The organism is Hydrogenophaga sp. (assembly GCF_011772445.1).
Lineage (GTDB): Bacteria > Pseudomonadota > Gammaproteobacteria > Burkholderiales > Burkholderiaceae_C > Hydrogenophaga.
Map to the genome: position 1 here is coordinate 1 of NZ_WVZN01000050.1, position 42,447 is coordinate 42,447.

Genomic DNA, 42,447 nt, shown 5'->3' on the forward strand with positions numbered 1-42,447 from the left:
CCCTCGGCTACAAGCCTCCGGCCTCCCGGCTCTCCGGGAACAACCTATTGCAACTCAACAGCTAGACGACCAAACCAGTCCGTCTATGGGTGGCGTGCTACTCAAATCGGGGTGGCAAAGCCTCCAAAACCCCCAAAAAAGCAAAAAGAAAGGGCCATGAAGGCCCTGTAACTTATTGATTTATAAGGATTTTTGGAGGCGCGTGGCGGAGTCGAACCGCCCTAGACGGATTTGCAATCCGTTGCATAACCGCTTTGCTAACGCGCCAGATCGGGCCCGACAAAAAAGGGAAGCCGAGCTTCCCTTTTTGCGAATCTGGAGCGGNNTCTGGAGCGGGAAACGAGGTTCGAACTCGCGACCTCAACCTTGGCAAGGTTGCGCTCTACCAACTGAGCTATTCCCGCGTTATCTGCAGTTCTTGCGTTCTGCAGAAGCTAGAAGTATAGCGAAAAAATCGCCCCCTTTTCAAGGGCGCGCAATTTTTTCAGTGTTTCACCGCGTCGGTTTCGCCCGCGGCCGCACGCACCGACGCTGCCGCGATCTGCGCCGCGACTTCTTCGTCCGTGAGCGGCACCGGCTGACGCTCCAGCGCAATCGACAGCACCTTGTCGATCCACTTCACCGGCACGATCTGCAGGCCTTCCTTGACGTTGTCCGGGATCTCCGCGAGGTCCTTGACGTTCTCTTCCGGAATGATCACCGTCTTGATGCCGCCGCGCAGCGCGGCCAGCAGCTTTTCCTTCAGGCCGCCGATGGCCGTGACCTCGCCGCGCAGCGTGATCTCGCCCGTCATGGCCACGTCGGCGCGCACGGGAATACCCGTCAGCGACGACACCAGCGCGGTCGTCATCGCGGCGCCGGCACTCGGGCCGTCCTTGGGTGTGGCGCCATCGGGCACGTGGATGTGGATATCGCGCTTGTCGAACATCTCGTCCTTGATGCCCAGCACGCGAGCGCGGCTGCGCACCACGGTGCGCGCGGCTTCCACCGATTCCTTCATCACGTCGCCCAGCGAACCGGTGCGCGTGGTGACGCCCTTGCCGGGCATGATGGCCACTTCGATGGTGAGCAGATCGCCCCCCACCTCGGTCCACGCCAGGCCGACCACCTGGCCCACCTGGTTCTGCTGCTCGGCCCGGCCATAGGTGTACTTGCGCACACCCAGGAACTCGCTGAGGTTGTCCGCCGTGACCTGCACCGTGGGCGTGAACTTCTTGAGCAGCAGGCCCTTGACCACCTTGCGGCAGATCTTGGAAAGCTCGCGCTCGAGCGAACGCACGCCGGCTTCGCGGGTGTAGTAGCGCACGATGTCGCGCACGGCGTCCTCGTGCACCTCGACCTCGCCGTCCTTGATGCCGTTGTTCTTGATCTGCTTGGGCAGCAGGTAGCGCATGGCGATGTTGGTCTTCTCGTCCTCGGTGTAGCCCGGGAGGCGGATGACCTCCATGCGGTCCAGCAGCGCCGGCGGGATGTTCATCGAGTTCGAGGTCGCGACGAACATCACGTCGGACAGGTCGTAGTCGACCTCGAGGTAGTGGTCGCTGAAGGTGTGGTTCTGCTCGGGGTCGAGCACCTCCAGCAGCGCGCTGGACGGGTCGCCGCGGAAGTCGGTGCCGAGCTTGTCGATCTCGTCGAGCAGGAACAGCGGGTTGCGCGTGCCCACCTTGGTGAGGCTCTGCAGGACCTTGCCGGGCATGGCGCCGATGTAGGTGCGGCGGTGGCCGCGGATCTCGGCCTCGTCGCGCACGCCGCCCAGGGACATGCGCACGAACTTGCGGCCCGTGGCCTTGGCCACGGACTGGCCCAGCGAGGTCTTGCCCACACCCGGCGGGCCCACGAGGCACAGGATGGGTCCCTTCACCTTGTCCACGCGCTGCTGCACCGCGAGGTACTCGAGGATGCGGTCCTTCACGCGTTCGAGGCCATAGTGGTCTTCGTTGAGCACGGCCTCGGCGTGCGCCAGGTCGTGCTTGATCTTGGTCTTCTTGCTCCAGGGCAGGCCGACCAGCACGTCGATGTAGTTGCGCACCACGGTGGCCTCGGCCGACATGGGCGACATGAGCTTGAGCTTCTTGAGCTCGCCTTCGGCCTTCTTGCGCGCGTCGGCGGGCATGCGCGCCGCCTTGATCTTTTTCTCGATCTCTTCGACGTCGGCGCCCTCTTCACCCTCGCCAAGCTCTTTCTGGATGGCCTTGACCTGTTCGTTGAGGTAGAAGTCGCGCTGGTTCTTCTCCATCTGGCGCTTCACGCGCCCGCGGATCTTCTTGTCGACGTTGAGGATGTCGACTTCGCGCTCGAGTTGCTCGAAGAGGTTCTCCAGGCGCTTGATGACCGGGTCGAGGTCGAGCACCACCTGCTTGGATTCGAGCTTGAGCGGCAGGTGCGCCGCGATGGTGTCGGCCAGGCGGCCCGGGTCGTCGATGCTGGAGATCGAGGTGAGGATCTCGGACGGGATCTTCTTGTTGAGTTTGACGTACTGGTCGAACTGCTGCATCACCGCGCGGCGCAGCGCTTCCAGTTCGTTCGCACCGGTTTCGGCGCGCTCGTTCGCCGGGTCGATGGGTGAGACATTGGCGACGAAGTGCGTTTCACCGTCGGTGATCGAAAGCACCTTGGCGCGCTGCACGCCTTCCACCAGCACCTTCACGGTGCCGTCCGGCAGCTTGAGCATCTGCAGGATGGTGGCCACGCAGCCCATTTCGAACATGTCCTCGGGCGAGGGCTCGTCCTTGGCGGCGGCCTTCTGGGCCACCAGCATGATGCGTCGCTCCGACTCCATCGCCGACTCGAGCGCCTTGATGCTCTTGGGCCGGCCGACGAACAACGGGATCACCATGTGGGGGAAGACCACCACGTCGCGCAAGGGCAGCAGGGGCAGTTCGACGGGGGTACTGGGCAATGGGGTCTGTCCGGACATAGGGACCTTTCACGCCTGCTTGGCGGCCTCGCGGTACACCAGCAGCGGCGGCTTGTTTTCGTCAATGGTGGACTCGTCCACCACGACCTTTTCCACGTTGCTCAGGCCAGGCAGCTCGAACATGGTGTCGATGAGGGCGTTTTCAAGGATGGAGCGCAGGCCGCGCGCGCCCGTTTTGCGCGCCAGCGCCTTGCGCGCGATGGCCTTGAGCGCGGCGGGCCGCACCTCGAGCTCGGCGCCCTCCATCGACAGCAGCTTGGAGAACTGCTTGACGACGGCGTTGCGCGGCTGGGTGAGGATGTCGACCAGTGCGTCCTCGCTCAGCTCGGCCAGGGTGGCGATGACCGGCACGCGGCCCACCAGTTCGGGGATCAGGCCGAACTTGATCAGGTCCTCGGGCTCGACTTCCTTGAACACCTCGGTCAGGCTGCGCTGCTGCTTGCTGCGCACGGCGGCCGAGAAGCCGATGCCCGAGGCTTCGGTGCGGTTCTCGATGATCTTTTCCAGGCCCGCGAAGGCGCCACCGCAGATGAACAGGATGTTGGTCGTGTCGACCTGCAGGAACTCCTGCTGGGGGTGCTTGCGCCCACCCTGGGGCGGCACGCTGGCCATGGTGCCTTCCAGCATCTTGAGCAGCGCCTGCTGCACGCCCTCGCCGGACACGTCGCGGGTGATGGAGGGGTTGTCCGACTTGCGGGCGATCTTGTCGATCTCGTCGATGTAGACGATGCCCCGCTGCGCGCGCTCGATGTCGTAGTTGCAGCTCTGCAGCAGCTTGACGATGATGTTCTCCACGTCCTCGCCCACGTAGCCGGCCTCGGTCAGCGTGGTGGCGTCGGCGATGGCGAAGGGCACGTCGAGGATGCGGGCCAGGGTCTGGGCCAGCAGCGTCTTGCCCGAGCCCGTCGGGCCGATGAGCAGGATATTGCTCTTGGCGAGTTCGACCTCGTCCTTGCGCGAGCCCTGCTTGTGGCGCAGGCGCTTGTAGTGGTTGTAGACGGCCACGGCCAGTGCGCGCTTGGCGGCTTCCTGGCCGATCACGTAGTTGTCGAGGTTGCCCTTGAGCTGCGCGGGCGTGGGCAGTTCGTCGCCCGAGGCTTTCACCGCCTCGATGCCAGGCAACTCGTCACGGATGATGTCGTTGCAGAGGTCGATGCACTCGTCGCAAATGAACACCGTGGGCCCGGCGATGAGCTTCTTCACCTCGTGCTGACTCTTGCCGCAGAACGAGCAATACAGCGCTTTTTCGCTGGAGGCGGCTTTCTTGTCGGCCATGGTTCGGTGTCAGGGAAAAACGGTGTTCAATGATAGTTCATGGTCCGACGGGGCCAAATCCGCGAAAAGGGTGGCAAAAACCGCGCTTGGCCACCCTTTCCGCCGGCTTCAAGCCGCGCTGGGGCGCTTGTCGATGACCTTGTCGATCAGACCGTACTCGGCCGATTCGGCGGCCGAGAGGTAGTAGTCGCGCTCGGTGTCGCGCTCGATCTTCTCGAGCGGCTGGCCGGTGCGTTCGGCCAGGATCTTGTTGAGCTGCTCGCGGGTCTTGAGGATCTCGCGTGCGTGGATCTCGATTTCCGTGGCCTGGCCCTGGGTGCCGCCCAGAGGCTGGTGGATCATGACCTTGCTGTTGGGCAGGCTGAAACGCTTGCCCTTGGTGCCGGCAGCCAGCAGGAAGGCGCCCATGCTCGCGGCCATGCCCACGCACAGCGTGGAGACGTCGGGCTTGATGAAATTCATGGTGTCGAAGATCGCCATGCCGGCGCTGACCGAGCCACCGGGCGAGTTGATGTAGAACGAGATGTCCTTGTCGGGGTTCTCGCTCTCCAGGAACAGCAGCTGGGCGACGATCAGGTTGGCCGACTGGTCGTCGACCGGCCCGACCAGGAAGACCACGCGCTCCTTGAGCAGACGCGAGTAGATGTCGTAGGCGCGCTCGCCGCGGCCCGACTGTTCGATGACCATGGGCACCATGCCCAGGCCTTGGATATCCATGACGCTCATGAGGGTCTCCGGGTGAGTCCGTACGGGTTCAAGACAATGGCCCAACTGTAACCAACCCCGAAGCCCACTTTTGGCGGTGGGGCCATGGCGCGGATCGGTCGGACGCTGGTGCCACAGATGGGGGGTCGGATGGCAAAAAAAAGAGGCGGATCGCTCCGCCCCCTCTTTCAGGATGCGTGGCGTCTGATCAGGCCTGGGCCATCAGCTCGTCGAAGCTCACGGCCTTCTCGCTGACCTGTGCCTTGGACAGCACGAAGTCGGTGACGTTGTTCTCGATCACGATGGCCTCGACCTCGGCCAGGCGGCGGTTGTCCGACTGGTACCAGCGCACCACGTCGGCCGGCTTCTCGTAAGAGGCCGCGAGTTCGTCGATGTGGGCCTTGATCTGCTCGGGCTTGGCGTGCAGTTCGTTGACCTTCACCAGCTCGGCCACCACCAGGCCCAGGCGCACACGGCGCTCGGCCTGAGGGCGGAACAGCTCGTCGGGGATGGGGGCCTTGTCGGCGTCCTTGATGCCGCGCTGCTTCAGGTCGGCGCGGGCGCCTTCGACCAGGCGGTCCAGCTCGGCTTGGACCACGGACTTGGGCAGGTCCAGCTCGGCGACGCCCACCAGGGCGTCCATCACGGCGGCCTTGTTGCGCCCCTGCAGGCGGAACTTGACCTCGCGCTCCAGGTTCTTGCGGATGTCGGCGCGCAAGCCGTCGACGCTGCCATCGGCCACGCCCAGCGACTTGGCCAGGGCCTCGTCCACGGCGGGCAGGTTGGCCTGCTCGATCTTCTTCACGGTGACGAGGAAGTCGGCGGTTTTGCCGGCCACATCCTTGCCGTGGTAGTCCTCGGGGAAGGCCAGCGGGAAGGTCTTGCTCTCGCCGCTCTTCATGCCGCGCACGGCGTCTTCGAACTCCTTGAGCATCTGGCCGTCGCCGACGATGAACTGGAAGGCCTCGGCCTTGCCGCCCTCGAAAGGCTCGCCATCGATCTTGCCTTCGAAGTCGATGGTGACGCGGTCGCCGTCCTGAGCGGCCTGGTCTTGCGCGCGCTGCGCGAAGGTGCGGCGCTGCTTGCGCAGGATGTCCAGCGTGCGGTCGATGGCGGCATCGTCCACCTCGGCGGAGAGCTTCTCGACCTTGGCGCTGGCGAGGTCGCCGATCTTGACCTCGGGGTAGACCTCGAACACCGCGTCGAAGGCCAGTTGGCCCTCGGGTGCGCCTTCCTTCTCCGTGATGCGCGGCTGGCCGGCCACGCGCAGTTGCGCTTCGTTGGCGGCGCTGGCGAAGGCCTCGCCGACCTTGTCGTTCATGACCTCGTAGTGCACCGAGTAGCCGTAGCGCTGGGCGACGACGTTCATCGGCACCTTGCCGGGACGGAAGCCGTCCATCTTGACGTCGCGCGCGATGCGCTTGAGGCGCGCGGCGACCTCGTTCTGGATCACGTCGGCGGGCAGCGTGAGCGTGATCTTGCGCTCGAGCTTCTCCAGGGTTTCAACGGTCACGGTCATGGTGTTCTCCAAGGGAAGGCCGGCCGATCGGGCCGACGCGGGGCATAGCGGGGTTCCGTGGGGCTGGTGCGCGGGGGGGGACTCGAACCCCCACACCATTGCTGGCGTCAGGACCTAAACCTGGTGCGTCTACCAATTTCGCCACCCGCGCGCCGGGAGGGTGTCTGGCGCCGCCGGATTGAGGCCCGGCGGGGCGGGTAGCCCACTCACGGAAACCCGCGATTGTAGCTGTTGGATGGGGCCTGATCGGGCCGGAATCAGGCCGTCAGGTGCCGACGCAGCGCCCGGATGGCACTGCCCGGCGTGGTCAGCACCGGCAGGCCGGTGGCGGCCTGCACCGCCGGGGCCGAACGCGCCAGGCTGAACTGCGCCAGTGCGATGAGCGCGCAACCCTCGGCCTGCAGCCGCTTCGCCGCTTCAACGGCCAAGGCGTCGTGGCGTGTCGTGTCTCCCCCGTTCAAGGCCTCGAGAGCGCCCTCGGCCAGCGCGGTGCGCAATGGCACGCCGGCCGGAAACTCCGGTGGCATGGACCGCAGCGTGGGGCCGAAGGTCGCCAGCAAGCCGATGGGCCCGCCCAGCCGGGCGGCGTCGGCCACGGCCTCGTCCACCATGGCCTCGTTGGGTTTGAGCACTGGCAGGTGCGGCCGGCGCGCCGCCGCGGCCTCGATGCAAGGCCCGAAGGCCGAGCAGGTGAACAGGATGCCCTGCGCGCCCGTGGACTCGGCGTAGGCCGTGAGCGTCTCGAAGCGGGCGTGCATGGCGGCGTCCAGTCCCCTGCCCTCGCGCGCGAGGTCGGCCGAGAGGCTGTCGTCGAGCAGGTTCATGCGGATGGCCTCGGGCCAGTCGCGCGCCATCGCTTCGTTGATGGGTGCGACCGAATGGGACAGCGCGTGGATCAGGGCGATGCGGGTCATCAGGCGACGGCGGGCTTCAAGCCCGGCTTCATGCGCCGGCCCTGGTTCCACCACACCAGCGCGACAAGCAGCAGCGCCGGCAGGTAGAACCAGTGCGGCGTCGGACGGTCGCTGGGCACCAGCACCTCCTTGACGTCCCAGCCCTGCTCGAAGCCGGACTTGGCCGCGCGCGAGCCGAACTTGATGGCGCCGATCTGCATCTGGTCGCCCAGGGGCATGAGCTGCAGGCCGGCGTCGGCCAGGCGCTTGCGGCCGTCATCACCCGCCTCGCCGAGCTGCACCGCCACCGTCTTGACGACGTCGTCGCCTTCCAGTGTCAGGCCCTGGATCACCATGACCACGCGGTCGTTGGCCGGGCGGTCGCGCGCCACGTCGTACACCCGGGCCGGCGACACGCTCTGGTTGGGCGCGTAGAGGCGGTCCATGAAGGCGTCGGGGCGGAACAGCAGCACCACGGCGATGGCCAGCAGCACCGTTTCCCACCAGTGGTTCTTCACGCGGAACCAGTTCATGGTGACGGCCGCGAATACCAGCGTGGCCAGCGTGCAGGCGGCGATCACACGGATCAGTTCGCCCCAGCCGTGCACGTCGATCAGCAGCAGTTGCGGATTGAAGATCCAGATGAAAGGCAGGATCACCGTGCGCAGCGCGTACACCGCGCCCTGTACGCCTGTCTTGATCGAGTCCTCGCCCGAGATCGCCGCCGCCGCGAAGGTGGCTAGGCCCACGGGTGGCGTGATGTCTCCCATGATCCCGTAATAAAAGACGAACAGGTGCACCGCGATCAGGGGAATGATCAGCCCGCTCTGCGCGCCCAGCTCCACCACCACGGGCGCCATCAGCGTGGCCACCAGCACGTAGTTGGCGGTGGTCGGCACGCCCAGGCCCAGCACCAGGCAGACAAAGGCGATGAACAGCAGCATGGCCATCACATTGCCTTGCGCCACGAACTCGACGAACTCGGTCATGCGCAGGCCCAGGCCGGTGAGCGTGATGGCGCCCACGATGACACCGGCCGTGGCCGTGGCCACGCCGATGCCGATCATGTTGCGCGAGCCGTCGGTGAAACCCTGCACCACCGAGTCCCAGCCGTCCTTCCAGGCACCGGAGGCCGGCACGCCGCGGAACAGCGCGATGAGCGGCTTTTGCGTGAGCATGAGCACCACCAGCGTGACCACGGCCCAGAAAGCGGACAGCGCGGGCGACATGACCTCGACCATCAGGCACCAGATCAGTACCGCGATGGGCAGGATGTAGTGCAAGCCGGCGCGCACCGTGGGCCAGGTCTGCAGCGGTTTCGGGTTTTCGATGTCAATGTCTTCGGGCAGGTCCTCGCTCTTGGCGGCCTGGTACACCGAGAACAGGTACAGCGCGAGCACCACGGCCGAGACCGCATACGAAGCGGCCGCGCCGAGCACCGCATTGATGCCCATGATGAGGTAGTAGATCGCACAGACCACGGCAATGCTGCCGCTGATGCCGATGAGGTTGCGCAGCACGCGGATGCGCCAGGGACGTTGCACGGCCTGAACGATGGGGTTCATGCCCAGTTTCAGTGCCTCCAGGTGCACGATATAGAGCAGGCCGATGTAGGACAGCGTGGCCGGCAGGAAGGCGTGCTTGACGATTTCCGCGTAGGGGATGCCCACGTACTCGACCATCAGGAAGGCCGCGGCACCCATCACGGGCGGCATGATCTGGCCGTTGACCGAGCTCATGGTCTCGATGGCGCCGGCCTTGACACCGCCGTAGCCCGCCTTCTTCATGAGCGGGATGGTGAAGATGCCGCCCGACACCACGTTGGAGACCGAGCTGCCGGAAATCATGCCATTGAGCGCCGAGGACACCACGGCCACTTTGGCCGGGCCGCCGCGCAGGTGGCCCAGGGCCGCGAAACTCACCTGCATCATGTAGTTGCCACCACCCGCGCGGTCGAGCAGCGCGCCGAACAGCACGTAGACGAAGATGGTGCCGGCCGACACGCCCAGGGCGATGCCGAAGACGCCTTCGGTGGTGAGCCACATGTGCGAGAGCAGGCGGTTGAGCGAGGCGCCCTTGTGCGCGAGCACCTCGGGCAGCCAGGGGCCGAGCATGCTGTAGGCGATGAAGATGAGCGCCAAGGCCGCCATGGGCCAGCCCACCGCGCGGCGCGTGGCCTCCAGCAGCAGCACCAGGCCGACGGTGGCCACCACGATGTCCATGGTGTTGGGCGTGCCGGGGCGCGTGGCCAGCTCGGCGTAGAACAGCATGAGGTAGGCCGCCGCGAAGGCGCCCGCCAGGGCCAGCACCCAGTCCGCGATCGGCACGTAGGCGCGCGGCGAGCGTTTGAAGGCCGGCCAGGCCATGAAAGCCAGGAACAGCGCGAAGGCCAGGTGGATGGCGCGCGCTTCGGTGTCGTTGAGGATGCCGAAGCCCAGCTCGAACGGCAGGGGCGACGCGTACCAGAACTGGAACAGCGCCCACAAAAGGGACACGGTGAAGATGATGCCGGCGGTGATGCCGCTGGGCTTGCGGCCGCCGGTGTCGCTGTCGGCGACGAGCTGCTGCAAGGCTTCGGGCGCTTTTTCGATGTCGGTGCTCATGGTGCGCGCTCCGGGAAAGAAAAAAGAAACGGGGATGGTCCAAAAAAAAATGGCGAAGCTCACTTCGCCATGTGTGAAGGGTCGGGGCCCGTTTCCATCAGGAAAGGGGCCCCTCACATCACTTGATCCAGCCCTTTTCCTTGTAGAAGCGGGCCGCGCCCTCGTGCAGCGGCGCGCTCAGGCCGTCCTTGACCATGTTCTCGGCGCTCAGGTTGGCCAGGGCGGGGTGCAGCTTCTTGAACTCGTCGAAGTTGTCGAACACCGCCTTGACCACGGCGTAGACCGTGTCGGCCGGGGTTTTGCTGGACGCAACGACCGTGGCCATCACACCGTAAGTGGTGGTGGGTTGCGGGTTGTTGGGGTACAGGCCGCCGGGCACGGTGACCTTGGCGTAGTAGGGCTTGTCGGCCACCAGCTTGTCCACGGCGGGGCCGGTCAACGACACCAGCTTGGCGCCGCAGGAGGTGGTCGGGTCCTGGATGTTGGCACTCGGGTGGCCCACGGCATAGAAGAAGCCATCGATCTTGCCGTCGCACAGCGCCGGCCCGTGCTCGTCGGCCTTCAGCTCGGAAGCCAGCGAGAAGTCGCCCATCTTCCAGCCCATGGCGCCCAGCAGTTCTTCCATGGAAGCGCGCGTGCCCGAACCCGGGTTGCCGACGTTGAAGCGCTTGCCCTTGAAGTCCTCGAACTTGGTGACGTTGGCCTCCTTGCGGGCCACCACAGTGAAGGGCTCTGGGTGCACGGCGAACACGGCGCGCAGGTCGCCCACGGCACCGCTGTCCTTGAACTGGCCAACGCCCTTGGTGGCGTTGAACTGCACATCGGACTGGGTGAAGCCCATGTCGAGTTCGCCGGCCTTGATGGTGTTCACGTTGAAGACGGAGCCACCGGTGGATTCCACGGAGCAGCGGATGCCGTGCTTGGCGCGGTCCTTGTTCACCAAGCGGCAGATGGCGCCGCCCGCGGCGTAGTACACGCCGGTCACGCCACCGGTGCCGATGGTCATGAATTTCTGTTGGGCGAAGGCCGGCGCGGCGGGCGCCATCATCGCGGCCGATGCGGCCACGGCGCTGAGACAGGCGGTGAGTCTTTTCATGGTGTTTCTCCTGCGGTTCACTGGTGGTTGTTGAAAGGCGTGATGCTCTTGTGGAACGGTCGCGCGCAGGCCGGGAATGCTAATGCAATCGCCCGGGTTGCCCCTGCCGCGACGGCACCGGGTTTACCCCGGGCTGCCATGCAGAGCCGGCATGGCGTCAGGCGGTCGCCAACGTGGGTACCCCGGCCAGCGTCTTGTCGATCGCACGGCGCAGGCGTTGCACGATCTGGGCCAGCTCATCGGGCGTGCTGACGAAGGGGGGTGCCAGCAGGATGTGGTCGCCGCAGCGGCCGTCCACCGAGCCACCGGCCGGATAGCACATCAGCCCTTCCGCCATGGCGGCGCGCTTGATGCGCGCGTGCAGCTTCAATGCCGGATCGAACCACTGCTTGCTGGCGCGGTCCGCCACCAGCTCGATGCCCCAGAACAGGCCGCGGCCGCGCACGTCGCCCACATGGGGGTGATCGCCGAAGGCCTCCTGGAACAGCGCCTGCAATTGCGCACCACGTTCGCGCACCTGGGCGAGCAGGCCGTCGCGCTGGATGACCCGCTGCACCGCCAGCGCGGCCGCGCAGGCCACGGCGTGGCCCAGGTAGGTGTGCCCGTGCTGGAACAGCCCGCTGCCCTGGCGAAAGGTCTCGACGATGCGGCTTTGCGCCAGCACCGCACCGATGGGCTGGTACCCGCCCCCCAGGCCTTTGGCGATGGTCATCAGGTCGGGCACCACGCCTTCCTGTTCGCAGGCGTGCAGCGTGCCGGTGCGGCCCATGCCGCACATCACCTCGTCCAGGATCAGCAGGATGCCGTGGCGGTCGCACAGCTCGCGCACGCCCTTGAAGTAGCCGGGCACGGGCGTGAGCACGCCCGCCGTGGCGCCGCCCACGGTTTCGGCCACGAAGGCGATGACCTTGTCGCCGCCCAGGCGTTCGATGGTGGCCTCGAGCTCTGCCACCAGGCGCTGGCCGTACTGCTCGGCGGTTTCGTCGGCGCGCCTGTCGCGGTATTCATAGCAGGGCGAGACGTGCTCCACCTCGATGAGCAAGGGCTTGAACTGCTCGCGCCGCCAGGCGTTGCCACCCACGGCCAGCGCGCCCAGGGTGTTGCCGTGGTAGCTCTGGCGGCGCGCGATGAAGTGCTCGCGCTGTGGCTGGCCGATCTCCACGAAGTACTGGCGCGCCATCTTGAGGGCGGCCTCCACGGCCTCGGAGCCGCCACTGACGAAGTAGACGTTGCTCATGCCGGCGGGCGCGGTGTCGATCAGGGTGTCGGCCAGTTCTTCCGCCACAGCCGTGGTGAAGAAGCTGGTGTGCGCGTAGGCCAATTGATCCAGTTGCCTGTGCATGGCCGCGATCACGTCCGGGTGGCCGTGCCCCAGGCAGGAGACGGCCGCACCGCCCGAGGCGTCGAGGTAGGTCTTGCCCTGGCTGTCGGTGAGCGTGATGCCTTGGCCGCTGACGGCGACGGGCATGTCCTGGAGCAACTGGCGATGGAAGACGTGGCTGGCTTGCATGGTGGGTGGGTGGCGGTGGGGGAATGCGCCAGTCTAGGCAAGCGCCCGCACCTGTCCACATGCTTTTATCGGCCCGGCCCATGCCTTCAGGTTATGCCCCTGCCGGGCCGGCCATGAGTTCCGGTCATGGGTGATGCCCCGGTCTGCATTTCACAGGGCCCTCGCGCCTGCCTACAGTGCGGCCATCATGCACAACCCCCCTGCCCTTTCCCTGCGCCCGCCCGGCGCGCGCCGCGTGGCCGTGCTGGGCGCCGGCATCGTCGGCCTGACCACCGCCTGGCAATTGCAGCGCGACGGTTTCGAGGTCACCGTGATCGACCGCCAGCACCCCGGCCAGGGCGCCAGCTTCGGCAACGGCGCGCAGCTCAGCTACGCGTACGTGCAGCCGCTGGCAGACCCCTCGATCTGGGCGCAACTGCCCAAGCTGCTGCTGTCACGCGAATCGCCTTTCTCGTTGCGCCTGCGCCTGGACCCGGCGCAGTGGGCCTGGGGGCTGCGCTTCCTGGCCGCCTGCCGCGCCGACGTGTCGGCGCGCAGCACCGCCACCCTGCTCGCCCTGGCCGAGGAAAGCCGCGAGGCGCTGCAACGGCTGCTGGCCGACACGCGCGCCGATTGCGACTTCAGCGCCAGCGGCAAGCTGGTGATGTACGGCAGCGAGGCCTCGTTCGCCGCCGCGCGGCAGCAGCTCGACCTGCAGCGCGCGCTCGGCGGCGCCGAGCAGCACGCGCTGTCGTTGGCCGAGTGCTTGAGCATCGAACCCGCGCTGGCCGGCAGCGCCGCGCGCTACGTGGGCGGCATCCACACGCCGGGCGAATGCGCGGCCGACTGCGCCCGGCTGTGCGACGCCCTGCACGGCGCCCTGCAGGCGCGTGGCGTGCGCTTCGTGCTCGGCGCGCCGCTGGGCGCGCTGCGGCGCGAGGGCGATCGCCTGGTGGCCGCGCAGGCGGGCGGTGACTGGATCGAAGCGGACCATTTCGTGGCCGCCCTGGGCACCGGCGTGGCCGCCTTCGCGCGCCAGTTGGGCGCCCGCTTCCCCGTGTACCCGCTCAAGGGCTACAGCCTCACGCTGGATGTGCCGGCCAGCGGCGGCCTGGCGCCGAACGTGAGCGTGACCGACGCGCAGCGCAAGGTGGTGTTCGCGCGCCTGGGCCAGCGCCTGCGCGTGGCCGGGCTGGCCGAACTCGCGGGCCACGACACGCGCGTCGAGTCCCACCGAGTGGAGCAGTTGCGGCGCGCCGCGCGTGAGGTCTTCCCCCTGGCCTGCGCCGGCACCGAGGCCCGCCCCTGGGCCGGTCTGCGCCCCGCCACGCCCACAGGCGTGCCCATCATCGGCCGCGTGGACGGCGCGCCCGCCAACCTGCTGTTCAACGCCGGACATGGCGCCCTGGGCTTCACACTGGCCGCCGGCAGCGCGCGGCGCGTGTCGCGCCAGCTCCAGGGTGCGGCGGAACAAAGCCGCGGCGCCCCCGTGCTCACCCGATCTGCTGCAAGGCCTGCTGAACACAGCGCGTGAACGCGCGCGCCACCACCGAATGCGGCCGCGCAGTGGGGCGCAGCATGTGCACCATGGTCAGCATCGCGGGTTCGAACGGCAGCACGTCCACGCGCGTGCGATCGGCCGAGGTCGCCGTGCAGCCCTCCACCAGGGCCACGCCCACGCCATGCTGCGCCAGGGCCAGGGCCACGTGGTAGGTCTGCACGGTCATGATGGGGCGCAGGTCCACGCCGTGGTCGCGCATGGCGTGCGAAAGCTGCACACCCAGGGGGTCCTGCCCGTCCAGGGCGATCACGGGCAGCCGGGCGAGCTGCGCCCAGCCGATGCCGCCGGCCTTGAGCGCGCGCGCCGGCAGCATGCCCTTGGGCGCCACCACCATCACGCGGCGCTCACCCAGGCGCTCCTGCACCAGGGCCGGGTGGGTGCCGGGGTTGAAGACGTAGCCCACGTCGGCCTCCTGCAGGGCCAGGGCGGAGACGATCTGCACCGAATGCAGCGCCTGGTGGTGCACCAGCACGTCGGGGTGCTTCTCGCGGAACAGGCGCATGGCGCGCGGCAGCACCTCGTAGCTCAGGCCCAGCACCGTGAGCACGCGCAGTTCGCCGTGGGTGCGGCCGGCCTTGAGGCTGGTGGCCAGGCGCTGCACCTCGTCGAGCTGGGCGAACAGGCGCTCGATGTGCGGGTACAGGGTCTGCGCCTCGGTGGTGGGCACCAGGCGCCCGCCGGCCCGCTGGAACAGCGGAAAGCCCAGTTGCAGCTCGGCGTGCTGCAAGGTGCGGCTCACGGCGGGCTGGGTGACGTTGATCATGCGGGCCGCGGCGCTCACGCTGCCGGTGAGCATGACGGCGTTGAAAACCTCGATGTGGCGCAGGCGCATGGGCCGCTATTGTGCTCGGCCCGCGCCCCTGCGCTCTTCAGGGCGCCGCGTGCCCCGTGGCGGCCGGTAGCGATGCGCCTGGCGGCGCGGCAGGCGGCATGGACACGTCGCGCCGGTGGAAGAGCTTCGCGAACCACAGCGACACGTCGTCCACGATGGTGAACACCGCCGGGATCACCAGCAGGCTCAGGAAGGTGGAGGTGATCAGCCCGCCGATCACCGACACCGCCATCGGCGAACGGAAGCTGCTGTCGGCCGAGCCCCAGCCCACGGCGATGGGCAGCATGCCCGCGCCCATGGCGATGGTGGTCATGACGATGGGCCGCGCGCGCTTGTGGCAGGCGTCCAGGATCGCGTCCAGGCGCGTCATGCCGTGCTGGCGCCTGGCTTCGATGGCGTATTCCACGAGCAGGATGGAGTTCTTCGTCGCCACGCCCATCAGCATGATCAGACCGATCAACGAAGGCATCGAGAAACTCTTGTTCGCGATCAGCAGCGCCACGAAGGCCCCGCCCAGCGACAGCGGCAGCGCCGCCAGGATGGTCATGGGGTGCAGGAAGGCCTTGAACAGCAGCACCAGCACGATGTAGATGCACAGCACGCCGGTGAGCATGGCCAGGCCGAAGCTGGCGAACAGCTCGCCCTGCACTTCGGCATCGCCGATCTCCAGCACCGACACGCCCGGTGGCAGGTTGCGCAGGCTGGGCAGCTTCTCCACCGCGGCCTTCATGTCGCCGAGCGCGATGCCCGCGAGCTCGACCTCGAAGTTGATGTTGCGCGAGCGGTCGTAGCGGTCGATCACGGCCGGGCCGCCACCGAACTCCAGCGAGGCCACCTGCCCCAGCATCACCTGGCCGCGCGCGCCAGGCACGGCCAGGCGACGCAGGACGTCCAGGTCGTGGCGCGCGCCCTCGTCGAGCTTGACCACGATGGGGATCTGCCGCTGCGGCAGGTTCATCTTGGGCAGCAGGTTGTCGTAGTCGCCCACCGTGGCGATGCGCAGCGTCTCGGCGATGGCCGAACTGGTGACGCCGAGCTCGGCCGCGCGCGCCAGGTCGGGCGTGACGATGATCTCGGTGCGCACCAGCGCGGCGGTGGACTGGATGCTGCCCACGCCGCGGATGGTGCGCAGGTCGCGCTCGACCGCGCGCGCGGCCGTGGCCATCGCGTGCGCGTCGGTGCCGGTGAGCGTGAGGATGTATTTCTCGCCTGAGCCGCCCAGGCCCACCTTGCTGCGCACGCCGGGCAGGTGGGACATGGCGTCGCGGATCTGGTTTTCGATGCCCTGCTTGCGCGGGCGCTCGCTGCGCGGGTCGAGCTGGATGGTGAGCGCGGCCTTGCGCGACTCGGCCGCCCCCTGGGGCGCGAACGGGTCGGTGCCGGCCGTGCCCGAGCCGATGGTGGTGTAGACCGAGCGCACATGTGGCACGGCCGCCACCAGCAGGCGCGCGCGCTCGGCCGTGGCGATGGTCTGCTCCAGCGTGGCGCCGGGCGGCAGTTCCAGGAACACCTGGGTTTGCGAGTTGTCGTCCGGCGGCACGAAACCCTGCGGCAGCAGCGGGATCAGCATGAGCGAGCCGATGAAGAACAGGCCGGCACCGAAGCTGGTGATCCAGCGGTGGCGGATGCACCAGCGCGCCCAGTTCTGGTAGCGGTCGAGCCAGGCTGGCTCGTTCTGGTTTTGCGACCAGCGCCAGAGGCCGCGCGTGACCGGGTTGGTGTCCATCCACCGCGGCATGTCCTTCTGCACGAAAGGCTTGAGCAGGTAGGCCGCCATCATGGGCGTGAGCGCACGCGCCACCACCAGCGAGGCGAACACCGCCAGCGCGGCCGTCCAGCCGAACTGCTTGAAGAACTTGCCCGGGATGCCGGCCATGAAGGCCGTGGGCAGGAACACCGCGATCAGGGTGAAGGTGGTGGCGATCACCGCGAGACCGATCTCGTCGGCCGCCTCCATGGCGGCCTGGTACGGCGTCTTGCCCATGCGCATGTGGCGCACGATGTTCTCCACCTCGACGATGGCGTCGTCCACCAGGATGCCGATCACCAGCGACATGGCCAGCAGCGTGACCACGTTGATGGTGAAGCCCATGTAGTACATGCCGATGAAGGCCGGGATGGCCGACAGCGGCAGCGCCACGGCCGACACCACGGTGGCGCGGAAGTCGCGCAGGAACAGCCAGACGACCAGCACGGCCAGGATGGCGCCCTCGTACAGCAGGGTCATGGAGGCGTCGAATTCCTCCTTCACCGGCGTGACGAAGTCGAAGGACTCGGTGATGTGCAGGTCGGGCCGCTGCGCGCGCAACTGCTCCAGCTTGGCGCGCACGCCATCACCCACCTCGATTTCGCCGGCCCCGCGGCTGCGCGCGATCTCGAAACCCACCACGGGTTGGCCGTCCAGGAAGGCCGCGGCCGTGGGCTCGGCAATGGTGTCGCGCACCTCGGCGATCTGGTCCAGGCGGATGTAGCGGCCATCGCTCAGCGCCACCTGCATGCCCGCCAGCGCCTCGGCCGAGGCCAGTTGCGACAAGGTGCGCAGCGGCTGCTGGCTGCCGCCCAGGTCCACGCGGCCGCCGGCGCTCTCGATCTGCACCTTGGCGAGCTGGCGCGAGACGTCGGTGGCGGTGGCGCCCAGGGCCTGCAGCTTCAGGGGATCGAGCAGCACCTGCACCTCGCGGTCGACGCCGCCCACGCGGTTGACCGCGCCCACGCCAGGCACGGACAGCAGCAGCTTGGACACGTCGTTGTCCACGAACCAGGACAGGGCCTCGGCGTCCATCTTGTCGGACGCGACCGTGAAGGCCAGCACCGCGCCGCCGGCGAGCTCCACCTTGTTGACGATGGGGTCGCGCAGGTCGGTGGGCAGGTCGCTGCGCACCTTGGCCACGGCGGAGCGCACGTCGTCCAGCGCCTGCTGCGTGTCCTTCTCGATGCGGAACTCCACGGTGAGCGAGACCGTGCCGTCCTGCACCTTGGTGTAGATGTGCTTGAGCCCCTGCAGCGAGGCCAGGCTGTTCTCGATGATGCGCGCGACGTCGTTCTCGAGCTGGTTGGGCGAGGCGCCCGGCAGGGACGCCACCACGGTGATGGTGGGCAGGTCCAGGTCCGGGAAGTTCTGCACCTTCATCTGCTTGAAGGAGAACAGGCCCGCCAGCGTGAGCATGACGAACAGCATCGCCGCCGGAATGGGGTTGCGAATCGACCACGCGGAGACGTTCATGTCACTGCACCACTTTCACGAGGTCGCCCTCGTTCAGGAAACCCGCGCCCTGCACCGCCACGGACGCGTCTTCCTTCAGCCCTTCGAGGATCTCCACCCGCTCGCCCACGCGGCGGCCGGTGCGAACCTTGAGCTGGCTGGCGCGGCTCTGGTCGTCGATGGCGAAGACATAGTTGCTGCCGTCGCGCACCACCACCGACTGGCTGGGCACGGTGAGCGCCTCGCTTTGCCCCAGGTCGAAGCTGCCGTGGGCGAAGGTGTTGGCCTTGAGTTCGGCGTGGCGCGGCAGGTCCACGAAGACGAGGATGTTGCGGGTCTGCGGGTCGGCGCTGGGCGCGATGGCGCGCACCTTGCCCTGCACCTCGCGGCCGGTGGCGGCCGTCACGGCCACGGTCTGGCCGATCCTGATGCGGTCGACTTCGCTGGGCGTGACCTCGCCGCGCCACTCCAGGCGCCCCTGCCGCACCAGGCGGAACAGCTCCTGCCCCGCAGCCACCACGGCGCCCACGGTCGCCCCGCGCGCGGAGATCACCCCGTCGTCGGGGGCCAGCACGCGGGTGTTGCCCAGGCGCACCTCGGTGGCGCCGAGCGCGGCCTTGGCGGCTTCCCACTGCGCCAGTGCGACCTTCTCCTGCGTGAGGTACTGCGCCACCTGCGACTTCGACAGCGCACCGGTGTTCTCGATGGCGCGCGCGCGGTCGGCGTCGGCCTTGGCGTTCTGGTAGCTGGCCTCGGCCTGCATCAGGCTGGCGCGCGCCTGCAGGGTGTCGGCCTGGGTGGTTTCGCGCACGAATTCGGCCAGCACCTGGCCCTTGCGCACCTGATCGCCCACGTTCACGTTGACCGTGGACAGGCGCAGGCCGTTGACCTCGGCGCCCACGCTGGCCTCTTGCCAGGCGGCGATGTTGCCGTTGGCCTGCAGGCGGATGGGCAGCGACTCGCGCTGGGGCTTGGTCACGGTGACGGTGAGCGCCGGCCGGGGCTGCTCGCCCTCGGCCGGGGCAGCGGCGTTCGCGCCGTTGTTGGCCGCGGCCGGCGCTTCATCGGATGGCCGCAGCAGCAGCCAGGCGGCCAGCGCGAGGATGACAAGGGCGAGTGCGGCCAGGGGCCAGAACCAGCGGCGCCGGGGGGTGGAGTGGGCGTTCATCGGGCGTCGTTCGAGGCGTTGGGATTGAGGGCGTCGGGGCTGAACGTGGCGGGAACTGCCGCGGGATCGAACCCGCCCCCGAGCGCGACGTAGAGCTGCAGCCAGGCGTCCAGGCGTTCCTGTTGCAGGGCCACGGCGCTGCTGTCGGCGTTGAGCTTGAGGCGGCGCGCCTCTTCCAGCTGGCTGAGGTTGGCGAAGCCCACGCGGTAACGCGCCTGCGTGGCCTCGAAGGAGCGGTTGTAGCCGGCCACGGCCGTCTCGGTGGCGGCCAGGCGCTCGCTCAGGCCCGACAGCGTGACCAGGGACTGCTCCACCTCGGCCACGGCCTGGCGCAAGGTGCCGGCATAGGCGATGGCGGCGGCCTCGTAGCGGGCCTGCGCGCTGTCGGCGTCGGCGCGCAGCGCGTCGCGCCCCAGCAGGGGCAGGCTCAGGGTGATGGGGCCGATGGACCAGGAGTTGGCGGTGAAGTCGAGCCCGCCGCCGGAGAAGTGGTTGCGCAGCACGCTGCCCTGCAAGGTGAGCCCGGGGCGCAGCGCGGCGTGGGCCACGCCCACCTCCTCGCTGGCGGCGACCAGCTCGCGCTGGGCGCGGTAGACGTCGGGCCGCTGACGCAGCACCTCGGCAGGCACCGCGTTCACGGCCAGCAACTGCTCCACGCGGCCAGAGGCCAGCCAGGCGTTCAGGTCGGGCGCGCGTTCGAGCTGGCGTCTCACCTCGGCCTCGGGCTGGGCGGTGATGGCGGCGATCGACTTGATCTGGCGTTCGCACTGCGCTTCCTGGCTGCGCCAGCGCGCCACACCTTCGGCGGCGCTGGCCCGCGCCAGGGCCGCGTCGGCCGGCGCACTGAGGCCGGCGCGCTCGGTCACGTCGTTGCTCTCGGCCGTCACGCGGCGCGAATCGCGGTCGTTCAGGGCCACGGCCAGTTGCTGGCGGCACAGGCGCTGGCCGAAGTAGAGCTGCGCCACCTCGGAGGCCACGAGGACACGCGCCTCGTGCCAGCCCGCGCCGGCCGCGTCCTGGCGGGCCTGGGCGCCGTCCACGCGGGCGGCGCTCTCGCCCCACAGCCCCACGGTCCACGAGGCCTGGAAGCCCGCGCTGAGCGTGGTGCCCAGCGGGGTGTTGGTGTCCGTGACGCCGCGATTGGCCGTGGCCACCGCGTTCACCTGCGGCCGGCCCTGCGCCTCGGCGCCGGCCAGGGCCGCCCGTGCCGCGAACACCTGGGCGCGCGCGCTGGCGATGTCGGGGCTGTGGCGCTGGGCGCGCGCGATCCAGTCGCTGAGCACCGGGTCGTCGAAGCGGGCCCACCAGTCGCCCAGCGCCTGGGTGCTGCCCTGGTGCGCCAGGGGCGGCGCCATCCAGCGCTCGGGCAATTCAACGGATACGTCGGTCGGCGGCCGGCTCACGCTGCAGGCGCCCACAAGGGCGCTGGCGGCCAGTGCCATGAGCAATCGCTTCATGGTGGTGAAGGGGCTTCCCCCTGCTGCTTGTTCTGAATGTTCTGAGCCGCCCGACTCTAGTCGAACTTGAGGCCTGAACATTTCAAATCGTTTCAACGGCGTAACGCCGTTTGCCATCGGCCTCAGTCGTCGTCGCTGGCGTCCAGTCCGGGGAACAGCACCTCGGTGAAGCCGAAGCGCGTGAAGTCGCGCACCCGCATCGGGTAGAGCGTGCCCCAGAGGTGATCGCATTCGTGCTGCACCACGCGGGCGTGAAAGCCCTCGGCCTCGCGGTCGATCACTGCGCCGAACTCGTCGAAGCCCTGGTAGCGGATGCGCCGCCAGCGCGGCACCACACCGCGCAGGCCGGGCACCGAGAGGCAGCCCTCCCAGCCATCTTCGAGCTCATCGTCCAGCGGCGTGATCAGGGGGTTGAGCAGCGTGGTGCGCGGCACCACCGGCGCGTCGGGGTAGCGGGGGTTGGGCGCACCACTGCCGAAGATCACCACCTGCAGGTCCACGCCGATCTGCGGCGCGGCCAGGCCGGCGCCATTGGCGTGGGCCATGGTGTCCTTCAGGTCGGCCACCAGCCGGTGAAGCTCGGGCGTGTCGAAAGCGGTGACGGCTTGGGCGTGGCGCAGCAGGCGCGGATCACCCATTTTGAGGATGGTGTGGACGGTCATGGCAACGGCTTGACGGCGGGAGCGCGATGGTCCAAGTTTCGCCGATGGTCATGCCCCCGACGAATCCCATGAAACGCCCCCTCCTCATCCCTGCCCTTGCCCTGCCCGCGCTCGCCCATGCCCAAGGCGCTGCCCTGTTCAAGGACGCCGACCTCGCGCTCGGTGAGAAGCTGCTGGCCGAACACCAGTGCGCGCAGTGCCACGCCAGGCAGGTGGGCGGTGACGGCAGCGCCATCTACCGCCCCAATGGCCGCATCAACAACGCCAGGCTGCTGCAGGCCATGGTGGAGAACTGCAGCACGCGGCTGAACCTGCAACTGTTTCCTGAAGAGCTCGCCGCCATCGCGGCGGTGCTCAACCGGGACCACTACCGGTTCAAGCCTTAGGTCAAGCCTGGAACGCGCTCAGGCGTTCACCTGCAGGCGCACGCCGTCGCCCGCGAACTCGCGCACCTCGCCGATGTCGGCCGCCTGCGCAAAGCCGTGGCGGCGGAAGGTGGCCAGCACCTCGTCCACGCTGGCTGCGTCGCAGGCCACCAGCAGACCGCCGCTGGTTTGCGGGTCGCTCAGCAGGGCCTGCTCGGTGGCCCCCAGGCCAGCGCCCAGGCGCACCTCGTGGCCGTAGGCGGCCCAGTTGCGGCCCGAGGCGCCCGTCACCAGACCGGCCGCGGCGAGTTCGCGCACACCCGGGATCAGCGGCACGCGGTTCCAGTCGAGGTGCACCGCCTTGTCCGCGCCGCGCGCCATCTCCATCGCGTGGCCGGCCAGGCCGAAGCCGGTGATGTCGGTCAGCGCATGAACGCCTCCAAGCTTCGCGAGATCGGGGCCGGGCGTGTTCAGGCGCGTGGTGGTGTCGATCATGGCGGCGTAGCCCGCCGCGTCCAGTTGCTCCTTCTTGAGCGCGGCCGACAGCACGCCCACGCCCAGCGGCTTGCCCAGCACCAGGCGGTCACCGGCCTTGGCGTCGGCGTTGCGCTTCACGCGCCCGGGGTGCACCAGGCCCAGGGCCACCAGGCCGTAAATGGGTTCAACCGAGTCGATGGTGTGGCCGCCAGCGATCGGGATGCCGGCCGCGCGGCAGACGTCCTGCCCGCCCTGCAGGATGCGCCCGATGGTGTCGGTGCTGAGCACGCTGATGGGCATGCCCACCAGCGCCAGCGCCATGATGGGCGTGCCACCCATGGCATACACGTCGCTGATGGCGTTGGTGGCCGCGATGCGCCCGAACTCGTACGGGTCGTCGACGATGGGCATGAAGAAGTCGGTGGTGGCGATCAGCGCCTGCTCGTCGTTGAGCTGGTACACGGCCGCGTCGTCGGCCGTCTCGATGCCGACCAGCAGTTCCTTGGGCAGGGGCAGGCCGGTGCTGCCCTTGAGGATGTCGCTCAGCACGCCGGGCGCGATCTTGCAGCCGCAGCCGCCGCCGTGCGACAGGCTGGTGAGGCGGGGCTGGGTGGCGGCGGTGGGAATGGGGGCGTTCACGGTCGGTCTCCGGTTCGGGGCCCGGCGCCCACGGGGCGCAGGCAGTCATTGAGCAGATCCAGCAGCGCCTGGCGTTCGGCCTCGGGGGCGAACAGCGGCGCGCGAGCGGCGCATTGTGCGGCCAGGCGCGCGAGCCTGCCATCGTCGCGCGCCATGCCCTCACGGCAGTCGCGCAGCAGGGCCGCCAGCGCGGCGGCGTCGCCGACCGGAAAGTAGCCTTCGTACGCCTCGCCGAGCATGCCCACATTGCCGTCGATGCGCGAGGCCAGCACCGGCGTGCCGACGCGCACGGCTTCCAGCACGGCGTGCGCGCCGCCTTCGATGCGGCTGGCCTGCACCAGCAGGTGCGCGCGTTGCAGGCGGCGCAGCACCTCGGCGTGAGGCAGCCCGCCCAGCCAGCGGTAGTGCGGGCCGGCCTGCGCGGTGGCGCGCGCCGCCTCGCCCAGCGCGGGGTCGATCGCCTCGCCGATGTGGTCGATGCGGACGCCTTCCCGCGGGCCGATGAGCCGCGCGGCCTCGAACAGGGTCTCGGGCGACTTCTCGTCTCGCAGGTGGCCCACCATCAGCGCGCGCAGAAAGCCCCGCGGTTTGGGCAGTGCCGCGCGCGCAGGGCTGGACTGGAACACCACGCGGCAGCGCGCGCGCAGGTGCGCCGGCAGCGCGAGCGGCCCGCGCGCCTGCAGCACCACGAGCCGGTGCGCGAGTTCGATCGAGCGCCGTGCCGAGGCGTCGACTTGAATGTCGCGGTACAGGTCGGTGCCGGTGAGCACCACCACCAGCGGCGCGCTGGCGTCGGCCTCGGCCCAGGCCGCGATGGAGGCGGCCGAGCGCCGCGCGTGCAGGGCGATGAGGGCAGCGGGCTTCTCGCCGAGGTCCGCATCGGGCCATTGGCGAGTGACCACCACCCGATAATGCCCCGCCAGCAGACGCGCCCAGCGCCGGGTGGTCTGCCAATTGCCGTTGTTCGCGTCGGCCAGCGCCGGCGTCACGATGCACAACAGGGGTTTGCGAATGGAGGCCATCGAGCGGCTCATTGTGTCGGAGACCGACACCCCACCCGCCACCCCGCCTGGCGCCGCGGCCGAGCAGGCCCGCCGCGCCGGTCGGGAAACGCTGGCGCGGCTGCTGCGCCGCACGCGCGCGCGCACGCTTCGCCTGGCCGAGGCCTTCGAGGCCGCGCTGGGGCCCGCGCTGGCGGTGCCCCTGTCGCCCGAGCTCAACCCGCCGCTGTGGGAGCTGGGGCACATCGGCTGGTTCGCCGACCGCTGGGTGGCGCGCCAGCCCGCCTCGCAACGCCAACGCGGCGCGCGCGCCGACCCCGCGGCCGCGCTGGCCCCGGCCCGCCAGGCCGCGCGCGGCGTCGACGCCGACGCGCTGTACGACAGCAGCGCCGTGCCGCACGACACGCGTTGGTCGCTGCCGCTGCCCGACCTGGCCACCACGCGCGCCGACCTGCAGGCCAGCCTGGAGGAGACCCTCGCCCTGCTGGCCCGCGCGCCCGACACCGATGACGGCCTCTACGCCTTTCGCCTCGCCCTCTTCCACGAGGACATGCACGGCGAGGCCTGGTGCTTCATGGCGCAGGTGCTCGACATCGACGCGGGCGAATCCGTGCCGCCACCGCCCACCGCCGAGCACGCCTGCCTGTCCCTGGACGCCGCGTCGTGGACGCTGGGCTGGCAAGGCCCGGGCTTCGCTTTCGACAACGAGCTCACCGGCCAGACCGTCGAGCTCCCGCCCTTCGACATCGACGGGCAAGCCGTGAGCTGGGCGCGCTACCTGCCCGCCGTGGACGCCGGCGCCGTGCCCGTGCCGCGCTACCTGAAACGCGAAGACGGCCGCTGGTGGCGGCGCGCAGCCGGCCGCTGGCACGCGCTGGACCTGTCGGCCCCCGCCTGCCACCTGAGCGCCACCGAAGCCCAGGCCTGGTGCGCCTGGGCCGGCCGGCGCCTGCCCGCCGAGGCCGAATGGGAATACGCCGCGCACCATGCGCCGGGCTTCCACTGGGGCCAGGTGTGGGAATGGACCGCCAGCGCCTTCGCGCCCTTCCCCGGCTTCGCGCCGCACCCTTACCGCGACTACTCGCAGCCCTGGTTCGATGGACGCCCCGTGCTCAAAGGCGCGAGCTGGGCCAGCGCGCCGCAGATGCGACACCCACGCTACCGCAACTTCTTCACCGCCGACCGCAGCGACGTCCTGGCGGGCTTTCGCAGCGTGGCCTTGCCCCGATGAACCCCGCTCGCGGGACGGCCCCGCCATCGGGTTTCTAATGCGGCCTTCGTTCACGCACCGGAGCCCGACGTTTTGGAGATCGCCCTCGAACAGGTCAGCGCGCGCCACGCCGCCGCCCGCGCGGCCCAGGCGCCCGCCCTGCAAGGCCTGAGCCTGCGCGTGGCCGCGGGGGAACACGTGGCCGTCATCGGCCCCTCGGGTGCCGGCAAGACCACGCTGCTGCAGCTCATGGCCTGCGCCATGGCGCCCAGCGCGGGCAGCATGCGGCTGGACGGCGCGTCGCCGTGGTCGCTGCCCCGCGCCGACTTGCAGCGCCTGCGCGCCCGCCTGCTGCTGGCACCGCAGGTGCCGCCGCTGCCACCGCGCCAGCGCGTGGTCACGGCCGTGCTGGCGGCACGGCTGCCGTCCATGGGGCTGTGGGCCAGCCTGCGCTCGCTGCTGCGCCCCTCCGACATCCCCGCCGCCTTCGCCGCGCTCGAGCGCTTCGACCTCGGCGACAAGCTCTTCGAGCGCGTGGACCGACTGTCCGGCGGCGAGCGCCAGCGCGTGGGCCTGGCGCGCGCCCTGCTGGCGCCCGCCACCGCCTGGCTGGTGGACGAGCCGCTCTCGGCCCTGGACCCGACGCGCGCGCGCCAGGCCATCCACACCCTCATCGGCGGCGCGCGCGAGCACCGCGCCACCCTGGTGGCCACCCTGCACCAGGTCGACGTGGCGCTGGCGCATTTCCCGCGCATCGTCGGCCTGCGCGATGGCCAGCTCGCCTTCGACCTGCCGGCCGCCGAGGTCAGCAGCGAACGCCTCGCGAAGCTGTACGACCAGTTCGAGCACGAACTGCAGGGCGCACCCGCGAGCCCGCCGCCGCCACTGGACGAGCCCCTGCCGCCCGTCCTGATGTGCCGCTGATGTGCCACCGAGTCCGCGATGAACACCACCACGCTGCGCCCCGCGCCCACGCGCGACCCCGCCTGGGTATCGCGGCTGTTCTGGATCGGCGCCGCCCTGGTGCTGCTGTGGCCGCTGGGCGTGGCCACCGAGTTCAAGCCCTGGGTGCTCGTCGAGCCGACGAACCTCCGGGTCACGGCGCAGTTCCTGGGCAGCTTCCTGCCGCTCGCGCTCGACGGCGAATTCCTCGCCCTGGTGGCGCGCGAGACCTGGCGCACCGTGGCCATCGCCACCGCCGGCATGGTGCTGGCCCTGGTGCTGGCCATTCCGCTCACACTGGCGGCCACGCGCGTGCTCTCGCTCTCCGCGCTGTCGGGGCGGATGGCGCGCGGGCCCTGGCTGGTGCGTCAGGCCGTGCGCTGGCTGCTGATCGTGCTGCGCAGCATTCCCGAACTGGTGTGGGCGCTCGTGTTCGTGCGCGTGGTGGGCCTGGGCCCCACCGCCGGCGTGCTGGCCATCGCGCTCACCTACGGCGGCATGCTCGGCAAGGTGTACGGCGAGATCCTGGAAAGCGGCGAGGCGCACGCCAGCCAGACCCTGCTGCGCAACGGCGCCTCGCGCCTGCAGGCCTTCTTCTATGGCCTGCTGCCCACCAACGCGGCCGAACTCACCAGCTACACCGTGTACCGCTGGGAATGCGCCATCCGCTCCTCGGTGGTGCTGGGCTTCGTGGGCGCGGGCGGCCTGGGGCAGCAGATGGACAACTCCATGAAGATGTTCAACGGCGGCGAAGTCGCGACCATGCTGCTGGTCTTCATGGCCCTGGTGGCGCTGGCCGACCGCGTAAGCGCCGGCCTTCGAAAGGCATTGGGATGAAGCCGCTGCCGCCCGCTCCGCCCTCCTGGCTCGACCCGCGCGGCAAGGCCCTGTGGTTCCTGCTCGCGCTGACCGTTCTCGTGGTCGCCAGCTTCTGGTCGCTGGACCTGCAATGGGGTCAGTTCCTGTCGTTGGAGGCCGCGCGCAGCATGGGCCGCTTCCTCGGCGAATTCTTCCCGCCCGATGCCTCGCCCGAGTTCCTGCGCCGCGTGGCCGTGGGCACCTGGGAAACGCTGGCCATGTCCGCCCTGGGCACGGGCCTGGCGGCGGTGGCGGGCGTCTTGCTCGCGCTGCCCGCCAGCCGGCGCGTGGATGGCGGTGCGTCGTGGGCGCGCGGCCCCACGCGGCTGCTGCTCAACGCGCTGCGCAGCATCCCCGAACTGGTGTGGGCCGCCTTGCTGCTCATCAGCGCGGGACTGGGGCCCTTCGCCGGCACCCTGGCCCTGGCTTTTCACACGGCCGGCGTGCTCGGCCGCCTGTTCGCCGAGGCCATCGAGAACGCCCCGCCCGGCCCCGCCGCCGCGCTGCGCGTGCAGGGCGTGGGCGGCGCGCGCGTGTTCCTCTATGCCACCTTGCCGCAGGTGCTGCCGCAATTGCTCAGCTACACGCTCTACCGCTGGGAAAACAACATCCGCGCCGCCGCGGTTCTGGGCGTGGTGGGCGCCGGCGGCCTCGGCCAGATGCTGGCCTTCCACATGGGCCTGTTCCACATGGGCAAGACGGCCACCATCCTGGCTGCCATGCTGCTGATGGTGGCGCTGGTGGACGCGGCGAGCCACGGGGCGCGGCGGGTGTTGACGCGCTGAGGCGGGCAGTTACGGGGACACCGCGTAGCACCCGAGTTCGATGCCAATACTTCTTCGATGCCAGACAAACTGGCCCGAGCCCAGGACAAGTTGGCTCGGCAATCAGGCGTCAACCGGGCCGTCATCGCCCACATCGAACGCCAAGCGCGCAATCCCCCGCTTCTCACCCTTGCGAAGCTTGCCGCTTCGCTCGACTTGTCACTCGAAGCGCTTCTGACCGATTGCCGCTCCTAGGGGTCCAGCTTGAGCTGGTGAATCTGAGGAATTCTTGCAGTCAAGGTGCCCGTCTTCTGCCGCGGCTCAACGACCGGTGACGACACCACCTGAACCTGCCCCGCCTTCATTTCCTTCACGGACTGCAGAAGCTCCGCCGCGAGATCGCGTTGGGCCTCGTGGGCGGAAAGCTCGGCGTCATTGAGGGGTTTTTTCATAGAGGACACAGCGGATCTCCTTGATCACTCTTGGCAGTGCGAATGATCACCGAACCACCAGCCGCAGCACCTTCCCATCACTGTCATCCGTCAACACATACAGCCACCCATCCGGCCCTTCCCGCACATCCCGGATGCGCTGGTTCAGCTCCGTCAGCAGCCGCTCCTGCTGCACCACGCGTCCGCCCTCCATCTGCATCCGCACCAGGTGGCGGAATTTGAGCGAGCCCGTGAAGGCGTTGCCCTGCCAGGCCGGGCCGTACTTGTCGCTGCGCAAAAACACCAGGCCCGAGGGCGCGATGGAGGGCACCCAGTACTGCACCGGCTGCTCCAGCCCGGCGCGGCTGGTCAGGCCGTCGCCGATGCGCCCGCCGCCGTAGTTCTCGCCGTAGGTGATGACGGGCCAGCCGTAGTTCTTGCCCGCCTCGGGGCGGTTGAGTTCGTCGCCGCCCTGCGGGCCGTGTTCGATGGTCCAGAGCGCGCCGTCGGGCCCCAGGGCCGCGCCCTGGATGTTGCGGTGGCCGAGCGTCCAGATCTCGGGCAGCGCGCGGGCCTGTTTGGCGAAGGGGTTGTCGGGGTGCGGCTTGCCGTCGGCCAGCACGCGCACCACCTTGCCGTGGTGGTTGTCCAGGGTCTGCGCGTCGTGCATGCGCAGGTAGCGGTCGCCCAGGGTGAGGAAGAAGCTGCCGTCCGCCGCCTGCACGATGCGGCAGCCGAAGTGCAGCCGGCTGCCGACCTTGGGCTTCTGGCTGAAGACCACGCGCACGTTCTCCAGCGCGCTGCGGTCGTCGGACAGGCGCGCCGAGGCCATGGCGGTGGAGTTGCCCACCAGCGCCGGCTCGCTGTAGCAGAAGTGCACGGTGCGGTTGGTGGCGAAGTCGCGGTCGGTGATGACGTCGAGCAGGCCGCCCTGCCCCACGGCGTCCACGTCGGGCAGGCCCTTGAGCGCCGGGCCCAGGCGGCCGTCCGGCTCCACCACGCGCATGCGCCCGGGTCGCTCGGTCACGAGCAGGCGGCCGTCGCCAATGAAGGCCAGGCCCCAGGGGTTCTGCAGGCCGCCAGCCACCACTTCGGGTGTGAGGCGCCCGGCCGGCTGGGCCAGGACCCCGGCCGCGGCCAGGCCGGCCGCCAGGGCGATGAACAGGGGACGCAGGCGTCGGATCATGGAATCTCCCATCGGTTTCGGGGTGGTCATCAAGGCGTGCCCCGATGGAGGCCAACGCCCGCCCCGGGGTTCCCGTTCAAGCGAACGGCTGCACGCCGATCAAAAAGCCGTGCGCCCAGAAGGCGAACACCGCGTACAGCAACAGGCCGCCCACCAGTGCGATGGCGTCGTTGGCCTTGCCGGCGCCGAGGGTGTGCGGCGCGCGCAGCAGGCCGGCCTGCGCGCGGCGCTTGAGCGAGATGCGGTCGGCCACGGCCCAGACCAGGAAAGCGCCGAACAGCAGCACGTCGGCCAGGCCGCCGTTGGCGAGCAGGTGCGCCAGCGCCCACAGCTTCACCGCCACCAGCATGGGGTGCTTCGCCGCGCGCTGGATGCGCCCCGGCAGGTAGGCGGCCAGCAGCAGCACGAACACCGGCAGCATGAGCAAGGCCGCCACATGCCGCATGGGCAGGGGTGGCGTCCACAGCAGCACCGGGGTCTGCCGCGCGGCGCTGTACCCGGCCACCATGAGGCCGAAGCCCGCCAGCGCCACCAGCGTGTACAGCCCCTTCCAGGGCCCTTCGCCGAAGCGGTGCGCCACTTCGTGCCGCCCACGCGGCGCGACGATGGACACCGAGTGGATGCCCAGGAACAGCACCAGTCCGAGCACAAGCCATTCCATGATCGACTCCCGTCGTTGAGGGTCGCTATCGTCTCACGGCCGGGCCCGCGGCGAGGGCGTTCAGCCGGGGCGAGCGACAGCGAGCCGCGAAGCGGCGCGGGGGGTGTTTCCGATCACGCCGTGCGGCGCTGCTCCAGGGCCAGGCGCACCGCCAGCGCGGCCAGCACGGTACCCATCACGTAGCGCTGCGCCGCCAGCCAGCGCGGGCTGCGCGCGAACCACAGCGCCAGCCGCGCGGCCGACAGCACGATGCTCAGGTTCACACAGAAGCTCACCACGATCTGCGTGAGCCCGAGTTGCACGCTCTGCGCGAACACCGAGCCGTGCGCGGGCGAGACGAACTGCGGAAAGATCGACAGGTAGAACACCGCGATCTTGGGGTTCAGCAGGTTGGTGAAGAAGCCCATCAGGAACAGCTTGCGCGGCGGGTCGGCCGGCAGGTCCTGCGCCTCGAAGGGCGAACGCGCGCCCGGCTTCACCGACTGCCAGGCCAGGATCAACAGGTACGCGGCGCCGGCCCACTTGAGCAGTTCGTAGGCCAGCGGCACCGCCATGAACAGCGCCGTGAGGCCCACGGCCGCCGCGAACATGTGCGCCAGGAAACCCACCACCACGCCCATCAGCGAGATCACACCCGCCCGCTTGCCCTGACAGAGCGAGCGCGACAGCAGGTAGACCATGTTGGGGCCGGGCGTGATGGCCACGAACAGCGCCGCGGCGGCGAACAGCAGCCAGTCGTTCAGGGGAACCAAGTCGACATCTCCATGAGGCCCCGTCAGGGGAGCGTTGCGGGTAAAGCGTCAGCCGGGTGTCTCGGCCTGGGCCCGGCGCAGCCGCTCGCGGCTGTTGGACAGGTGCAGGCGCATGGCCTGGCGCGCGCCTTCGGCGTCGCGCAGGCGGATGGCATGGTAGATGTTCTGGTGCTCCACGTGCACACGCTGCAGATAGGCCAGGCGCCCCTCGGGGGCACTGCTGGCCGTGTTGATGCGGGTGCGCGGAATGATCATGGTGCCCAGGTAGGTCATGAGGTCCGCGAAATGCCGGTTGCCGGTGGCGCGCGCCACCTCCATGTGGAACTGGAAATCCGCCGGCACCGCGTCCGAGTACTCGGCGATGGACAGTTCGAACGCGGCCAACGCCGCCTCCATCTGCCGCAGGTGGCTTTCGTCGCGGTGCTGGGCCGCCAGGCTGGCGGCCTCGCCCTCCAGGCTGATGCGCAGCTCCAGCAGCGACACCACGTCGGCCGCGGTGGCCACGTCCTCGGGCGCGATGCGGAACGGGCCCCGCTCGGGCAAGGCCAGCACGAAGGTCCCGATGCCGTGGCGCGTTTCCACCAGGCCAGAGGCCTGCAAGCGCGAAATGGCTTCGCGCACCACGGTGCGGCTGACCGCGAAACGGGCCATCAGGGCCGTCTCGGTGGGCAGCTTGTCGCCGGCTTGCAGGCGGCCTTCGCGCATGTCGCTGGCCAGGGTGTCCACGATTTCGGGCACCAGGCCGCGCGGGCGGCGGGGCCGGGGCGGCGCCAGGTCTTCACCTGGGGTTTTCACGGAGAGCATGGCTTTTTCCTTGACGCCCCTGGGGCGTCTTCACAGAATGCCCAAGTCGTCAGACAACCGACAACTGACGACAGATCACTGCGTGAGACGACTGTAACAAAGCCTTCGCGGACATCCAAGCCCTCAGGAGACCCTTCATGACCCTCAATCGCCGACAACTCATCGCCTCTGGCGCGGCCCTGGCTGCCGTGGGCCTGCCCGCGCACGCGCAGAAATTCCCGAACAAGCCGGTGCGCATCGTGGTGCCCTACCCGCCGGGCGGCTCCTCGGACATCATCGCGCGCGCCATCAGCGAGCCGCTGGCCAAGAGCCTGGGCCAGCCCGTGGTGGTGGAAAACCGCGCGGGCGCCAACGGCAACCTGGGCGCCGGCCTGGTGGCGCAGGCCCCGGCCGACGGCTACACCCTGTTGCTGTGCGACGTGGGCGCGCTGGCCATCAGCCCCTCGGTCTACAAGCTGCCGTTCGACCCGAGCAAGGACCTGCGCGGCGTGACCATGCTGGCCTACTCGCCGCACATGCTGGCGGTGCACCCCTCGGTGAAGGCGAACAACCTGCAGGAGCTGGTGGCGCTCTCCAGAACCAGCGACCTGAACTTCGCCGTCACCGCCATGGGCAGCGCGCCGCACGTGGCCGGCGTGGCCGTGCAGCGGGCCATGGACGCGAAGTGGACCTACATCCCCTACAAGGGCGGCTCGCAGGCCGTGGCCGACACCGTGGCCGGCCAGACGCAGGTGATCATGAACGGCATGCTGGCCACCCTGCCCCACGTGCAGAACGGCCGCCTGAAAGTGCTCGGCATCTCCAAACGCACGCGCATGCCCCTGGTGGGCGAAGTGCCCACCCTGGCCGAACAGGGTGTGAAGGACTTCGAGTCCGGCACCTGGCAGGGCGTGCTGGTGCCCAAGGGCACACCCGCGGCCGTGGTGTCGCGCCTGAACGCCGAACTCATTGCCGCCATCCGCAGCCCCGAGGTGCGCTCGCGCCTCACCGGACAGGGTGCCGAGGTGCACACCATGCAGCCCGCCGAGCAGGACCAGTTCTTCGAGAAGGAACGCCAGCGCTGGGGGGTGGTGGTGAAAGAAGCGAACATCCGCGTCGAGTAAAACGCCGCGCCGGCCTGTCCATACCCCCGGGGCTGGACAGGCTTCTGTTTTCCGATTCAAATCGCAAGGCATATACCTTGTTATATTTGGATCATGGAAGACGTTGTCAGATCGCTCGGGCTGCTGACCCTGGGCTCCCGCCTGAAGCGCATCGGCGAGCGGCTGCAGGCGCAGACGCAGGCCGTGGTCGAGGCCGAGGGCGTCGCGGACATTCCCTCCTCGCACCTGCCGATGCTGGCGACCTTGCAGCGGCTGGGCCCGCTCACTGTCGGTGACATCGCGCTGGCCCTGGGCGTGAGCCAGCCCGGCGTGACGCGGCAACTGGCCAAACTGCAGGAGGCCGGTCTGGTGGAGGCGCGCCAATTGGCCGGCGACCTGCGCCTGCGCGCCATCGAATTGACCGAGGCCGGCCAACGCCAGGTGGCGCACGCACAGCAGCACACCTGGCCCGCCATCGAGGCCGCCGTGGCCGAGGCCTGCGCGCCACACGGCCTCGCCCTGCTCGCCCAACTGGCGGCGCTGGAAGACGCGCTGGAAGCACTGCCGCTACTGGCGCGCGTGAACCGCCAGCGGCTGGCCACCGGAGACGCCCATGCCCCACCCCCACCCGCTTGACCGCCCCGTCTGGGCAAGCCTCAGCGGCGCGCACGCCCGGCTGTCCCGCGGCAGCGCCTTCGCGCGGCGCTACCTCGCCGACGTCAACCGCTTCGCCGCCACGCCCGACGAGGGCCCCGAAGCCCTGGCCGCGCTGGCGGATCTGCTGGCGCCGGGCGAGAGCGTGTTCCTGCTGCAGGTGCCGCCCATCGAGCTGCCGCCCGGCTTGCGCGCGGTGAAACGGGCCACGGGCGTGCAGATGGAGGCCACGCGCGACCTGCGCGAGCAGGCCATCGGCGAGGGCATCGACGCGCTGGGCGAGGCCGATGCGCCGGAGATGCTCGCGCTGGCCACCTTGACCGAACCGGGGCCTTTCCTGGCACGCACGCACGCGATGGGCGACTTCATTGGCGTTCGCCGCGATGGCCGTCTGCTGGCCATGGCGGGTGAGCGCTTCCGCGTGCCGGGCTTCGCGGAGGTGAGCGGCGTGTGCACGCACCCCGACGCGCGCGGGCTCGGTCTCGCGCGGCGCTTGTCCGCCGCCGTGGCGGCGCGCATACAGGCGCGCGGCGAGCAGCCCTTCCTGCACGCCTGGGAGACCAACACCGCGGCCATCCGCCTCTACGAGACGCTGGGCTTTCGGCGGCGCGCGACCGTGAACGTGGCGGTGCTGGAGCGCGCCGCCGACTGATCTGGCGAAGGCCCGCGTTCGCCGCGCGGCCAGCGGCCGGACCCGGCGTCGTCCAGGGTCATGGCGGGTGGCCATCGGGTCATTGGCTTGCGCCCTCAATGAAACCGGGTGGGTGCGTAGGGCAAGGGATCGACCACGGGCTCGGCGCCGCCGATGAGCTCGGCGAGCAGCCGCCCGCTCACCGGCCCCAGCGTGAAGCCCTGGTGGGCGTGGCCGAAGTTGAACCACAGCCCCCGGTGGCGCGGCGCCGCCCCGATGACGGGCAGCATGTCGGCCGTGCAAGGCCGCGCGCCCATCCAGGGCTGGGGCTCCACCGGCCGCGGCAGCTCGAACAGCTCGCTGGCCAGGGCGTGGGCCCGGGGCAGTTGCACCGGCGTGGGCGGCGCATCGATGCGGGCGAACTCGGCACCGGTGGTGATGCGCACGCCCTGTCGCATCGGCACGATGACCAGGCCGCCATCGGCGTCCAGCATCGGCAGGCGCGGCGGTTCGCCACCGGTGTAGTGGCGGTGGTAGCCGCGCTTGACGAACAGCGGGTAGCGGTAGCCCAGGGTGCGCAGCAGAGCGTCCGACCAGGGGCCGAGCGCGACCACGGCGTGCGGCGCGTCGATCTCGCCCTCGGCTGTTCGCACGCGCCAGCCCGTGGCCGTGGCGCTCAAGCTGGCCGCGTCTCCCTGCAGCACGCGGGCGCCCTGTTCGCGCAGCAGCGCCGCGTAACGCGCCACCAGTTCGCCCGGGTCGCTCACCGTCCAGGGGTCCAGCCAGTGAATGGCACCGGACAGGCGCTGGCGCAGCCCGGGCTCCGCCTGGGCGAGCGCGTCTGCGTCGAGCTCGCTGTGGCGCACGCCGTACTCGGCGGCCAGGCGGCGCGCGTCGGCCAGGCCCTCGCGCAGGCTGGCCGATGCGCGGAACACGAAGCGGTACCCCTCCTGGCGCACCAGGTCCTGCGCGCCGGCCTGCTCGATCAGCGGCTCGTGTTCGCTAAGGCAGTGTTCGATGAGTCGCGCGTAATCGCGCGCGATGCGCCGGTGGCTCGCTGGCCGCGAGTGCCACCAGTAGCGGCTCAGCGGCCCGGCCAGCGCGGGCAACGCGCCCAGGTGGTAGTTCACGTCGGCACCGCGCTTCATCGCCACGCGCGCGAGCATGGCCCAGTCGCGCGGAAAGGCGTAGGGCTCCACCGCTTCACGCTGCACGATGCCGGCGTTGCCGTAGGAGGTTTCGCGGCCGGGCTCGCGCCGGTCGACCAGGGTGACCTCGTGCCCGCGCTGGCGCAGGTGCAGCGCGGTGCACACGCCGACCATGCCGGCACCGAGGACGATGACGGCGGGCTTCATGCGCGCGCAGGGCTCGCCAGGCTGGAGCCAAGGCGGGGGCCGGCGGGCGGGAACGGATGGCCCGGGACACGGGCTGTGCACAAGAGACGCGATGCAGGTGCGGTCATGAGGGCCTCGGAAGAATCGGTGCGGCCATTATTCCCCGCACCCCGCCCAGCGGGCATCGCCAAGGGTGAACCGTGCCTTGCCGCAGCGGCAAGGGAGGGCTCAGGACTCGTCGGCCAGCGCGTCCCGCAGGTGCGTGACGAAAGCCCGCGCGCCATCGGGCAACTGGCGGCCCGCGAGCGATTGCACCTCGAAGTGGCGTTCGTTCATCTCGCGGTCGCGCAGCGGCACGGCGTGCACCAGCCCCAGGTGCAGGTGCTGGCGCAGGGCGGTCTCGCCACAGAAGGTGACGGCATCGGTCTGCGCCACGTAGTTCACCAGCGGGTAGAGGTGGTTGCTGGTGAAGAAGGCCTCGACGTGCAGGCCCTGGCGGCTGCAACTGATGTCGAGCAACTGACGCAGTGTGGACGTGGGCGCCGGCAGGGCCAGCGGATAGGCCAGCGCCTGCGCCAGCGACAGCTGGCGGCGCGCGGCCAGCGGGTGTTCGGGCCGCATCGCGGCCAGCACCGGCGAGGGGTGGCGCAGCTCCACGTTGAGGCTGCGTTCCGAGGCCATGCCCACGGTCACGCCGATGTCCACCTCGCCTTCGCGCACACGGCGCGCCACCTCCGTCTGCAGGCACATGTCCAGCGAAAAACCGATGCCCGGGCGCTGCGCCTGAAACCCCGCGATCAGCGTCGGCAGAAATTCGAAGGTGAAGCCCTCCGTGGCGGCCAGCCGCACCTGGCCCGCGCGCAGGCCGCGCAGCGCCAGGATGTCCTCGGTCACGCGCTCGATGTCGAGCCAGGCACGGCGCGCGTGCACCGCGAGCAGTTCGCCCGCCGCATTGAGCGCCATGCCGCGCGAGCGACGGTCGAACAAGAGGGTGTCGAGCTCACGCTCGAGCCGGGCGATCTGACGACTGACGGCCGAGGGAACCACGCCCAGACGTTCTGCCGCTTCCGTGATGGAGCCCGAATGCACCACCGCCATGAAGTACTTGAGCGAGACCTCCTGCAATACGGCCTGGTTGATGGAGCGGCGCGCGGGCACGCGGCGGGCGGTGGAGCGGCTGGTCATGCGCCGTCAGCCTACTGAAGCTTTGCCGTAATGGCAATGAAACGTTCTTGTTGTTGGTGTTGCGGCACAGGTCCGGGCTTCCTAGCATGCGTTCGCATCCGTTCACCACCGCAGGAGCCCGCCCGTGACCGACACCCCCTGTTCCTTTTCGCGTTCGGGCCGCCGCGCGCTCGCGGCCCTGGCGGTCGCGCTGGCCCTGGCGCCGGCCGCAGCGCCCGCGATGGCCGATGCCGCCTTCCCCACCCGCCCGATCACGCTGGTGGTGCCCTACCCGCCCGGCGGCAGCGCGGACACCCTGGGCCGCCTGGTCGCCAAAGGCCTCGGTGACGAACTGGGCCAGCCGGTGGTGATCGACAACCGCCCCGGCGCGGGCTCGGCCGTTGGCGCGGGCTTCGTTGCCAAGGCCCCGGCCGATGGCTACACCCTGCTCATCAGCTCGGGCTCCACCTTCACCACCAACCCGGCCATCAAGGACAGGCTGCCCTACCACCCGGTGGACAGCTTCGATCCCATCGCCATCGTGGGCCGCATTCCGCTGATCCTGCTGGCCAACAAGGACGTGCCGATCAACACGGTGACCGAGTTCGTCGCGGCCATCAAGGCCCGGCCCGAGCAGTATTCCTACGCGTCATTCGGCAGCGGCACCACCTCCCACTTCACGGCCGAACTCGTGCTGCAGACCGTCGGCGCGAAGCTGCTGCACGTGCCCTACCGCGGCAGCGCCCCCGCCATGACGGACCTCATCGGCGGGCGTGTGCCGTTCTCGCTGGACACCGTGACCGCGGCCCTGCCGCAGCTCAAGGCCGGCAAGGTCAAGGCCATTGCGGTGACCACGGCGCAGCGCTCTTCCCAACTGCGCGACGTGCCCACCTTCGCCGAAGCCGGCTACAAGGGCATCGACGCCGACACCTGGATCATGGTGGTGGCGCCCAAGGGCACGCCCGCACCCGTGCGCGCGCGCCTCGAGCAGGCCCTGACGAAGGTGATGGCCAGCCCCGAGGCCAAAGCCGCTTTTCAGGCCCAGGGCGCCGAGCCCCGCTTCGGCAATGCCGCGGCCGCGGTGGCGCAGATCGACAAGGAGCTGCCGCTGATGCGCGCCGTGGCACGCCGCGCCAACATCCAGGCCGACTGAATCACCTCCCCATGCACCGCGCCCCGTCAACGGAACTCACCGCCACCTCCGCCGTCGAGCTGCGGCGCCTCATCGGCGCGCGCCAGCTCTCGCCCGTGGAGCTTCTCGACGCCTGCATCGCGCGCATCGAGCGGCTCAATCCCTTCGTCAACGCCATCACCGCCACCTGCTTCGAGCGCGCCCGCGACGAGGCCCGCGCGGCCGAGCGGGCCGTGATGCGCGGCGAGCCCCTGGGCCTGCTGCACGGCCTGCCGCTGGGCGTGAAGGACCTGGAGCCCACGCAGGGCTTGCTGTCCACCATGGGCACGCCCAGCCTGCGCAACCATGTGCCCTCGGCCGACATCGAGCTCGTGGGGCGCCTGCGCCGCGCGGGCGCCATCGTGGTGGGCAAGACCAACGTGCCCGAAATGGGCGCGGGCGCCAACAGCCGCAACCCCGTGTGGGGCGCCACCGGCAACCCCTTCAACCCGAACCTCAACGCGGGCGGCTCCTCCGGCGGCTCGGCCGCGGCGCTGGCGCTGGACTTGCTTCCACTGTGCACGGGCTCGGACACCGGTGGCTCGCTGCGCATTCCCGCGGCCAAGTGCGGCGTGGTCGGCCTGCGCCCTTCACCCGGCGTGGTGCCCAACGTGCGCAAGCCCCTGGGCTTCTCGCCGATCTCCGTGGTCGGCCCGATGGGGCGCGACGTGGGCGACACCTGCCTGCAGCTCGCCGCCACCGCGGGCCCCCACGCCGGCGATCCCCTGTCGCACCCGCTGGACGCGCTGGCCTTCCTGCGCCCGGCGGAGGTGGACCTGTCGCGCCTGCGCGTGGCCTGGACGGAAGACTTCGGCCTGTGCGACGTGGACCCACTGGTGCGCCGCGCCTTTCGCGACAGGATCGCGGCGATGGCACCGCTGTTCGCGGCCTGCGACGAGGTCCGCTTCGATCTTGGCGATGCCCATCGCTGCTTCGATGTGCTGCGCGCCGAGGCCTTCGTCGCGGGCCTGCGCGCCACCTACGAAAAGAACCCGGCCAGCCTCGGCCCGAACCCGCGCGCCAACTATGAGATGGGCACGCGCATGGGCCTGGCCGACACGGCCTGGGCGCAAACCGAGCAGACCCGCCTGATCGCCCGCTTTCAGCGCGCCATCGAGGGCTATGACCTGGTGCTCTCGCCGACCACGCCGGTCTCGCCCTTTCCCTGGACGCAGCCGCACCTGGCCGAAATCGACGGCCGCTCGCAGGACAACTACTACCGCTGGCTCGCGCTGACCTATGTCGTGACGCTCACCACCCACCCCGCGCTCGCCCTGCCCTGCGGTAGCGACGACAACGGCATGCCCTTCGGCCTTCAGGTGGTGGGGCGTTTTCGAGGCGACCTGGCGCTGCTGGGGGCCGCCGCCGCGATGGAGCGCGCCTTCGCCGGCGATCCGCGGCTTCGCCGGCCGCGGCCGGACGTGGCGCGCCTGCGCGCTCCCGATCCCCGGCTCGACTCGATCGTGACCGCACCGCCCGACGATCCGCGCGCGCACACGCCAACGGATGGCGCCGCCGCCAGCGCGGTGTAGCTGTGTGGACCACATTTCAGGGGTCTCCACCTCCGTGGTCACGCGGCCCGTCACCAGCGTGCTCAGCGGGCTGCTGAGCAGCAGCGCAAAGGCACTGGCAAGTCAAGTTGTCCTGCTGCCTCACCTCATTTCCGCTTCCTGCCGTCAGTCCTGAAAAGCGCACTTGACAACGCAGGTTGCCGTCTGCGTTGAAGATGGCGGCGTTGTTGGGACAGGGGAAAACGTCGCTGCCGTCTGAGCAGGTGTAGCTACCAGGTTTGAAGATCTCGAGGACTCCTGTGCGGTCGGGAGAGGAGCCAAGCCAACTCATCAAACGGCAAAGGCACACACGTTTCATCGTCCCGAATGAGCGCAGTTTCCAGTTGGCGGCAGTTTGAGCAGGTTGGTGTCCGCCACCGGGGAGCACAGAGTGGAGCTGCTTGTCGAACATCGGCCCCCACCTATCAGAGTCGCATTCCCGCTGTTCAATCTGTTGTTTTGCGTCTTTGCCAATTGCAGCGCTCGCTACTGGATCCGACCACTAGTTTGCCGAACTCAGGAATTGATACGCCTGCACCTGCGAATGCGTCATCGGCCGAACATAGGGGCGGTCATTGAACGGTTGGGGTGGGGCAATATGTGCGACCGAACCCATCCCTCCATGACTGAAAATATATACAAGCAGCGATTCAATCGACGAGAAATCCAATGGGAACGATGCCGCCTTTTCAGAATGAAAACTGATAAACGTTCTTTCAATTGAAATGTCGTCAAGTAGGCAAACGACTGCCACAGGGATATCGAGCGCCCTGCATATACCACGCGCGTCTGCGCTTGAGACCCATAGATTACTGCCCATATCCGAGAGCCATACCTCAACGTAGTTGTCAATAATAATTTCTGAAATCTCGATCACATAATTACCTCGAACAAGGAGTACTGAATACCGGTCCTTAGTGTCGCAGATCTGCGCCACTGCATGATGCCGTAAAGCAAAATCCTGAAGACATCTTGACTTGAGGAGAATCTCAAGTCGCCGGTTGTATATCATTTGAACCACTCCTTCATCACGCCCCATTCCATTGCTCATTCGTCACGTTAATTGGCTTGTAGTCCCACCAACGCGTGAGCAGATAGACCACGCAGCCGGGACGCCAGACGCCTTTGGGCTCCGGGTCATGGGCGAGGCGTTCGTCGAGGTTCATGCTTGTGAAAGGGTCTAGGAATCCCTGGTCTATATGTGCCCCGTCGATCAAGCCTTGCCGTTTCCATTGTTTGGCCATGGCGTGCTTCTCGGTCCAACTCGGGCTGTCGGGCAACTCCACCCGGCGCACCTGCCAGACCACTTCGTTGTTCGCGCTCAAGCGAAAGACATTGTGGTTGGCGAGTTCATGTCGTCCCATCGGGGCTGAATCGGTTCACTCAAAACAAGCCTGCTCTTGTCTCGCATCCAGATTTCTCAATAGACAGCGACGTTGAGTTGCTGAACTTTTTCATCCTTCATTTGAGAGTCCTCGGATTGCTAAACCACTTTTCGAAATCGGTTCAACAGCAGCGCAAAGGCGCTGGCATGCCGATCCGATGTGTGGCACGGCCTCAATACCAATTGCGGCAGTCAATACGGGACACCGAACAACCCATCCGTCAACTCGCCGGTCTCGGTGTTCAGCACATAAAAGCTCTCGGGAGGATGCTCCTTCGTGCCAACCAGCACACCGAACTGAACGATGGGAGGGTCAATCGGCTCGCCTGGGCGGCCGATTGGCATGGTCTTGTGCGTGATCGTGCGAGTGAATGGCCGCTCGATGATGTAGCTCGAGCTCCGCTCTGGCGCGCCTGCAAAGTGCACTTGACAACGCAGGCTCCCGTCGGCGTTGAAGATTGCGGCATTGTTGGGGCACGAGAATGCGTCACGCCCGTCGGGGAGCGTATAGCTGCCGGGCCGAAAAATGACGAGCACGCCGGTGCGGTCGGGCACGATCCAGGCAAAGTTCGTGAACGGGAGCGAAATTACGCTCCCATCCTCCAAGATAAGTTGCGAACTTACTTGTGCGAGCGGCCTCTTTAGGGCACGCAAACTTTCGCTATTTCCCTCGTCGGAGAGACCGCCTCGGTCAACAATGTACTGAAATCGCTCGCCATCGGCCGCATGCCAGAGCAGGACGGTTTGCTGCACCTTCGCTGTCATGGCGAGATCCTCTTTGACCCGTCGAGGAGAATTGTGAATCTATCTGGTGACGTGCGAGGAGATACGTCCACGAATTGGACCTGATGACCTCCTCCGGGGAGCGTGTTCTTCGTTGTAGCGTCATACATTGGTCCAACTTGTCCTTCACGAATGCCAACACCTGGCTTGACAGAGAACTCAACGATGTACATGGGTGCCCCGTTCGCACCCTTCCATTCACTGCTGATAGCCAAGTTATTCCTAACGTCGGCGACGTTCGTGATTGGGTCCTTGGTTGCCCAGGCTCCAAGTTGCATTGCCGCAGTGTCGTGATCGCCAATCGACATCAGTCGATCGATTTCTTTGTACCTATCCTCGTCTACGATCATCCTATAAGTTTCTATCTGCGTGGTCACTCGATCGGTTACGAGTGTGCCTTCCTTCCACGCCGGTCGTTGGGTAAGCCACCATTCCGGAGGCGTACCGATGATCTCCTCAATTTGCCGGTTGTTGGTCTTGTTGATTTCGTCCACCCTGGGCAAACCATCCCGATCCGTCACCTGCCCCGCGTTGATCACCTCCGCGCGATGCGTCGTCCCCGGCTGGAAGTCGCGCACCGCGTGCCCGCCGTAGCCAGGCATCTCAGCGCCGAAGTTGTTGTCAATGCGCGCCCGCGCCAGCAGCCTGGCCTCCTCGCTGCCCACCCGCGCCGTCGTCCCGTCCGCAAAGCGCAGCAGCTTGTGCCCGCCCTCGAGCACCACCTCGGCCAGCACCTTGCCCGGCGCGGTGAGCAGCAGCGCGCCCACCACCACGTCCTCGGGCCCGGGCAGCAGCAGGAAGACACCCTGCGAGGTGCTCTGCGCCAGTTGCACGTGGAAGTTCTGGCGCAGCGCGGCGTGGGGCTGAACCTCGCCCGCCGTGGCCACGTTCAGCGGGAACCCGGGCTTGGGGCTGTTGGCCCAGACGTATTGGCCGTTGGCGCCGTGGACCGCGTTGCCCATCGAGCGGGCCTCCGCCACCTTGCTGTTGCACAGCGCGGGCGTGGCGCCGGCACAGGCCGATTGCAGTTCGCGGTCGCGCGTTCGCGAGAGCTCGGCCAGTGCATCGCGTCGGCCGCAGGCGCTCGCGTCGCCGCCCGCACATTCGCGGGCTGCGCGCTCGTACTGCTCCACCTCGGACAGGCGCAGCATGCTGGTGCGGCTGTGGTTGAGGTAGTTGTGCTCAGCCGCATTGCCCCCGGCCGTGGCACCGATGGCCACGCCCT

The 42,447-nt window shown here is 68.8% G+C and carries 38 protein-coding genes and 3 tRNA genes; 12 read left to right on the plus strand and 29 right to left on the minus strand.

The genetic code is table 11. The features are described 5' to 3' along the window. Positions 1-193 precede the first annotated feature (193 nt). From GTO19_RS22135 to GTO19_RS22185, 11 genes are all read right to left on the minus strand, one after another. Positions 194-267 (minus strand) — tRNA-Cys (locus tag GTO19_RS22135). Positions 268-328: 61 nt separating this feature from the next. Beyond that, positions 329-404: transfer RNA gene (locus GTO19_RS22140), tRNA-Gly, on the minus strand. A gap of 80 nt (positions 405-484) precedes the next feature. After that, entirely contained in the window at positions 485-2,917 is a 2,433-nt protein-coding gene (gene lon, locus GTO19_RS22145) for an endopeptidase La (RefSeq protein ID WP_291025095.1), read from the minus strand. A gap of 9 nt (positions 2,918-2,926) precedes the next feature. Next, positions 2,927-4,192 (minus strand): ATP-dependent Clp protease ATP-binding subunit ClpX, encoded by a 1,266-nt coding sequence (gene clpX / locus GTO19_RS22150; protein WP_291025097.1) that lies wholly within the window; start codon positions 4,190-4,192, stop codon positions 2,927-2,929. A gap of 108 nt (positions 4,193-4,300) precedes the next feature. Further along, positions 4,301-4,918, minus strand: coding sequence for an ATP-dependent Clp endopeptidase proteolytic subunit ClpP (gene clpP, locus GTO19_RS22155; RefSeq protein ID WP_291025099.1), 618 nt, complete (start codon positions 4,916-4,918; stop codon positions 4,301-4,303). 187 nt (positions 4,919-5,105) lie between these two features. Then, on the minus strand, positions 5,106-6,416 hold the full coding sequence (gene tig / locus GTO19_RS22160) for a trigger factor (protein WP_291025101.1): 1,311 nt from the start codon (positions 6,414-6,416) through the stop codon (positions 5,106-5,108). A gap of 64 nt (positions 6,417-6,480) precedes the next feature. Then, positions 6,481-6,567, minus strand: a tRNA-Leu gene (locus GTO19_RS22165). A 106-nt stretch (positions 6,568-6,673) separates the two neighbouring features. Beyond that, entirely contained in the window at positions 6,674-7,330 is a 657-nt protein-coding gene (locus GTO19_RS22170) for an aspartate/glutamate racemase family protein (protein ID WP_291025103.1), read from the minus strand. Then, a complete protein-coding gene (locus GTO19_RS22175; protein ID WP_291025105.1) occupies positions 7,330-9,912 on the minus strand; it encodes a TRAP transporter permease in 2,583 nt (860 codons plus the stop codon). The genes GTO19_RS22170 and GTO19_RS22175 overlap by 1 nt, the downstream gene beginning before the upstream one ends. A 118-nt stretch (positions 9,913-10,030) precedes the next feature. Next, positions 10,031-11,008, minus strand: a complete 978-nt coding sequence (locus GTO19_RS22180; protein ID WP_291025107.1) for a TAXI family TRAP transporter solute-binding subunit — start codon at positions 11,006-11,008, stop codon at positions 10,031-10,033. A 157-nt stretch (positions 11,009-11,165) separates the two neighbouring features. Beyond that, positions 11,166-12,518 carry an aspartate aminotransferase family protein gene (locus GTO19_RS22185; RefSeq protein WP_291025110.1) on the minus strand — a complete coding sequence of 451 codons (1,353 nt, stop codon included), beginning with the start codon at positions 12,516-12,518 and terminating at the stop codon, positions 11,166-11,168. A gap of 187 nt (positions 12,519-12,705) precedes the next feature. Between GTO19_RS22185 and GTO19_RS22190 the strand changes: the two genes are divergently transcribed. Beyond that, entirely contained in the window at positions 12,706-14,031 is a 1,326-nt protein-coding gene (locus GTO19_RS22190) for a D-amino acid dehydrogenase (protein WP_291025113.1), read from the plus strand. On the opposite strand, the gene GTO19_RS22195 is transcribed toward GTO19_RS22190, so the two are convergent. From GTO19_RS22195 to GTO19_RS22215, 5 genes are all read right to left on the minus strand, one after another. Continuing rightward, entirely contained in the window at positions 13,991-14,890 is a 900-nt protein-coding gene (locus GTO19_RS22195) for a LysR family transcriptional regulator (RefSeq protein WP_291025115.1), read from the minus strand. The genes GTO19_RS22190 and GTO19_RS22195 overlap by 41 nt on opposite strands. 37 nt (positions 14,891-14,927) lie before the next feature. Then, positions 14,928-18,113 carry an efflux RND transporter permease subunit gene (locus tag GTO19_RS22200; RefSeq protein ID WP_291025118.1) on the minus strand — a complete coding sequence of 1,062 codons (3,186 nt, stop codon included), beginning with the start codon at positions 18,111-18,113 and terminating at the stop codon, positions 14,928-14,930. Between the two features lies 1 nt (position 18,114). Further along, positions 18,115-19,260, minus strand: coding sequence for an efflux RND transporter periplasmic adaptor subunit (locus tag GTO19_RS22205; protein ID WP_291025121.1), 1,146 nt, complete (start codon positions 19,258-19,260; stop codon positions 18,115-18,117). Next, positions 19,257-20,717 (minus strand): efflux transporter outer membrane subunit, encoded by a 1,461-nt coding sequence (locus tag GTO19_RS22210; RefSeq protein WP_291025123.1) that lies wholly within the window; start codon positions 20,715-20,717, stop codon positions 19,257-19,259. The genes GTO19_RS22205 and GTO19_RS22210 overlap by 4 nt, the downstream gene beginning before the upstream one ends. Before the next feature lie 122 nt (positions 20,718-20,839). Then, positions 20,840-21,379, minus strand: coding sequence for a peptide deformylase (locus GTO19_RS22215; protein WP_291025125.1), 540 nt, complete (start codon positions 21,377-21,379; stop codon positions 20,840-20,842). Positions 21,380-21,447: 68 nt separating this feature from the next. On the opposite strand from GTO19_RS22215, the gene GTO19_RS22220 reads away from it, so the two are divergent. After that, a complete protein-coding gene (locus GTO19_RS22220; protein ID WP_291025128.1) occupies positions 21,448-21,765 on the plus strand; it encodes a cytochrome c in 318 nt (105 codons plus the stop codon). A gap of 18 nt (positions 21,766-21,783) precedes the next feature. Here the strand turns inward: GTO19_RS22220 and selD are convergent, their stop codons facing one another. Together selD and senB are read right to left on the minus strand one after the other, a co-directional pair. Further along, the gene (selD, locus tag GTO19_RS22225; RefSeq protein WP_291025131.1) at positions 21,784-22,860 is read right to left on the minus strand and encodes a selenide, water dikinase SelD; all 1,077 of its coding nucleotides are present in this window, start codon (positions 22,858-22,860) and stop codon (positions 21,784-21,786) included. Then, complete coding sequence (gene senB, locus GTO19_RS22230) at positions 22,857-23,882, minus strand: selenoneine biosynthesis selenosugar synthase SenB (protein ID WP_291025134.1); 1,026 nt, start codon at positions 23,880-23,882, stop codon at positions 22,857-22,859. The genes selD and senB overlap by 4 nt, the downstream gene beginning before the upstream one ends. Between senB and senA the strand changes: the two genes are divergently transcribed. The 5 genes from senA to GTO19_RS22255 all read left to right on the plus strand — a co-directional run bounded on the left by senA (position 23,872) and on the right by GTO19_RS22255 (position 27,890). Continuing rightward, complete coding sequence (gene senA / locus GTO19_RS22235) at positions 23,872-25,092, plus strand: selenoneine synthase SenA (protein ID WP_291025136.1); 1,221 nt, start codon at positions 23,872-23,874, stop codon at positions 25,090-25,092. The two genes, senB and senA, sit on opposite strands and share 11 nt — an antisense overlap. Before the next feature lie 72 nt (positions 25,093-25,164). Then, on the plus strand, positions 25,165-25,995 hold the full coding sequence (locus GTO19_RS22240) for a phosphonate ABC transporter ATP-binding protein (protein ID WP_291025139.1): 831 nt from the start codon (positions 25,165-25,167) through the stop codon (positions 25,993-25,995). Between the two features lie 18 nt (positions 25,996-26,013). Continuing rightward, on the plus strand, positions 26,014-26,850 hold the full coding sequence (locus GTO19_RS22245) for an ABC transporter permease (RefSeq protein WP_291025141.1): 837 nt from the start codon (positions 26,014-26,016) through the stop codon (positions 26,848-26,850). Continuing rightward, positions 26,847-27,656, plus strand: a complete 810-nt coding sequence (gene phnE, locus GTO19_RS22250) for a phosphonate ABC transporter, permease protein PhnE (protein ID WP_291025143.1) — start codon at positions 26,847-26,849, stop codon at positions 27,654-27,656. Before GTO19_RS22245 ends, phnE begins: the two co-directional genes overlap by 4 nt. A 57-nt stretch (positions 27,657-27,713) precedes the next feature. After that, on the plus strand, positions 27,714-27,890 hold the full coding sequence (locus tag GTO19_RS22255) for a helix-turn-helix transcriptional regulator (RefSeq protein ID WP_291025145.1): 177 nt from the start codon (positions 27,714-27,716) through the stop codon (positions 27,888-27,890). On the opposite strand, the gene GTO19_RS22260 is transcribed toward GTO19_RS22255, so the two are convergent. From GTO19_RS22260 to GTO19_RS22280, 5 genes are all read right to left on the minus strand, one after another. After that, a complete protein-coding gene (locus GTO19_RS22260; protein ID WP_291025147.1) occupies positions 27,887-28,087 on the minus strand; it encodes a hypothetical protein in 201 nt (66 codons plus the stop codon). The two genes, GTO19_RS22255 and GTO19_RS22260, sit on opposite strands and share 4 nt — an antisense overlap. A 46-nt stretch (positions 28,088-28,133) precedes the next feature. Next, a complete protein-coding gene (locus GTO19_RS22265) occupies positions 28,134-29,252 on the minus strand; it encodes a PQQ-dependent sugar dehydrogenase (protein WP_291025149.1) in 1,119 nt (372 codons plus the stop codon). Between the two features lie 76 nt (positions 29,253-29,328). Next, complete coding sequence (locus GTO19_RS22270; RefSeq protein ID WP_291025151.1) at positions 29,329-29,913, minus strand: NnrU family protein; 585 nt, start codon at positions 29,911-29,913, stop codon at positions 29,329-29,331. Positions 29,914-30,026: 113 nt separating this feature from the next. After that, a complete protein-coding gene (locus GTO19_RS22275) occupies positions 30,027-30,665 on the minus strand; it encodes a LysE family translocator (protein WP_291025153.1) in 639 nt (212 codons plus the stop codon). Between the two features lie 48 nt (positions 30,666-30,713). Then, positions 30,714-31,469: a FadR/GntR family transcriptional regulator gene (locus tag GTO19_RS22280; protein WP_291025156.1), complete on the minus strand. Its 756-nt coding sequence runs from the start codon at positions 31,467-31,469 to the stop codon at positions 30,714-30,716. A 137-nt stretch (positions 31,470-31,606) separates the two neighbouring features. On the opposite strand from GTO19_RS22280, the gene GTO19_RS22285 reads away from it, so the two are divergent. The 3 genes from GTO19_RS22285 to GTO19_RS22295 all read left to right on the plus strand — a co-directional run bounded on the left by GTO19_RS22285 (position 31,607) and on the right by GTO19_RS22295 (position 33,857). After that, positions 31,607-32,572: a tripartite tricarboxylate transporter substrate binding protein gene (locus GTO19_RS22285; protein ID WP_291025158.1), complete on the plus strand. Its 966-nt coding sequence runs from the start codon at positions 31,607-31,609 to the stop codon at positions 32,570-32,572. Positions 32,573-32,665: 93 nt separating this feature from the next. After that, positions 32,666-33,187 (plus strand): MarR family transcriptional regulator, encoded by a 522-nt coding sequence (locus GTO19_RS22290; RefSeq protein WP_291025161.1) that lies wholly within the window; start codon positions 32,666-32,668, stop codon positions 33,185-33,187. After that, a complete protein-coding gene (locus GTO19_RS22295) occupies positions 33,165-33,857 on the plus strand; it encodes a GNAT family N-acetyltransferase (protein WP_291025163.1) in 693 nt (230 codons plus the stop codon). Before GTO19_RS22290 ends, GTO19_RS22295 begins: the two co-directional genes overlap by 23 nt. A 95-nt stretch (positions 33,858-33,952) precedes the next feature. Here the strand turns inward: GTO19_RS22295 and GTO19_RS22300 are convergent, their stop codons facing one another. After that, entirely contained in the window at positions 33,953-35,191 is a 1,239-nt protein-coding gene (locus tag GTO19_RS22300; RefSeq protein WP_291025166.1) for an FAD-binding oxidoreductase, read from the minus strand. A gap of 207 nt (positions 35,192-35,398) precedes the next feature. After that, complete coding sequence (locus tag GTO19_RS22305) at positions 35,399-36,355, minus strand: LysR family transcriptional regulator (RefSeq protein WP_291025168.1); 957 nt, start codon at positions 36,353-36,355, stop codon at positions 35,399-35,401. Positions 36,356-36,533: 178 nt separating this feature from the next. Between GTO19_RS22305 and GTO19_RS22310 the strand changes: the two genes are divergently transcribed. Both GTO19_RS22310 and GTO19_RS22315 read left to right on the plus strand, forming a co-directional pair. Continuing rightward, complete coding sequence (locus GTO19_RS22310) at positions 36,534-37,487, plus strand: tripartite tricarboxylate transporter substrate binding protein (RefSeq protein ID WP_291025181.1); 954 nt, start codon at positions 36,534-36,536, stop codon at positions 37,485-37,487. An 11-nt stretch (positions 37,488-37,498) separates the two neighbouring features. Continuing rightward, positions 37,499-39,037 carry an amidase gene (locus GTO19_RS22315; RefSeq protein WP_291025170.1) on the plus strand — a complete coding sequence of 513 codons (1,539 nt, stop codon included), beginning with the start codon at positions 37,499-37,501 and terminating at the stop codon, positions 39,035-39,037. Between the two features lie 520 nt (positions 39,038-39,557). On the opposite strand, the gene GTO19_RS22320 is transcribed toward GTO19_RS22315, so the two are convergent. From GTO19_RS22320 to GTO19_RS22335, 4 genes are all read right to left on the minus strand, one after another. Then, positions 39,558-39,932 (minus strand): hypothetical protein, encoded by a 375-nt coding sequence (locus GTO19_RS22320; protein WP_291025173.1) that lies wholly within the window; start codon positions 39,930-39,932, stop codon positions 39,558-39,560. 151 nt (positions 39,933-40,083) lie between these two features. Further along, complete coding sequence (locus tag GTO19_RS22325) at positions 40,084-40,380, minus strand: hypothetical protein (RefSeq protein ID WP_291025176.1); 297 nt, start codon at positions 40,378-40,380, stop codon at positions 40,084-40,086. 251 nt (positions 40,381-40,631) lie between these two features. After that, complete coding sequence (locus GTO19_RS22330; RefSeq protein ID WP_291025179.1) at positions 40,632-41,204, minus strand: hypothetical protein; 573 nt, start codon at positions 41,202-41,204, stop codon at positions 40,632-40,634. After that, a partial coding sequence (locus GTO19_RS22335; protein ID WP_363302993.1) for a DUF6862 domain-containing protein occupies positions 41,201-42,447 on the minus strand: 1,247 nt, incomplete at its 5' end. The genes GTO19_RS22335 and GTO19_RS22330, both read right to left, overlap by 4 nt.

Excerpts from the sequence above, each read along its gene's own strand:
- lon (WP_291025095.1), bottom strand. The coding sequence starts at position 2,917 with ATGTCCGGACAGACCCCATTGCCCAGTACCCCCGTCGAACTGCCCCTG.
- clpX (WP_291025097.1), bottom strand. The coding sequence starts at position 4,192 with ATGGCCGACAAGAAAGCCGCCTCCAGCGAAAAAGCGCTGTATTGCTCG.
- clpP (WP_291025099.1), bottom strand. The coding sequence starts at position 4,918 with ATGAGCGTCATGGATATCCAAGGCCTGGGCATGGTGCCCATGGTCATC.
- tig (WP_291025101.1), bottom strand. The coding sequence starts at position 6,416 with ATGACCGTGACCGTTGAAACCCTGGAGAAGCTCGAGCGCAAGATCACG.
- GTO19_RS22170 (WP_291025103.1), bottom strand. The coding sequence starts at position 7,330 with ATGACCCGCATCGCCCTGATCCACGCGCTGTCCCATTCGGTCGCACCC.
- GTO19_RS22175 (WP_291025105.1), bottom strand. The coding sequence starts at position 9,912 with ATGAGCACCGACATCGAAAAAGCGCCCGAAGCCTTGCAGCAGCTCGTC.
- GTO19_RS22180 (WP_291025107.1), bottom strand. The coding sequence starts at position 11,008 with ATGAAAAGACTCACCGCCTGTCTCAGCGCCGTGGCCGCATCGGCCGCG.
- GTO19_RS22185 (WP_291025110.1), bottom strand. The coding sequence starts at position 12,518 with ATGCAAGCCAGCCACGTCTTCCATCGCCAGTTGCTCCAGGACATGCCC.
- GTO19_RS22190 (WP_291025113.1), top strand. The coding sequence starts at position 12,706 with ATGCACAACCCCCCTGCCCTTTCCCTGCGCCCGCCCGGCGCGCGCCGC.
- GTO19_RS22195 (WP_291025115.1), bottom strand. The coding sequence starts at position 14,890 with ATGCGCCTGCGCCACATCGAGGTTTTCAACGCCGTCATGCTCACCGGC.
- GTO19_RS22200 (WP_291025118.1), bottom strand. The coding sequence starts at position 18,113 with ATGAACGTCTCCGCGTGGTCGATTCGCAACCCCATTCCGGCGGCGATG.
- GTO19_RS22205 (WP_291025121.1), bottom strand. The coding sequence starts at position 19,260 with ATGAACGCCCACTCCACCCCCCGGCGCCGCTGGTTCTGGCCCCTGGCC.
- GTO19_RS22210 (WP_291025123.1), bottom strand. The coding sequence starts at position 20,717 with ATGAAGCGATTGCTCATGGCACTGGCCGCCAGCGCCCTTGTGGGCGCC.
- GTO19_RS22215 (WP_291025125.1), bottom strand. The coding sequence starts at position 21,379 with ATGACCGTCCACACCATCCTCAAAATGGGTGATCCGCGCCTGCTGCGC.
- GTO19_RS22220 (WP_291025128.1), top strand. The coding sequence starts at position 21,448 with ATGAAACGCCCCCTCCTCATCCCTGCCCTTGCCCTGCCCGCGCTCGCC.
- senA (WP_291025136.1), top strand. The coding sequence starts at position 23,872 with ATGGAGGCCATCGAGCGGCTCATTGTGTCGGAGACCGACACCCCACCC.
- senB (WP_291025134.1), bottom strand. The coding sequence starts at position 23,882 with ATGGCCTCCATTCGCAAACCCCTGTTGTGCATCGTGACGCCGGCGCTG.
- GTO19_RS22245 (WP_291025141.1), top strand. The coding sequence starts at position 26,014 with ATGAACACCACCACGCTGCGCCCCGCGCCCACGCGCGACCCCGCCTGG.
- phnE (WP_291025143.1), top strand. The coding sequence starts at position 26,847 with ATGAAGCCGCTGCCGCCCGCTCCGCCCTCCTGGCTCGACCCGCGCGGC.
- GTO19_RS22255 (WP_291025145.1), top strand. The coding sequence starts at position 27,714 with ATGCCAGACAAACTGGCCCGAGCCCAGGACAAGTTGGCTCGGCAATCA.
- GTO19_RS22260 (WP_291025147.1), bottom strand. The coding sequence starts at position 28,087 with ATGAAAAAACCCCTCAATGACGCCGAGCTTTCCGCCCACGAGGCCCAA.
- GTO19_RS22265 (WP_291025149.1), bottom strand. The coding sequence starts at position 29,252 with ATGATCCGACGCCTGCGTCCCCTGTTCATCGCCCTGGCGGCCGGCCTG.
- GTO19_RS22270 (WP_291025151.1), bottom strand. The coding sequence starts at position 29,913 with ATGGAATGGCTTGTGCTCGGACTGGTGCTGTTCCTGGGCATCCACTCG.
- GTO19_RS22280 (WP_291025156.1), bottom strand. The coding sequence starts at position 31,469 with ATGCTCTCCGTGAAAACCCCAGGTGAAGACCTGGCGCCGCCCCGGCCC.
- GTO19_RS22285 (WP_291025158.1), top strand. The coding sequence starts at position 31,607 with ATGACCCTCAATCGCCGACAACTCATCGCCTCTGGCGCGGCCCTGGCT.
- GTO19_RS22290 (WP_291025161.1), top strand. The coding sequence starts at position 32,666 with ATGGAAGACGTTGTCAGATCGCTCGGGCTGCTGACCCTGGGCTCCCGC.
- GTO19_RS22295 (WP_291025163.1), top strand. The coding sequence starts at position 33,165 with ATGCCCCACCCCCACCCGCTTGACCGCCCCGTCTGGGCAAGCCTCAGC.
- GTO19_RS22300 (WP_291025166.1), bottom strand. The coding sequence starts at position 35,191 with ATGAAGCCCGCCGTCATCGTCCTCGGTGCCGGCATGGTCGGCGTGTGC.
- GTO19_RS22305 (WP_291025168.1), bottom strand. The coding sequence starts at position 36,355 with ATGACCAGCCGCTCCACCGCCCGCCGCGTGCCCGCGCGCCGCTCCATC.
- GTO19_RS22315 (WP_291025170.1), top strand. The coding sequence starts at position 37,499 with ATGCACCGCGCCCCGTCAACGGAACTCACCGCCACCTCCGCCGTCGAG.
- GTO19_RS22330 (WP_291025179.1), bottom strand. The coding sequence starts at position 41,204 with ATGACAGCGAAGGTGCAGCAAACCGTCCTGCTCTGGCATGCGGCCGAT.